This is a genomic window from Endozoicomonas arenosclerae, from assembly GCF_001562015.1.
Lineage (GTDB): Bacteria > Pseudomonadota > Gammaproteobacteria > Pseudomonadales > Endozoicomonadaceae > Endozoicomonas_A > Endozoicomonas_A arenosclerae.
Window position 1 is genome coordinate 1 of the sequence record NZ_LASA01000103.1, and the last position, 46,714, is coordinate 46,714.

The window sequence follows — 46,714 nt, forward strand, 5'->3', positions numbered from 1 at the left end:
AATTTGGATTTATAAAAGCCAGGTATCGAGGTTTGAAGAAGAATGACAATAAACTGTCTACTTTATTTGCCCTGGCGAATATTGTTCGACTGGATCAAATGATCCGGGCACAGGGTTAGTCCGCCCTGAAGTCACGAAAGTGGCTAAATATCATACAAATAAGGGGTTGAGACCTCTGATTTCAGTCCTACTTCGAACTCGATTCAAGAAGGGAAGTAAATTAGAGGTTATTCGCAGGTTCCCTAGCCTGATCAGGCAGTGTTGGTTTGGTTCGGTGTTCTGGCCTCAGGATAACTTTTCCGAAAACGGGTGTGGCAGCCCCTTTTAACTGGACTGAGATCTGGTCGCCAATGGCTATATCCCTTTTTGTCAGGTTTTCAATACTGCCCAGAGAAACTTGTTGAACAGTTTCTCCCTTGATTTCGACAGGTTCTAATTGAAGGACTGGGGTTACATGACCCGTTCTGCCCACTCTGAAATCAATGTTTTTAACCTCAGTCACAGCACTGTCTGATGGGAATTTCCAGGCTATGGCCCAAGCGGGATTCCGACTGTCCCAACCTAACTTTTTGCGCAGTTCCAGATTGTCTAGCTTCAGGACAATACCATCCATCAGGAAGGGTTCTATATCACTGCGGTTCTGGTAGGTTTGGCGGATTTTCTCAATGTCTTTGAGGCTTTTTCCCAAGTCAGTGTACATTGTGGGCAACTCGAAACCGTAGCCGTAGAGAATGTTAATGACTGTGTTGTCACTTTCAAAAGGACTGTTGACCCAGCGCCAGGGAAAAAATTCAATGCTGCTCAGGGCTAGAACGTCCAGTTCATTGCGACTGATGTGGCCTGAAACAAAGTGGCGGGCACTGCTGTAGCCTGAGTTCTTAACTGAGTCATCCAGTCTTGCAAACAGTTCACCATGCAGGATGATGTCGTTATAGTCCGTCTTGATTTCTTTAGGGATCATGGGCATCAGCTTAACGGCATCCAGAATATTCTCACCTTTGTCGCCAGTGCCCCGAGTAGAAGCAGCTACCAGTTTGCCATTCTGATAAACGAGTTCGGCGGCAACCCCGTCTATCTTTGGCTGAATCAGGATTTTTTCCTTTCCTGCTTCCTTGAGAAACTTTTTGATGTCTTTAGCATCACGAGCCTTTTTCAGGCTGCCCATAAAGGCCCGGTGATCTACATCGCCTTCGGCATTTTCTTTGGCTACAGCCGGCAGGGTCAGTGTTGGAAAGCATTTTTTTAAGGCTTGAAGCTGGGCTTTCAGGGCATCGTATTCATTATCAGTGAGGACGGGAGACTGCTTGTTGTAATAAAGGTCGTCATGATGTTTGACTTCTTTTTGCAGAGCCAGAATCTGCTTCTCAGCCTGATTGGCAGGCCAGCTTGGGCAGGCACTCCAAACGGTCACAGGAATAAACAATAACAAGAAAGTAAAAAGGTATTTCATGATCAGCTATCCAGGCAGGGTAAAGTCTTTTATTCATCGGCAGTAAAAGACGAAACTGATCGGCAGGGGAGCAAAAATGGGGCTAAAAAGCCCCATTGAGTTTACTGGTTATATCCGTTTGGATTGTCGGCCTGCCAACGCCAGGCGTCAGTCACCATTTCTTCCAATCCACGCTCGGCTTTCCATCCCAACTCTTGCAATGCTTTATCAGGGTTAGCGTAGCAAGCAGCAATGTCTCCGGAGCGACGCGGTGTAACTTCATAAGGAACATTTTTGCCGGAGGCCTGTTCAAAGGCGGCAACCATTTCCAGCACGCTGTAACCTTTGCCTACGCCCAGGTTCCAGGTATTGACGCCTTTGGTCGTACGAAGTTTTTCAATGGCTCTGACATGTCCAATGGACAGATCCACAACATGGATATAATCACGGACACCGGTACCGTCTACCGTTGGGTAGTCGTTGCCGAATACTCTCAGCTTTTCCAGCTTGCCAATGGCAACCTGAGTGACATAAGGCATGAGGTTATTGGGGATATCATTTGGATCTTCGCCAATACGCCCTGATGCGTGAGCACCAGCAGGATTAAAGTAGCGAAGCAGTGCAATACTCCAGTCATTATCGGACTTATAAAGATCTTCCAGTACTTCTTCCACGATCAGTTTGGAGCGGCCATAAGGGTTGGTAGCACTCAGTGGAAAGTCTTCTGTGATTGGCAGTGTGGCAGGATCACCGTAAACGGTTGCGGAAGAACTGAACACAATGCTTTTAACATTGGCAGCTTGCATTGCCTGACACAGGATAATGGTGCCGTACACATTGTTGTCATAATAATCGAGCGGGATTTCGCAGGACTCACCCACCGCTTTCAATCCGGCAAAGTGAATGACGGATTCAAAATCATGTTTTTGAAACAGTGAATCCAGAAGCGCACGGTCGCGAATATCTCCGTTAACGAATTCCAGGGTCTTGCCCGTGATATCCTGAACCCGACGCAGGGATTCTTCACTGCTGTTGCTGAGGTTGTCCAGTACAACTGTTTCGTAGTTGTCGTTTAGTAATTCCAGGCAGGTATGGCTGCCAATGTAACCTGCTCCACCTGTGACAAGAATTTTACTCATAGTCTGTCGCTCCCTGTTCAGCTCAAAATTCGTTCAGGACTGTGTTTGTTCAATCAGTCGCATGGAAAGGTCAATGGACTGAATGTCCTTGGTGAGTGTACCGATAGAAATAAAATCAACCCCGGTAGCAGCAATCACAGGCAGACGTTCATCTGTGATACCACCGGAAGCTTCCAGCTTTGGCTGGGGTGCAGGCAGGGTTTTGTTCAGTTCTACGGTTTCACGAAGGGTATCCAGGGGGAAGTTGTCCAGCATTATGATGTCGGCGCCGGCGCTGCGAGCCAGTTGGAACTCTTCCATGTTCTCCACCTCAATTTCCACGGGTTTGCCCGGAGCCATTTCACGAGCGGTGTTTACAGCCTGCTCAATGCCACCGCAGGCGGCAATATGGTTTTCCTTAATCAGGAAGGCATCATAAAGACCGATCCGGTGGTTGTGGCATCCGCCAGCCTTTACAGCATATTTCTGGGCAAGACGAAGACCAGGCAGGGTTTTGCGAGTATCCAGCAGTCGAACACCCGTCTCTTTGACCAGACTAGCATAGTAATGGCAGCGGGTTGCGGTGCCTGAGAGGGTTTGAAGAAAGTTCATGGCAGCGCGCTCACCCGTCAAAAGACTGCGGGCCGGACCTTCCATATAAACCAGCACCTGATTGGCTTCAACCCGCTCGCCTTCTTTAACCTGCCAGTCCAGCTTTACGGATGGATTGATCTGTTTGAAAACTTCGTCAAACCAGGGGCGGCCGGCAATGATGGCCGTTTCTCGACAGAGAATTCGGGCTTTGGCCATCTGGTCAGCAGGGATCAGGGAGGCTGTGATATCCCCTGTACCGATGTCTTCTTCCAGAGCATGGCGAACATTGATCTGGATGGTTTCGGTCAGGTCGGAAGCGAAGTGGTCCTGGGGCTGCATGTTGACTCTTTTCCGTGAAAAATCGTTCGGCGCAAATGATAAACGATTGGCAGAGATTATAAACAACCCCGAAGGAAATCTGTTTGCAAAGATTTGAAGCTGAGATTAATCGGGCAGTTCACAGACGGGGTTGGCAACAGTGCTGGTGTCCAACGGCAGGCTGATAGTGAACTCTGTCCCTTTGCCGGGGACTGAAAAGACGCTCATGGTGCCTTTGTGGTGGGTAGTGATAATAAAGTAGGAGACGGAAAGCCCCAGCCCCGTACCTTTGCCCACGTCCTTGGTGGTATAGAAGGGTTCAAAAATGCGCTTGCGTACCTGGCTGTCCATACCGCAGCCATTATCGCCCACCGTGATGATAACCCGGTCATCTTCTTTGACTGTGCTCAGGGTGATCCGGCCGACTTCCGTTTTATCTTTGCGGTGATTAATGGCAAAGGCTGCATTCTTCAAAAGGTTCAGAAGCACCTGCTGTATTTCGCTGGCGATGCAAGGAACGTCCTGAAGGGTAGGGTCGAGCTCCTTGTGCACACGGATGTGCATGAAATCGAGACCTTTTTGAAGATTGAAGTCACTGGCTGCAATTTCAATGGTTCGTTCAATCAGGTCGGTCAGTGGTGTGGGGGTTAAAGCTCGTTCCCCACCCCGGCTGAATAGGAGCATGTTCGAAACAATTTTTGATGCCCGAACACCGGCATCCTGAATGTTTTCCAGAAAGCGGGTAATTCCTCGCTCTTGCAGGTAATGGTTGATGGCCTCAAGAGAGATATTCTCCTCATCAGCAGCGGCCTGGTTGGCAGGCAGGCTGGGGGAAAGCCGGCGGCGGATGTTCTGGGTGTTCTGGATAATAGCGCCCAATGGATTGTTGATTTCATGGGCCATGCCTGCAGCCAGTCCTCCTACTGACATCATTTTTTCAGTCTGGACCATCATTTCTTCCAGTCTCAGGCGCTGGGTAATATTGTCGATTCTTATCACCGCACCGGGAGTGTCATCTCCACTCAGTGGATAAATCACAAGGTCCAGGTAGCTTTCCGAATCATCCAGTTTGATGGGAAGCTTTTCGACACGCTGAGCGGTCTGCTCTGCCAGAGTTTTTTGGATCTGGCTCTGACATTGATAAAGAAAGGGCAGAACATGCTCCAGCGGCTGGCCAATGATCTGACTGAAAGGCAGTCGTGCTAGACGTGCTGCTTCCGTATTGCACTGGTTTACCTTCAGGTGGTTATCTACAGCAACCAGTGCTGAAGGCATGGAGTCAATAATGTTGTTGAGGTAGTTCTGGAATCGGGTCAGTTTTTTCTCGATCTGTTTTCGAACCACCATTTCCCGTTCAAGATCCAGGTTACTGCTTTGCATCTGGGCGGCCATCTGTTGTGCCTGTCTTCCCGCTTTTTCGGCCTTGTCCCGCTCTTCTGTTAATTGTTGGTCGCGGGTCGCTATCCGCTCAAGCATGGTGTTAAACGTTGTGGCCAGAGAGCCTATTTCATCTTTATGGAATCGTCTGGCCCGGATGCCATAGCTCTCATGATGGTTCTCTTCTTCAGATACTTTTCGGGCTACCCGGATCAGATGGAGCACCGGCAAGGTTACAAATCGTCGTACAAAGCGTGTGACCAGGAAAGTAAGCAAGGCAAAAACGAAAAGGATAAGAATGCCCGCCAGACTCATGAAATTAAAAAAGAACAGTGGCAGGGAAGGGTCGGCCTGAATATAGAGTGTGTATTCCTGGCCTGGCATTTTTTCGACATGGGCCATGAATTGAAATTCAGACTCTACACGCTCCGGAACTTGAGACGGGATGGTGAACTCTGAAGGAAGGCTGTTATAAAACGCGTGGAGTTTACCCTCAGGGTTATAAACCGCCAGAGCACGAATTTGGGAGTATTCACTGGCTGCAGCCAGAGTTTGCTCTGCACGGGTAACATTCCCGGTTAGTGACATTAGAACGGCATCTTCAGAGAGAATCTTGACGACGGCCTGAACGTTAGCCGGAAGAAAATAGTGTTTGGACATCAGGTAGGCAGAAACCATCACCACACCCGTGGCAATAATGGCAATAGCCAGTACGACGCTGATTAGCCCGCCAAGCAGTTTACGGCTCAGGGAGAGGCTGGAGATATAGCTATAAAAAGCTCTGTTGAGTCGACCCATGGGTTGTTGTTCTTATCTTGACCCATTTATTGGGGAAGCTACTCTCTTTTCTTGATTAGTACAATGGTTCTGTTTTCTAGCTATTGAATACCGAGCTCTGCCAGTTCTTTCATAAGAAAGTGGTTTTCAGGTGTTTCAATTCCGAGTTTTTTTGCCTGCTCTATCAGGAAACCGTTGATATAGGCCAACTCTGTTCTTCTGTTTTGCCGGGCATCCATGCAGGTGGAAGAGTTATTCATGGCAGTATCCCTGCAAACTTGCTGGACCAGCTCAAAGAGGTCTCCAGTCGTTTTGATGCCAACAGCCTTTCTCACGTGGGTGACTTCCCGGGTCAGAGCTGCCAGACGTTCTTTACGCTCTTGAGTAGCTAACAGCTCACCATTTTTACAGTCATAAAGGGCGGCCAGACCGTTAATGGCACAATTAACAGCGAGTTTGTCCCAGAGCTTCTGTTCAATCTGATCGGTAAAATGAATGTCAAAAGGCAGGCTCTCAAGAGAGTGTTTCAGGTTCTTCCAAGCCTGTTCATCCGGAGTCCTTCCTATTGGCCCTATCCACGTTGAGCCATGACCTGCATGGCAGACATGCAAAAAGTCTTTTATCCATGCGCCTTCAGTGGTAGATGCAGCCCAGACCGATTGAGAGCGGAAATGATGAGCTATAGCCTGTTGGCTGCCCATACCATTTTGCATGAGTAATATCTGGCAGTGGTCTGACAGTTTATCTTCAATAGAATGAACGGCCGCTTCTGCATCTTGTGCTTTTGTGCAGACCAGCAAGCGATCAATGGGCGTTGTAACGGTTTCTGGTGATGCTAGCTGGATAGGATAGTGATGTGTTGTGCCATCAAGCTCGTCTATGGACAAAGAAGGAGCGTCACTTTCCAGAGAACGAAGCCTTTGCTCTCGCAAAAGCAGAACTGGCTTCATGTTGGCCTTCAGAAACTGAGCTGTCCACAGGCATCCCATACTGCCTGCACCGATTATATGCCAGGTCACTTCAGTGTCGCTCTGATTGAGAAAAACGGAAAGAGTTTAACAGCCAGAAGCCATTTGTGAATGAATAAGGCATTCTTATGATTTGAAACGATCTGAATTCGAGTTCGTCTTGTATGTCTATACTTGCTCTACCCTGACAATGTCGTGGAGAGTTTTCATGGGGCATATATACAAGATTCTGGAAGTGGTAGGCAGTTCTACCGTCAGCAGTGATGACGCTATTCGCAATGCTATTGCTACAGCCAGCGTAACCTTGAAAAATTTGGGCTGGTACGAGGTGGTGGAGCATCGTGGTCATATAGAAAATGGTGAAATTGCTCATTTCCAGATAACGGTCAGAATTGGCTTCAGGCTGGAAGATCACGACAAGCCGTCCTGATTTTGATACCCCGGTTATCCGGGGCTTGCCATCGTGCAGGGATTCTCGGATACAATATGTAGCTACACATAGATTTTGTTGATTGGGAAATCCCTCATGCCTTCATTTGATATTGTCTCTGAAGTGGATATGCACGAGCTGGCCAATGCGGTCGATCAGGCAAATCGTGAGCTGACCACCCGTTATGATTTCAGAGGGGTCGACGCCAACTTTGAAAAGAGCGGTGAAAACCAGATTGTGATGACAGCCGATGCTGACTTCCAGCTGGTTCAGATGGTTGAAATGCTCAAGACCAAAATGGTCAAACGCGGCATTGATGTTAAATGTCTGGAAGTGAAAGATCACTATGGCTCTGGCAAGCAGGTTAAGCAGGAAGTGGTTGTACGTCAGGGACTGGATAAAGAGCAGGCCAAGAAAATCGTCAAGATGATCAAGGACGCCAAACTGAAGGTTCAACCTGCCATCCAGGGAGAGCAGGTGCGTGTAACCGGTAAGAAACGTGATGATCTTCAGACCGCGATTGCTCTTCTGAGAGAAGCTGATACCGAGATGCCTCTGCAGTACAACAACTTCAGGGACTGACCGTTATTCAGGGAACAGCCTGCTTTATGGCTGTTCCTTCTCCATTCTCCGTGTTCTGCGTCGATTTATAACTCTTCCCCGGGCGGTAATTTCTTTTTAGTCCTTTCAATAAAGGACTTGAAGGCGCTGAGCTTCAGAAATGCATTAAAGCCTGGTGATATCTCTAGCTCTTCACTTTCAACCAGAGAGGGAAGGTCTCCCACATGAATTCCAAGCCCAACCAGTTGCCCCTTGCAGTCTGTTAGTACCGACCCCATAACGACTTTGTTGCCAAGCTGTTTTCCATCAGGCTCAACAGTACAGAAAACTTCTGAAGCAGTAATCATGTTCTCCCGGTCATGGTAGTAATCACTGTCAGTTAAAATCATCTTTCCAGTATGTTCTTCCAACCGAAACTTTTGTGGAGGGTTGGGCGCTATCCGCTCCATATAGGCACACAACAGTGTCTCGCATTTTCTGGTTTTCTTGTCGTTATAGCTGAGCTTTACAGGGTCTCGGTCTGTTACGGGTTCATCCAGTCTGAACATGGCCAGTTTATGTTGATCGTCAAAGACCAGACTGTTCATATCAGCCCATACCTTTACCGATAGATCGCTTGCTTTAATGGGTTGAAGCAGCACGCTCAGTCGGCTGCCTCCATTCTTATCAACACAGCGAGCGGTAGTGAGTACCCAGTGTTTGTTGATCAGGGCTCCTGAGCAGAAGTAATACCGGGTATAGATGTTTTCTACATTAACCAGCCAGTTTCGTGACTCTTTCTCCTTTTCGGAGGCATAGCCCAGTGTGCTGACAAGGGTAAAAAATATTATCAGTGAGGTGAAAAGTTTGTTTCCGATCATCTTCAGGTGTGCTTTGATTAATCAGTTGAAGAATTCGACAATATAGAACAAAAGATGTTCAACCCATTTAGCCAATTCGACCACTGGAAGGCCTGAGCAGTATGTTAATTTCAAGCCCTGATTCCATGGAGGGTTCAATGAAAAGCTCAATGAGACCCGCCAAGAGCACATCCGGAGGAGCAGAATGCAACTAATGAACTCTTCTTCCCGTTCCTGGGGAGAGGCATGGCAGAGTTTCAAGCACCCGAGGGTGATCAGTGTCCTGTTTCTTGGCTTTTCAGCCGGTCTTCCCATTTTATTGATATTCAGCAGCCTTTCCATCTGGCTCAGGGAAGCCGGTGTTGAACGAAGTATGGTGACATTCTTCAGCTGGGCGGCTCTGGGGTATTCCTTCAAGTTTGTCTGGGCACCTCTGGTGGACAGGGTACCGTTACCCTGGTTGACAAAAAGTCTGGGTCGGCGTCGGGCCTGGTTGTTAATAGCACAGTTTGCCGTGATGGCTGCTCTCTTGTTTATGGCCAGTAATGATCCTGTTTATGGTTTGACCTGGGTTGCGGTGGGCGCCGTGATGCTGGGCTTCTCTTCGGCTACTCAGGACATTGTCATTGATGCCTACCGGATAGAAGCGGCTGAGAGTGACCTACAGGCTATGATGTCCTCGGCTTACATTGCCGGTTATCGAGTGGGTATGCTGGTCGCTGGCGCAGGCAGTCTGGCGTTGGCCAGCTGGTTTTCGGGTGGTGATGAAACGGTATACAACTATGAAGCCTGGGCCTCTGTATATCGGTGTATGGCGGCCTTTATGCTGGTGGGGGTAGCGACAACGCTACTGATTCCTGAGCCGGAAAATAATCAGTCTGCGTATGCCAATTATGGCACCAGTGACTATGTCCGTTTCCTTGGGCTCTTTGTGGTAGCCGCAGGTGCTTTTGTTGCTGGATTTACACTGACGCCCGATACTGCAGCCCAGTTAAAAGCAGCCCTCACTGGCGCGGGGGTCTCTGCCCATGTTGCAGGATTCTTCTCCGAAACATTCCGGTTGCTTTTCAGCGTAGCGCTGGGTGGTGGTGGTGCCTGGTTGATGATCAGTCTTAACGTAGCTCCCAGAGGAATGGTTAGAGAAACCTATGTGGCGCCTTTTACTGATTTCTTCCAGCGCTATGGCAAACTTGCAATCTACATCCTGTTGCTGGTGGGTACATACCGGATTGCCGATATAGTTATGGGCGCTGTTGCCAATGTGTTTTACAAGGACATGGGTTACAGCAAAGAACAGATTGCTGCAGTCACCAAAACCTTTGGCCTGTTGATGACCATTGCCGGAGGTTTTCTGGGCGGGTTGTTGGCGGTCCGCTATGGCGTTATGAAAATTCTCTGGGTAGGTGGTTTGCTGGCTGCTGTGAGTAACCTGTTGTTTTCACTGCTGGCTCAAATGACCCCTGAAACCTGGATGCTCGCCGTCGTGATTGCAGCAGATAACCTGAGTGCCGGTATTGCATCTGCAGCCTTTATTGCCTTTCTATCGAGTTTGACCAACAGGGCGTTCACGGCAATGCAATATGCCGTGTTCAGTTCTCTGATGACACTTGTGCCCAAACTTATGGCTGGCTATTCCGGAACGGTTGTAGATGCGGTGAACTACCCGATCTTTTTTGCCGGTTCGGCCATTCTGGGTCTGCCGGTACTGTTGTTGATCAGTTATTTACAGAGACTGATGGATGATCAGGAAGAGCACGGCGTAAAGGTAGCCTCTGAGGAGGCTGCTCCGGATTAAGAAGTGCGGGCGCACGCCCGCAACTTACCTTTCAAGCTCGGCAGCCAGCCGGGCTTTCCAGTTTTCACGTTCTCTCTCGGGCAGTTTGCCCAGAGAATCCTTACAGACATGCATCATGGCCTGAAGGACGGTTTCGGGTTGGTAATTCAGGTTTTCCAGCTGGCGAATAATTTCAATAGCCAGGGCAATGTCTTCGGGAAGCTGATCCAGATCGTCCAAGAGTTAGTCTCCATTCCATTGGTACAGCTTCAGGTTTACTTTACCGTTGATCAGGGTTATGCCCTCAGATTCCAGCAATGACTGCTGTTGCTGATATTTGCCGCTGCCTTCAGGAAACGAAATCTGTCCCTTGCTATTAATCACCCGGTGCCAGGGCAACCCTGAGCCCGCAGGTAACTGTTTCAGGATATTGCCTACCACCCGCGCATAGCCTGGCGCGCCCGCCATATTAGCCAGCTGTCCATAAGTGACCACAGTACCCTCAGGAACTTTGGCCAGAATGAACCAGATATCGGATGGACTGAATGGTGCGTGCAAGCCAACTCTCCAGACTGATTCCATAGAGCAGGAAGCCTCCATGCACTATGAAAAATACAATTAAAAATACGGGATAAAATCATCAGCGAATCTGCCAAGCATATCCTAATCTATCGGCTGTTTGTCGTGAAAAATTTTTCATTTTTGTGTGAATAATGATTTCAACGCTCAATTAGAATTGGAGTGAGCAGATGATTGCACGTGGTGCCTTTCTGATTCTGGCGGGTTTGATCTCTTGCTCTGTGCTGGCTGACACCATCAGTCTGCATAATGGCAGTGTTATCAAAGGACGTATTATCAGCATCAAGGATGAGAAACTGCAGATAGACAGTGGCTATGGCAAATTAACGGTACCGCTGAAAGAAATAGACAGCCTGGACTCTGATGAACCCGTCTGGATTCGTTTCAAAGGCAGTGAAGCCTTTCAGCAATGGCAGTTACATACCATCAATCATCAGCTCCAACTGGTGAATGAAGAGCATTCAGAGACTATGCCTGCCGACCCTTCTGATTTTGCCCGTCTAACCAGTACCCCTCCGGAAAGTGATGATTGGCGATGGAATGGTCATGCCAATGCCTATGCCAATATCCAGCGAGGCAATACCATCAAGAATGCCTACAGTCTCGATGGCAGGTTGGGAGTGCGTAACAGGCTGAATCGCCATACGTTCGATTGGCGGACTGACAAGGAAGACGATGATCAGAAAAGCATCAAGGATCACTGGCAGTTGAAATACGACTATAACCGTTTTCTCAGCCCGAAATGGTATCTCAGTGGCAGCGGGGGCTGGGAAAAAGACCAGATCAAGGATTTAGAGTATCGGATCAATGTGGGCCTGGGTCTGGGTCATCAATTCTGGGATGAGCCGGAGTTGAACCTTCGGGCTGAGCTGGGCGCCAGTGAAATCTGGGAAAAGTTTGAAGATCCCGGTGAGCGTAAAGAGACACCTGCTGCCCACTGGGCACTTCATTACGATCAGTTGTTTTGGGAGAAGGTAACCCTTTTTCACGATCAGGATATTTTTCGACGTTTTAAAAGCAACAGCTGGCTGCTGCAAACTGCAACCGGCATTCGTTACAAACTGACCGACCTGCTTCATCTGAGCGTGCGCTATGAGCTGGATTACGATGAAGCGCCCCAGGCCGGCAAGAAAAAGGATGACTCGGCTTTATTGTTCGGTCTTGGTGCCAGCTGGTAGAAAGAAAACAGGTGGCTATAGCGGCTTTCCACTCTTGTTAACCTCCCGTTAATTTGGAACTCTTGTCCCCCTTAATAGAGAAATAACAAATTCGATTCATCAAGGGGTGTTCATGGGGCTCCAGCTTTTCAGGAGCATTGGCCGTTTTCTCGGACTGCGCACGGTCGGAGTATTGTTGCTTTCAGGCATGGCAATGCTGGCGCATGCAGATAAGATCTGGATGGAAAACGGGGATGTGATCAGTGGCAAGATTCAGAGTCTGGAAGCAGGCAAACTGACAATTTCCACTAAATACGCTGGTGATATTACAGTGAACTGGCGTCATGTTCGCTCGCTGGATACCAATAAGCCAGTCTGGGTTGGGCTGATTGGGGAAAAAGAGTCTCAGCAGCGACGACTTAAGAGCAGTGGTGATCAGCTGGTTGTTGTGGACCCGGATGGTTATGAACGCAGCTTTACTGCGGCTTGGCCAGTGGCGGAAATTCGTCGGGAAAAGCCGGTTCTGGCTTCTGCCTGGGAAGTTTCTGGCAAGGTCAATTTCGGTCTGGACAGTGATCAGGGCGAAGACAATGAAACCACCTTCACGCTCAGTGGTAATCTTGATATCAATGATGAATGGAACAAAAACAGTTTCAAATGGGATATTGAGATAGAAAAAGAAGAAGATGACTCTTCTACCAAAGAGTGGGAGCTGGGGTATGCGTACAGTCGCTACTTCACTGAGCATTGGTTTGTGCAGGGCTCTATGGATCAGGAGTACGACTCTACTGATGATCTGCGTTCAAGATTGACTGTTGGAGGCGCGGCGGGTTATCGCTTCAAGGAAACCGTCAACGAAACCATTATTACTACCATGGGTCTGACTCATCTCTGGGAAGATTATCAGGAAGAAGATAACCAGAAAAACCTGGCGATCAGCAGTGGTTTGCAGTATCGGAAAAAACTCATTGATAACCTTGAGTATTATTTTAACAGCAAGCTCTTCTATCGTTTGAACTCAGGTCAGCAGTGGCTGTTTGATGGTGAGCATGGCCTAAGGGTCGGGTTGTCTGACAACCTGTCTTTGAACCTGACACACTATCTTGACTATGACAGTGTTCCGATTGACGGGGCGGAAAAAACCACCAGTCAAATCAAAATCGGTGTGGGTTATTCCTGGTAAGAAGTAATGGCTGAGGGCTTCAGTGCCCTCAGCTAAAAGCCGTCTTACAAACGAAGTCCACCATCCAGTTCCAGAACTCGTCCATTGAAATAGTCGTTTTCAAAAATGAACGCGACGGTTTCCGCTATTTCTTCGGGCTTGCCCATCCTGCCTGATGGAATGCCTGCATTCATTTTGGCTCGGGCTTCAGGCTTCATACTCAGAGTCATTTCTGTTTCGATCATACCCGGTGCAATAGCGGCACTTCTGATGCCGTAGCGAGCCAGTTCTTTTGCCCAGGACACGGTCATGGCCACCACGCCAGCCTTGGCAGCAGAGTAGTTGGTTTGCCCGAAGTTGCCTGAACGGGAAATACTGGCAATGTTCAGGATCAATCCTTGAGTTCCTGAATCGATCATGCTGGCAGCTACTTCTCGGCCGCAAAGAAAAACACCGGTCAGATTAACGTCAATGACTGATTGCCATTTAGCCAGAGAGAGTTTGTCTGTAACTTGTCCGTCTTTGGCTTTGACCAGAAGACCATCGCGCAGAATGCCCGCGTTATTAATCAGACCATTGATAGGGCCAAGCTTTTCGCGGGCAACTTTGACCGTATTTTCTACTTCTTCTTCATTAGCGACATTGGTAGGCAGGGCAATGGCTCTGGCGCCCAGCTCCGAGCATTCCTTTACAGCCTGGTCCAGTGCTTCACCTTCAAGATCTATCAAGCCAAGACCTGCACCCTTGCTGGCCAGATGAAGTGCCATGGCTTTTCCCAGACCCCGGGCTGCTCCAGTGATCAGAATATTACTTTGTTTGAGATTCATGCTTTTGTTCTTCTACGACTGAAAATCACCCAATGATTTTAACGTGAAATTCCTGGTTGTGTCGTTTTCATCATCTTTTAATGTCAGCATTAGCCGATATCAAGATCGCTCATCGGTTGCAGGCCAGTGTTAAGACAACTGATGAAATTGCATGATAATCTTATTGATAATCAATCTCATTAATATATAATCCGCGATAAATTGACTGCCAAGGCAGATCAATAAATGGCCATGACTTATCAGGTCGCCGGTCAGTGACTCAGATTGTGCATACTGCAAAAAGTGGTATGTTCTACAGTATGCAATTGCAAGGGGAAACAGATGGAGCCTAAGGTTCAAGCCGCTCACGACGCACGTAGCTTACTTTTGAATGAGTACCACGGTATTCTGTCGACTCATTCTGACGACGTGCCCGGATACCCATTTGGCTCTGTAATGCCTTACTGCCTGGACAAGCACGGTAACCCGATCATTCTGATCAGTGACCTGGCCCAGCACACCAAAAACATCGAAGCCAACCCCAAGGTCTCCCTGATCATTACCCAAAGTGGTGTGGACGATATCCACAAGGCTGGCCGTCTGACCTGGATCGGCGATGCAGAGAAGATTGAAGCAGACAGCGAAGATGCCAAGGAAATGGAGCAGCGTTACTACTCCTTCTTCCCACCTGCGGCTAATTACCACAAGACTCACGGCTTTGACTTCTACCGTATACACCTGAAGCGTGCTCGTTTCATCGGTGGTTTCGGCAAGATCTTCTGGGTTAAGAACGAACTGATGACTCGTGAAAACCCATTCTACGGCAGCGTAGAAAATGGCATGGTCAAGCACATGAACGAAGATCATGTTGATGCCATGGTTAAGTACTGCAAGGCTGCAGACATCGAAATCCCTGAAGGTGTTGAGCCTAAAATGGCGGGTGTCGATGCAACCGGTATGCACCTGCTGCTGAAAGACAAGCTGGTTCGCATTCCTTTCCCAGCGGAAGTGGAAGAGCCAATGGCGGTTCGCAAGACTCTGGTAGAGATGGCTAAAGTAGCCTGATACTGAGCGTCTGAGCCAACTGAAAAGCCCCGACTGGTTCGGGGCTTTTTGCGTCTACTGTCGTTGATAAATAGACATCAAAGTTAATATTGGTTTTCTGGTCTAGGATTGTTTACCTGTTGTATTCCCGGGTCGGCCAGAATGAAAATCCTTGTGACTCTGCTGCTTCTGTCAGGCGCTCTATCAAATCTACAAGCGCAGGTGCCAGATCTGACTCATCGGAAGCAGGATCTTGTGAATGCAACGGTTCGACCTCTGGAAATCCTGATTGGAGCTGGTACGACACACTCCAGACCTCAAGCAGGTGTTCAAACCCCCACTCACTCAGCTCATGTTCAGGGAGAGAAGAGACCAAGGGCTATCGTTAAGTCCACTATAAAAGTCACATTGCTGCCAGACGAGCCAGAACAACCGCCGCCTCCAAAACAAAACCCGGAAGCTGCTGAAAAAGTCATGACCCGGCTGATGAATGAAATGGCTTTGGTATTAAGCAGGCTTGAAACCCTGATCAAGGATAGAGGCATCATACTCCTGTTGGTGTTTGACTTGGACGATACACTCTTCCAGCGAAGCTTTCAGTTCGGCTCAGAAATTGAACCACTCTCACTTTCTCAATTAAAAGAATTGCAGCAAATCTGGTTCATGCAGTTTCATGATTTTCTGAGTAACAATCAGGATTCTGTTTATCTGGTTTATAACACCTCACGAGACTCTATAGCATTGCCATCAAAGCATCCCCAGAGAGAAGAGTGGGGAGCGATTCGACAGATAAGAACTGTGGATGGGGTGAATAGAAGAATGATGTCTTTTCTGAGTCAGGGGGAACCTTCAAGTCCTCAAGGCACTCGCTTTCTTATGGGGATCCCCATTCCGGATGCCCTGATTACCGGAACAGGAAGGTTCATTCAGACATCCGCTACTCTACAGAACTCACCTTCATCCCAATTCTGGGTAAACGAGTCTATTGCCCAGTGGCTTAGGGGGGATCAGGCCAAAATGAAGGAGGCTTCTGATTATCTTAAAGAGCATTTTAACTCTATTGAGAAAACATCGGCTGCAGCACTCAAGACATTGATTAACAGGGAGGGTTTTGATGATAAAAAGCAGACGGTGCTTATCCCATCGACGTTCGATCAGGCCACTGTTACTGTGACCAGAGTTCCTGGGCTTGAGGCGTTTTTCTACATTCAGAATGTGACGGTGAACAAAGGGACTTCACTGCGTATTTTATTGAATACCAGTCGTATCATGAGTTCAGACAAGACCGTTATAGGGGTTGTATACGGTGATTCAGTGACTGACCTGAGTATGCTTCGCCCAGATCTGGAGATTAAAGCAACAGTACCTGCCTCAACCATGAATCTTGCTAGACGCAATGCCCGTCTGGAAGCAATGGGAATCCCAAGTGATATCGGGCTCTTCAGCGCCCTATGGTGGAGCTTCAGTGTGTTGCCAAGCAAAGTCCCGTTTTACTTGAGCCATAACCAGAAAGTAAAGTCATCGGTTCAATCCACAAAAGTGTTTGAAGCGAATGGAAAGGGCCTCCTGGGATTGTTACAGGTGACTTTAGGGCAGTTAATGAGTCCTAAAGCAACAGAGCTCTAATAATCCGTATGAGGATCAGTCTTAAGCTTCATGTTGCTGCAATGCTTTAAATCAGGTCTATCTTTGAAGTTCTAAAAATAAATATGAACTCAAGGTGGGTTTTGTGCGCGCATTGACTTTGTGCTCTCTGTTATTGCTTTCAGTCTCTTCTTCCTGGGCAGGCGTCACAAGGATGGATTCCGCCTCAATGTCTTTTCAGGTGATATCTCTGCTGGTGTCGTCTGCTATTTATCTGGGCTACAACGATACTCCGGAGTGTGTTCTTTCTGGCAGTCCTGTTCAAGCGGGTGGTGGTATGAGCTGCCTGAGAGGCGATGGTGGGGTTCAAAGCAAGCAAGCCGAGAGCAGGGTAACGAAAGATAGATGGGCAGGAGGATGGAGTGTCCCTGTACAGAGACAAGATCGGAAAACAGGCGCTGGTGACAAAAAGCCCCCGGAGAGAAAACAACCAGCCAAATCCGAAATGCTTTGGTCGGTATTCGATGAGTTATTGAAGGCCATGGACGATGTCATCAATGGCTTTCAGGTCGAATTGGACAAGGATGAAGAGCTCAAACTGATATTTTCCTTTGATCTGGACGGTACTCTGTTTCAGTTATTACCTGAGTTTGATGGTCTGGAAGACTTTGCTCTGCAAAAAGGCCTGGAAGATCTGGAATGGAATAATGAACTGCTAATCAGATTACAGCAGAAGTGGTATGCAAAATTTACCGGTTTCCATCATAAAAATAAGGGTAGGGTGCTACTCATTGAGAATACGGCAAGAGCTCTGACAAGATATGACGAAATGGGACGCCCTGAGCTTGATGATAGTGGAGTCCAGGCTATTTCTCTGGATATGACCGGTACTCATTTTTTTCCTGAATCTACAAGAAATGAACGTCTGAAAGCTATCAACTTCAAAATTAACGAGCGAGGGATGGGCAAGATATCTATACCGGCTCCAGATGTGCTTATTCTGGGTTCAGGGCAGGTTGTTCAGTTAAGTGATGAGCTTGATGGATCTTTTAGAAGAGCAAGGATAGGTCTCAATGACAAACTGACTGCCTGGTTGGAAGAAGATTGGAGGAGTGTGAGCCCTCTGCTGCGTGATGTCTCTCAAAGCTACTCTCTTACTTCTGCATTCAGCTCTTTTGGACTGACGACAAGGGCTTTTTTCCCCACAGTGGAGGGAGTTACCTACCTTCCTGATAGCTTTCAGTGGTCCGACAGTCAGATTGTTGTAACGCCTTTGCTGGTGGAAAAAAACACCCTTAAAAAGATCTATTTCAGTGATGTCACCGCTAATAAGGGCAGTACTTTACTCATGGTGCTCAATATGTTGTCGGGTGAGCTGGTTAAAGAGGGGAAGAAACCCTCCTTGTTGTTCGCCTTTGGCGATTCCTTGATGGATATGACCATGTTACGGCCCGATCTGTTGATTTTCGCTATAGCTGATGCCTCAGAAATAGCTGAGCAACTGAGGTCTGCTCGTTTCTCTGAATTAGGCTACCAGCCTCAATTGAGCGCTCTGGGGGTGTTCTGGGTATGCAGTGTTGTGGCCCATAATGAGCTGATTCTTGAAGGGCAGAACCCTAGGGTTGAGGGCTCACTGGATCATCCACGAGTGCTTTATGGAGAAGGACTGGGCTTGTTGAGCCTGTTGCAAAAAACGCTGGATAAACTGAAAGACCAAATATCTCCTGAGAATATTGCTGAATTACAGAGAGATGAGCGGACCGGACAGGGAGTAGAAAACCAGTAAAGAATGCTCTTTTCCCTTGAAGTTTTGGGAAACATCTCCATATAAGAAGCACCATTGTTTTTGGAGGCTTATATGCGCTTCCCTTTTTGGATTTTTTTGCTTCTCCCTGCGGTTGAACTGGTCGTGTTGATCAAGGTGGGGGGATACATTGGGGCTTTGAATACTCTGGCTCTGGTCATTCTGGGTATGGTTGCGGGCATGGCAGTGGTTCGTCGCCAGGGCTTTCGTACCATGTTAAAGGCCCGGGAAAAAATGACCCATGGCGAGATGCCAGCTCTGGAAATGCTGGAAGGTTTTATGATCGCTCTGGGTGGGGTGTTCCTGATGATTCCAGGGTTTATCACCGACTTTTTCGGTGTGGCTCTGCTTATTCCACCGGTTCGTAAAGTGCTGCTAAGACGAATGATTAAAAGTGGCCGTTGGCAGGCTCAGCAATCCTCAACCACCTTTGAAGGTGAGTACTATCGTGAGGATTTTGACCGCAACCGGGGTATAAACCAGACCCTTGAGGGTGAATTCAAGCGGGAAGATGAAAAAAAATCTCAGTGACCCCCTTGAAATTGGAAAAGCCACCCTTACTTACTGAATTACCGATAATTGGGTTCGGTCCAGACAATACCGGTCGGACCATTTTACATGAGTTGATTGCTGATTTTTCGGCATAAACAGTTGGAGAGATACATCGATGAAAATCCGTCCGTTGCGTGATCGCGTGGTCGTTCGTCGTGAAGAAGAAGAAACCACTTCTGCTGGCGGTATCGTGTTGCCAGGTTCTGCTACTGAAAAGCCAAACCAGGGTGTGGTCGTGGCTATCGGTGATGGCGTATTTCTGGATAACGGTGAAAAGCGTCCAGTCAGCGTTAGCGTTGGCGATAAAGTGATCTTTGGTAAGTACGCTGGTTCCGACACCGTGAAGATTGACGGTGAAGAGCTGATCATCGTATCCGAAAGCGAAATCTACGCTGTTCTGGAAGACTGATCCCGGAACCCCGATTTCATATCAACTGTTTTAAATTTCCAAAGGATTACCCATCATGGCAGCAAAACAGGTTCAGTTCGGCGACGAAGCTCGCAAACAAATGCTGGAAGGCGTCAACATCCTGGCTGACGCTGTAAAAGCGACTCTGGGGCCTAAAGGTCGTAACGTTCTGCTGGAGAAGTCTTTCGGCGCTCCAACTATCACTAAAGACGGTGTTTCCGTAGCCAAGGAAATTGAACTGTCTGACAAGTTCCAGAACATGGGTGCGCAGCTGGTTAAGGAAGTAGCTTCCCAGGCTAACGATCAGGCGGGTGACGGTACTACTACTGCTACCGTTCTGGCTCAGTCCATTCTGAATGAAGGTCTGAAGTACGTTGCTGCTGGCATGAACCCAATGGACCTGAAGCGCGGCATCGACAAGGCTGTAGCAGCGGTTGTTGAACAGCTGAAAGCTATGTCTACTCCTTGTGAAGACAGCAAGTCTATCGCTCAGGTAGGTACTATCTCTGCTAACTCCGACGAACTGGTTGGCCAGATCATCGCTGAAGCTATGGAGAAAGTAGGTAAAGAAGGTGTTATCACCGTTGAAGAAGGTTCCGGTCTGGAAAACGAACTGGACGTAGTAGAAGGCATGCAGTTCGACCGTGGCTACCTGTCTCCTTACTTCATCAACAACCAGGAAAGCATGTCTGCTGAACTGGAAAACCCATTCATCCTGCTGGTTGACAAGAAGATCTCTAACATCCGTGATCTGCTGCCAGTACTGGAAAACGTAGCCAAAGCGGGCAAGCCACTGCTGATCATCGCTGAAGATGTTGAAGGCGAAGCTCTGGCGACTCTGGTAGTCAACAACATGCGCGGTATCGTTAAGGTATCTGCGGTTAAGGCTCCAGGTTTTGGTGACCGTCGCAAGGCCATGCTGCAGGACATCGCTATCCTGACCGGTGGTACTGTTATCTCTGAAGAAGTAGGCCTGTCTCTGGAAAGCGCTACTCTGGAAGATCTGGGTTCTGCCAAGCGTGTTGCCATCACCAAGGAAGACACCACCGTTGTTGACGGTGCTGGCAACCAGGCTGACATCGTTGCTCGTGTTGAACAGATCCGTGCAGAGATTGAAAACTCTTCTTCTGACTACGACAAAGAAAAACTGCAGGAACGTGTAGCCAAACTGGCTGGCGGTGTAGCGGTTGTTAAGGTTGGCGCTGCCACCGAAGTAGAAATGAAAGAGAAAAAGGCTCGTGTAGAAGACGCTCTGCACGCTACCCGCGCTGCTGTTGAAGAAGGCGTAGTTGCTGGTGGTGGTGTTGCTCTGGTACGTGCTCTGTCCAACATCAGTGTTGAAACGATCAACCCTGAACAGAAGGCAGGTGTTGAGCTGATTCTGCGTGCTCTGGAAGGTCCAATTCGTCAGATCTCCAGCAACTCTGGTGACGAAGCTTCTGTTGTTGTCGACAAGGTTAAATCCGGCGAAGGCAACTTCGGTTACAACGCTGCTACCGGTGAGTACGGCGACATGATCGAAATGGGTATCCTGGATCCAGCCAAGGTAACCCGTTCTGCGCTGCAGGCTGCTGCTTCCGTAGCCGGTCTGATGATCACTACCGAAGCTATGGTAGCTGATGAGCCAGCTGAAGCGGCTGCTCCTGCTATGCCTGACATGGGCGGCATGGGTGGTATGGGCGGCATGGGCGGCATGATGTAATCATCCCCCCCGAAGCTCAGCTTCTCCCAAAAGGCTGCTTCTGATTCAGAAGCAGCCTTTTTTATTGGGTATTAAAAAGTACAGTTTGGTTGTCGGCAGTGACTGTTCTTATTCAGCAGGGAGCAAAGAAATAGATGCTTGCCAGGCAGATAAATATAAAACCAAGATAAAGTGAATCCCTTAGATATTGAGTTTCTGTCCGGGTGAATTCAGAGATAGGGCATCCGTTATCTGTGCAGCGGTTGCTGATTCCCAGCAACAATCTGTCTACTCCAGTATCAATCACAAACTGTTCCGAGAGATCTTGCCTTAACTTGCACGATCTGGAGGTGCAGAAGCCACCGGATGTGTCTAAATCAAAACTGAGGGTTAATAGAGTACGCTGGCCATTATCGTGTGTTCCGTACTCATGATTGACAGGTTGGTATGCCATAAAACTGCGAGAAGACAAGTGGGGCTCGATGGTATAGGTTTCTTTCCAGGTTGATTTCACCCGGCTTTTGCTTTTCAGAGGCAGGGCCACAGGTTCATGGTCAGACCATTTTGTGTTAAGCAGAGGGTCCGGGATTTCATCAATATAGGCGGCCCCTTTCAGTGATGTTGTGGAGAAAACTTTAATTTTGACTTTGCTGGAGGTGTTATTGTTCTTGAATTTGTAGGGTATTTTTCCACTCAGAAAGCTTCTGATTTTCTTGGCATGCTTGCCGGACACAATCAGAGTTTCTTCTGTTAAATAGCCCGTGCAGAGGTGTTTGATGTGACGTTCTTCTCCCGGCGTAACGGCTTCTTTGGTTTGCACAGGAGACTTACTTTCTATCAATTCCACACTGACAATGTGCTCTTGGGGTTCTCCGAAGTGATATAAAATTTTGTCTGCTGACCAGCTGTGAAGAGCATGAAAAGCGGTGATAAAGAACAAGACAGCAGTCTGAATCAGTTTGAGCAGGGCCGTCATAATACCTCTCCAGCCAAATAAGCTACTTCAAGATAGCCAATTGAAAAGTGAGGAGAGTAATATTTTATAGAGCAGCTCATCCCAAGGGGATCTCTGCCGATGATCCAAGTCATGACTATTCACAGCATTGGAGCTGAATATGAGCGGTGGCATGGAAGTTACAGGGGGAAACAGTCATCTTCAGGTACCTACTGGAAGTTCGGGTGGCAATACGCCTGTTTCAACCGACGGTAATACGCCTACCCATAAAGTCACTGGACCTGTAACGCCTGAGTCACAACTGAGCCAGCTTCAGAAAAAGCAGACCTCCGATGTTCCTATTCATGACAGAAAGACAGATACCACTCCTCCTTCTACAACACCGGGTCTAAAACCTTCCAAAGAGACTTCGACTGAGAATCCCGCAAAGACTGAAAAGGAAGAAGAGACTCCCGAAGCAAAAGCAGCCAGGGAAGCTAAAGAGCTTGAAAGCATGTCTGAGGATGAACTCAAGGCCAAGCAGAAGGAAAAGCTGGATGAAGCGGCCAAGATTTCTGATCGTTATGAAGAGTTTTCTTTGTTGGGGCGTGCCAAGGGAGCCCTGGATAATCCAAAAAATGCACCCAAAGACCTCAAGGTGACTATCGCCTTGCCAGGTAAAGAGCCTGTGACTCTGATTCCCTGGGACGACAAGCTCATGGAGAGAGAAGATTTTCAGGAGCTATGGGATACCGCCAAAAAAGTTCTGGCAGAGCACGAGACTGGAAAATTTGAAAACTACAAGGCTGACGACGATTTCAATAAACTATCTGAATTAAAAAGCAGTATTAAGCAGATAGCGGATAAGTTAGGGGACAATAAATACGAAGAAGGTGAAAGGGATCACGACAACGAGTGGGAAAAGCTTTGGAAAGACGTACGCCATAAGCCCGTGAGGCTGGAGGCTTATGAAGGTCTGAATCGTTCAGACAGAACCCGCGTTGTTGCTGAACCTCTGCCCGAATCAGCTCAGGAAAAACTGAAGAAAACCAAGAATTCTGAGTCTGAACCTAATGAATCAGAAACGAATCCCGGACATGTCTCCAAGCCCGATGAGAATGAAGGCAATGGTGGCACATTAAGCCCTGAAGAGTTGCAAAAGCAAAGAGCTAAACTGCGACCTTCATCAGGACAAAGAGGAGCACCACCTCAAACAGGTAAGGCTCGATAGACTTGATTCAATAATTAAACTGTTCGGGAAAAGAACAATTGTTTCTCTCGTTCATAGCGCTGACCGGGTCTATTAACTGATCTCGTATGGAGTTCATAAAGACAGCTCGTGATTTGGAAAACTCTATGACACCACTGAGCAGTCCGGGAATATCTTCTTCGACAAACCCTGCCAGTAGAGGCTGGCTATGATGGGTTTCGCTGGTGTGAATCTTGAAAAAGTCCATATTTATTCCCGGCTGGTTCGAGAACACTTTCATAAATCCTCCCCATTTCGCTTGTGATTCATTGGCAAGAAAAGCGCCGATGGCTTTGTTAGCTGGAAGCTCTCTGGCATTTTTCAGTGTTTGAATCATGAAATCACCGGGGGATTGTGTTTCATCCAGTGAGACGCCCATGCTCCTGGCGGTTTCTATAAACATTTGAGTATGGGGCGGAGTTCCACAATAGCCCAATTCGTCCCGTAAGTTCTCTTCTAGCGATTGTCTTGTGGTATCAGGAATATCGGAGCGTGTCAGCAATGTCTCAGGCCATTTATAAAAATGACCTGTAAATGACCAGGTGGCTCCGATGATGGCAGGAAATTTATAAATATGTATGGACTTTATGATTTCATCTTCAGTTAATTCCCTTGAGTACTGTTCAGACAACTTACAACACAACGCATAAAGGGAGTCCTGATACATAAAAAGTCCTGCATTTAGAAAGTAATAATTATGTTAGATATTTGAAAGTAGCGGATATTGAAAGGATCTCCAGTTGCTAAACTGAAAGTCAGTGTCATTAAAGAGTGATCAGGATGAAAACATTAATGGTAATGGCCGTTTTAGTGATGGCTGCTGGTTGCACTCATGTTAATCAGGACGCTTTCCAACAGCTGGACGTGGGTATGAATATTGAGAAGGTAGAAGGTATTCTTGGCAAGCCAAGCAGCTGCTCAAATGAATTGGGTAACCGGGAGTGTGTCTGGCTAGATGGAGGCAGGGAGATTCGCGTTAGCTATATCGATAATAAAGTGGTGGTCTTCAGTGCAAATGGTCTGCAGTAATTGCTTGGTCAGCCGTATAAGATTCTAATAACGTATTCAGGGAAGAAACTATGTCAGGCGACTTCAGTACCGGTCCGACAGGATCTGGCTCCACCGCTTATAGTGGTGGCGTCCATAAGTCAGAAGAAAAGGGAACAGAAGGGCCTGTTAAAGCCAGATCAGATGTCAAGGGCAAGCTGGGTCCGTTGGATGAGAAACCCTTTAAGAATAAATCGATTTTCAAACGCAAGGCGAGTTCGCTCAATCAAAAACAAAACTCTTCACTAAAAGCCAAAGAAGCAGAGCTCGAAAAGAGAGCCGAGTCGTTGAGAGCTGAATTGGCAGCAAAGGATACGCTTTTTGATGTACAGGCTCTTTTAGCCAATCCAGACTATGTACCGGAAAGAAGGGAAGTGCGTGTTCTGTTGACTTCGGGTCAGTGGTTGAATCTTGTACCTCCTGACCGTGAAGGGATCAACAAAGCAGGGGAGAATCTGGATGATTTGCTCAAAGAAGTCGAAGAGGCTCTCTCGGGCTATGTAAATGGCCATTTGCAGGGGCGCTCAACGGCTGATATCAGTAAAGCCATGGAAGAAATAAAGCTGGATCTGATCAAAGTAGGAAAAGGGTTGACTGAGGCCGGTGATGACACGGACTGGTCAGAGAAGTGGAAAGCATTAATGTCGACTCCCGTCACCTTGAAAGAGACTGTAGATAAAACTGTGTCCCTGCCTATCTTATAACCAGCAATGGTTGAGGATAGGCCTCATGAACAAGCAACAGCTTGAAGCTTTCGCCCGTGAAGCAGCTAAATCCATCAAAACCGAAAGTGACTTGAACGACTTTCGGCAAATGCTCTCCAAAGTCACCATCGAGACTGCTCTGAATACCGAGCTGGATGAGCATCTTGGCTATGAGAAGAATGGCCAGAGCCCTTCTGGCAACAAAAGAAACGGTTCAACTTCCAAGCTTCTGAAGACTGAAGATGGTTCTCTCAACATTGAATCTCCCAGAGACCGTGACGGCTCTTTTGAGCCTCAACTCGTTAAGAAAAGGCAAACCCGTTTCACGTCTATGGACGATAAAATTCTCCACCTCTATGCCAAGGGTATGAGCACACGGGAGATCGTAGCCGTCTTCAAGGAACTCTATGCAGCTGATGTCTCCGAAACGCTAATATCCAAGGTGACAGACGCTGTTATCGAGCAGGTTGTAGAGTGGCAATCAAGGCCACTCGACGCTATCTACCCTATCGTTTATCTGGATTGTATCGTCGTAAAAATCAGGCAGGATAAGCAAGTTATCAATAAGGCTATTTATCTGGCCCTGGGAGTTAACATTGAAGGTCAGAAAGAACTTCTGGGTATGTGGCTCTCGGAGAACGAAGGAGCTAAATTCTGGCTTAGCGTCCTGACAGAGCTACAGAATAGAGGTGTACAGGATATCCTGATCGCCTGCGTGGATGGGCTGAAGGGCTTTCCAGATGCGATCAATAGCGTATTCCCTCAAGCTCAAATACAGCTCTGTATTGTGCATATGGTGCGTAATTCCATGAAGTACGTCCCGTTCAAGGACTATAAAGCGGTAGCTGCGGGGCTTAAGACCATTTACCAGTCAGTCACAGAGGAAGAGGCCTTGCAGTCTTTATCGAAGTTCGATGAACAGTGGGACAGCAAGTACCCGCAAATCAGTCGTTCCTGGAATAATCACTGGGATCACCTTCGAACGTTGTTCAACTATCCTATGGATATCCGAAAAGCTATTTATACGACGAATGCAATAGAGTCTCTGAACAGCGTGGTGCGCAAGGCGACCAGTAAGCGGAAGGTGTTCCCAACGGACGATTCCGCCAGAAAAGTGGTCTACCTTGCTATCATGGAAGCGTCCAAGAAGTGGACAATGCCCATCAGGAACTGGAAGCCGGCCTTGAATCGATTCATGATTGAATTTGAAGACCGGCTAATAGACTTTGTCTGAAATCAGGCAGAGACACAGTTAGATTTACAGTCTCCCTTGAAATTGACTACTCGTGGCCGGGAAGTAGTGCTTGAAAGAGTGCTGACACCGGAGCTGCCTTCAAAGGAAAATAAAAGGGAAACCTAAAGGTTTCCCATCCAGTTTCACTCTTCAAAGTCTTCTTCGAAGTCAGGGTAGATGGAGCCCATATTGATCAGCTCCATAATCAATTTCTGAGCTTCCTCTTCTTTTATTGAGCTCCAGTGTTTAGCCTCCAGACAGGCGGATTCACATAGCTTCAAAGCCAGGTTTCTGGTCGCTTCAGTTTTACATTCGTAAGATTCGCCATCCACGAACAGCATAAGGCTTTCTTGCTGTGCTGATTTCTGTTTGAAAGCCAGTCTGGATCCTTCATTAGTAAGCAGATCAATACCTTCTGCTTCTGCCTTCAGTTCTGCCCAGTCCTGATAGGTTTCTTCAACAGGCTGCTCGTGTTTGGGTTGGGTCATCATTTCACCAAACCATTCACTTAACAGGGCACGGTCTTCAATGTGTTCTTTCAGAATGGCTTGCAGGCGATCCAGTGCTGTTTCATCTATCTCACCCTTATGGGCAGGCAGTGTTTGATCCGGGTCAGAATAGCGAAGGCTCTCGGGCAACTGGTCAGCGATGAAGTCGGTGAACTGCATGAGAATCTCGCGATGGCTGGGTGCCCTGAAACCTACCGAAATCGTCATGCATTCACCTTCAGCCGCACCGTGGTGGCCTACACCTGGAGGCAGATAAAGCATATCGCCGGGCTCAAGGACATAATCTTCCACTACTTCGAACTCAGAGAGAATGTGCAGTTCTGTCTCTTCCAGTCTGGGTGAGGAAGCGTCATAAACCGGACCAACCTGCCAGCGTCTTTTTCCTTCAGCCTGAATCAGGAAAACATCGAAGTGGTCATAATGAGGACCCACAGAGCCGCCGTCGGTGGCATAGCTGATCATGATATCTTCAAGGCGCCAGGAAGGAAGAAAATCAAAATAGTCCAGCAGGGAGTGAACCTCAGGCACCCAGTGATCGACGGCCTGAACCAGAAGTGTCCAGTGACTGGGAGGAAGGTTGGAAAAGTCGGTCTCGGTAAATGGCCCCCTTTTTAGCTGCCAGGGCCCATCGGTCTGCTCAAGGCCTTTTTCCAGAACGATGCGGGATTCAACCTCTTCTTCCAGGGCCAGACCCGCCAGTTCGTCAGCGGAGAGAGGCGATTGAAAGTCAGGGATGGCATTTCGAATCAGCAGGGGTTTCTTTTGCCAATAGCTTTCCAGGAAAGCCGCAGGTGAGATGGAACCCAGAATTGACTGTTTCATTGAATTTCGTCGAAATGTAAATAAACGGCGGCAAGATTAACACACTGTAGCCTTATTTATAGGCTTCGCTGTAGGATAAGTCGTTCATAAAAGGAGAATAAGAATGAAAGTCTATGGAGCAACCATTTCCCCAATGGTCCGCAAGGTCTTGATGGCGCTTGAAATCAAAGGCTTGGATTACCAGGTTGAGTTCGTGATTCCATTTAATACACCGGAAGGCTTTGAAAAAATTAGTCCCTTGAAAAAGATTCCGGCACTGGTGGATGGCGATGTTTCATTGGCTGATTCAACCGTGATTTGTGAGTATCTTGAAGATCGTTATCCTGAGACGCCACTCTACCCTTCTGATCCTGTTCTGAAAGCCAAAGCCCGCTGGTTTGAAGAGTACGCTGACACGGTTTTGATGAAAGTAACTGCTGAGGGTTTGTACTTTGAGCGTGTGGTTAAAAAGCTGATGGGTATGGAAACCGACGAAGAGAAAGTGCAGAAAAACCTCAAGAAAAATATGCCAAAAACACTGGACTACATGGAGAGTGTTTCTCCAGCTGAAGGTTTTCTGGTGGGGGATTCCCTGATGATGGCTGATATTGCCATTGGCTCAAGCTTCATCAATGCCGGGTATGCAGGTTTTGAGCCCGATTCTTCAAAATATCCGAACTTTGCCGCTTATATGCAAAGAATCAAAGCCCACCCGGCTTTTCAGGTACGAATGAAAGAAGACGCTAAATTTATCAATAAAGAATAATCACTGACCTTTATTTCAGACTGCTCAACATTCTGGCCACGGCCGCTTCTGCCCTGGCCATACGCATCTCGCTTGTGAGTCCGGAAACAATCGTACCCTGGGCTACACCTTTCCAAAGTGGGTCGCCGGTGTTTGCTCGAACCAGGGCTATGGCGATGGTTAATTTTTCCTGACCGGGTTCTGTCACTAACCCTGGTGTTGTTCCAAAGAATCGAACCAGTTCTGCATCTGAAACAGTGGTGTCAGAGGCAATGCCGTATCGAACAATGAGCGGCGCCTGAGGAAGTTGGTCAGGGTCAATCTTCATTCTGTCAGAGAGCTGTTGGGCAATGGTGCCTTCCAGCTTCTGGTAGACATTTTCCCGGTTAGGGAACATCGGATCTGATTCTTCTGGAATGATCGGTTCAAAAATCAAACCATCAAAGTCAGACAATGAAAATCGATGCAGGGGAGAAGAAGTGATCGACAAAGGTGCAACCTGAGGCTTTTTCTGCGGTACGGTCACACTGACACAGCCTGTAAGTGCTATGGAAATAGCCGTGATTGCAGCAATGGCTATTGTTCTCATTCTTCTCTCCTGCTGATAAGGAAAATATACGAGGGCGACAGACTGAAGTTCATCGATAATGCTATATTTTTTCAAGATTCTCAATGATCTGCTGCTAGCCTGGATACTGCGCAAAGCCTATATAAAATTGTTTGTATCTCTATTGCTGCCAGTGTCCTCAGGCAGCAAAATTCATGCAATATCCAGCTTAGGAATAGTCCTGAAATAACTTCCTTGCTGAACCCTTCTCAAACCCGTTCGGGCTGAGCCTGTCGAAGCCCAATACCACGACCCTTCGACAAGCTCAGGGTGAACGGAGTTTGTATGTAAACAGGGAGGTTAATTCGAGACAGCCCCTGGCACTTCTTATACTCTTTGAAACTGATAGACCGAACCCAGCTGAAGCAGGCGGGTGAGTTCATCAAGTGCGGTACGGGATTCAATCAACAGCTGTGGATCGGCCAGATCGGCTTCTGTCAGTCGATCACGATAATGTTTCTCTACCCACTGACAGAGTGTTGAATAGAGTTTGTCGTTCATCAGGCAGGATGGGTTGGCTGCCTTCAACTCTTCCTGGGTCAGTACCACTCTCAAGCGCAGACAAGCAGGACCTCCACCGTTGTTCATACTCTGTCTCAGGTCAAAGACCTTAACGTCAGTGATAGGGTTGTCCGCTGCCACCAGGTCATCCAGATAAGCAGACACCTGGCGATCACTCTGACAGTCTGAAGGCACGACAATGGACATCTCATTATCGGATGTGCTGAGCAGCTGACTGTTGAACAGGTAACTTTTAACTGCTGTTTCAACGCGAATTCGACTTTCAGGTACTTCAATGATGTAGAAGTCGTCGTGACCGTAAGCGGTCTTCAGGTCGTTATAAACCTTTGCCTGATCCAGAAAGGCTTTTTCATGGCAGAACAGAACATTACGGTTACCGACTGCAATCACATCATTGTGGAAAACACCCTGATCAATCACTTCAGGATTCTGTTGGGCAAATATTGTGCGCTGTTCGTTGAGCTTATGAGTGCGGGCTATGGCTTGAGAGGCTTCCAGAGACTGGCGAGCCGGGAAGCGTGATGGAGCTACTTTCGTGTCATCAAAGCTGTATTGGCCAAAGACAAAAAACTCTACGCCTTCATCACCATAGTTCTGACAGAACCGGGTATGGTTAGCCGCACCTTCGTCGCCAAAGTGTGAGGTACTGGTCAGTGCCGGATGATGGGTAAAGTGCTTCTCGTCAGGAAAGACTGCCCTGAGAATATTGCTGGTGGTTTCATGCTCAATAGAGCGATGAAACTTGCTGCACAGGTTGGCGGGCGTAAAGTGGACAGTACCTGTTTCTGTATCTGCGCTGGGAGAAACAGTCGCAGCGTTCGCGGTCCACATGCTGGACGCGGAACTGCAGGCTGCAAGAATTTTGGGCGCTTTTTTTGCTGCTTCAGCCAGCACTTGAGCATCACTGCCCGTGAATCCAAGTTTGCGCAAGGTATGCACGTCAGGTCTTTCCTGAGGAGCGAGCACTCCCTGTACCAACCCCATGTCGTGCAGTGCTTTCATTTTTGCCAGGCCCTGTAATGCAGCCTGTCTGGGGTTGGAAGGAGCAGACTGGTTGTTGGTTGAGGCAATATTACCCAACGAAAGCCCGGCATAGTTATGGGTAGGGCCTACCAGTCCATCGAAGTTTGCTTCAACTGTTTTACTCATTCTCAATCTTATCCATTTGTTGGACAGGCTCCTGGAGCCTGTCTTGATCAATTAAATTTTCAGGCCGGGTGCAAGTTTCTCTGGCAGAGACAGGCTTTCAGCCTCAACACTGGCAACAGGGTAAGCGCAGTAGTCAGCCGCAAAATAAGCACTGGGGCGATGGTTGCCACTGTCTCCAATACCACCAAAAGGTGCTGCGCTGCTGGCGCCGGTAATAGGCTTGTTCCAGTTAACGATTCCGGCCCGGCTCAGGTGCAGGAACTTTTCATAGTCTTCGCGATGATCACTGAAAATACCGGCGGACAAGCCGTATCGGGTGTCGTTGGCTTTTTGTATGGCTTCATCCATGTTGCTGTAGCGAATCACCTGCAGCAGTGGGCCAAAATATTCTTCGTCCGGAAGTTCCTTGATGGCGCTGACATCAATAATGCCGGGGGACAGCAAGCCAGTGCCTTCTTCCAGTTTGCTGGCCGTCAGCAGAGATTGGCCGCCCAATTGCTGAAGGTGAGTTTGCGCTTGCAGAATGTTGTTGGCTGCAGCTTCCGAGATGACAGCGCCCATAAAAGGCTGATCTTCGTCGTTCCAGTGACCCACCTTGATATTTCGGGCGACATCAACCAGCTGATCAACAAACGCATCTCCCCATTCTGTAGTGGGGATAAACAAACGTCTGGAGCAAGTGCAACGCTGACCAGCAGTAATGAATGCAGACTGGATCGTGTCATGAATAGCGGCTTTCTGGTCGGCTACTTCAGTGACGATCAATGGGTTGTTGCCACCCATTTCCAGAGCCAGAATCTTGCCAGGCTGGCCGCCAAACTGTTGATGGATAAGCCTTCCAGTGTTGGAGCTGCCCGTGAAAAACAGACCGTCGATGTCCTTGTGGCCAGCCAGAGCCATTCCGGTTTCCTTCTCACCTTGTACCAGATTCAGAACACCGGCTGGCAGACCTGCCTGTTCCCATAATTTGATGGTTTCTTCTGCTGTGGCAGGTGTCAGCTCACTGGGTTTGAAAACAACGGTGTTGCCCGCCAGCAGAGCAGGAACAATGTGTCCATTGGGCAGGTGTCCGGGGAAGTTGTAAGGGCCGAACACGGCTACTACACCATGAGGTTTGTGTCGTATGAAGGCTCGGGCGCCTGGCATGGTGTTTTCGGTGATTCCGGTGCGCTCGTTATAGGCTTTGATGGAAATCTCAATTTTGCCTTTCATGGCGCCGGCTTCTGTTTTGGATTCCCAGAGTGGCTTACCGGTTTCTTTGGCAATGGTTTCCGCCAGAAGTCCGGCATTCTGCTCAACCAGTTCTGCAAACTTTCGCACCAGGACGATTCTGTCTTCCAATGATGTTGCTGCCCAGTCAGGCTGCGCTTCACGGGCTGCTGAAATGGCCTGATCAACCTGTACAGGTACTGCCGCCTGACCCTTCCAGACGGATTCGCTGCTGGCAGGGTTCAGGGAGTCAAATGCCTGACCTTCACCCTGAAGCCATTGCCCTTTAATAAATAGAGAACCTTTCATGATTTTACTCCAGCTGTATATTGGCTAATGGCGGTTAACGTTTACTGTCACGTTGTGGGTTGAAGAGCTGCACCACTCTCAGTTCGTCGCCTTCTTTAACATTCAGGGCTTCTGCCTGCTCACGGGTGATATTGACTGACTCCAGCCCTTCAAACGACAGTTGTCCAGCCATGCAGCGAAAGTCACGGAAGCGACTGTTAGCGATTAACCAGACGGTTTCATCGGTATCGACTGAGTCATGGACTCTCACTCTATAACGTCTGGAGTCCCTCACTGCCCGAATGTCTTCAACCTGTGTCTCCAGAACCGGTCCGCCATCAAAAATGTCGATGTAGCCGGTGTAGCGGAAGCCTTCACTTTCCAGCAGTTTTCTGGCGGGGACGGTATCCTGGTGAGTCTGGCCAATAACGCTTTGAGCCTTGGCAGGTAGCAGATTGGTGTAAATTGCGTTGCGTGGCATCAGTTCGGCTATGAAGGACTTACCACGAGATACCTGCTGGTCAGCTTCGACAAAATCCACGGCAAAGAAGTGTCTGCCCAGAGCTTCCCAGAAGGGGGACTCGCCATCTTCGTCGGAATAGCCCCGGAGCTCAGCAATGATATTGTCATCAAAGCGAGGTTCATGCGCGGCCATGAAAAGAAAGCGGCATTTAGACAATAAGTGTCCATTGCTGGATTTTCGGTATTCCGGTGTCAGGAACAGGGTGCAGAGCTCGGAGTGGCCGGTATAGTCACTGCAGAGAGTAAGAGTCTTGATACGGGTATAGACATCCAGTTCTCTGGAAGCATGAACCTGTGTGTTGACCTTGTAGTTATACCAGGGGTCGTTCAGTCCTACGGCTGATTCAATACCGGTGACACCCACTACTTTTCCTGTGCGGGTGTCTTCCATTACAAACAGGTAGTAGGCTTCTTCCAATGGCTTCTCGGCACTGAAGGAACGAACTGCCCAATCGAGTTTTTTCTGCACCATTTCAGGGTCAGGTTGCAGGGAAGAGAAACCTACGCCGGTAATCTGGGCTATTTGCCAGAGTGCGTCATGGTCCTGTTCCGTGATCGGTCTGATAATCATCATAAGAAATAGTCAGGCCTCAATGGTCGTTTTTTATGATTCTTTTAATCTGAATATCACGGGTTTTAATGAATACCCCGAAATATTACCTACCTTATGTCCTGTCGAAACAGATCATAAGCTTTCCTCGTCAAACTGGGGTTTGACCGCAGGTTTCACTTTTTTGTATCGGTACTTTCAAAAATTTTGTCAGCGGAAGCGACTACGAATCCCTGGTACAGACTGCCGTCTGCCATGGGGTAACGCTTGGCAAACTCATAGAAACAACTGGGAACTTCCCGCTCCCCGTCCGAAAAACGTACGTTGACTTTCCCTGCCATAGTGGAGGACTGCTCGAGCAGGACTTCAGGAGAGCCTTTTACCAGACCGCCACTTTCATTCAGGATAAATCCGTGATCCTGCAGCATTTGATTGAGGACATGGATATCGTCGTGTGATTGCAGATGATTTATGGATACTGTGAAGTGATTGGGTCGGTAACCAAAAGCCGATACCCAGGCTGCGTATTCACTTTCCTTTAACAGTTCATCATAGGTCTTCAGACTGACATCCCAGGGACGTCCTGAAAAACAGAAGTTGTCTTGAGTGACGGAGGCTTCACTGACTTGATCCACCAGGTCGTGAATCGTCTTTTGAGCGTTTTCAGACAACTGATCAACCAGCAGTTCACTGATAAATACTTTGGGTAAAGTGTCATCGGGATGCTGAAAATGTTTGGCAACCAGCTTTCTGCCCGGGAACTCATAATCACCACCGGCTACGTATCCTGCAGCCAGAAAAGGACGGGCCACTTTTTCAAGATTAACCTTATCCAGGTTATAGGTACGCAGGGCAATATGATCATTAATGACCAGACCATTATTTTGTCCGGCAAAGAGATCATGGATTTTCCGAGCGTCGGGTGTCAGCTCCAGATAGTTTTGCCACATGGCTTCCAGAAGGTGTTTGATGTTATCCGTTTTGGCTTCTGTCATTGCCTGATTCCTCTACCTTGTTGTTTTCTCATCGAGGGTGATGATGAAAAAACGTATTTTGCTCATGGTGTTTTATCAGCTCATGGCTGTTTAATAGCTGGCTGCAACTCTGACTGGGTCTCTGTCATGCAGCTGCAGGAGATCAATTTCTTTCCGGGTCAGTGCAGGGGCTTCTGGATTGAAAGCTGTGCTGATGCATCGGAAAGATTGGGCGGAAGTATTGGCTACCAGGTATTCGCTATCGTCAGACAAGGTTTTTGTCGACACCGGAATGAATGTCTGACTGTCCCGGAGCGTTGTCAGGCGATCTGTGCCTGCTTCCAGAGTAGGGCCAGCGTCAAAAATATCGACGTACCCCTGATAGCTGAAACCTTCCCGCTCAAGAATATTAAATACGGGTTCCCGGTCCGGCCTGGGTTCTCCAATGACGGCACGCGCCTGCTTGGGTAGCAGACGGGTGTAAATCGGGTACCGGGGCATCAGGTCGGCAATAAAGCTTTTTTCCTGAATACCTGTGAGGTAGTTGGCTCTGGACATTTCCATAGGGAAAAAGTGGGTGCCAAGGCTGTCCCAGAAAGCAGAGCGGTTGTTCTCATCAATAACACCCTGGATCTCTGCCAGGATACGGTCGGAAAAACGATCACGGTGTTCGGCAATAAACAGCAGTCTGGCGCGGCTGAGCAACTGAAGGTTAGACCAGTTGTCGTCTTTTTGAGACATGAATAATGTGCAAAGACTGGTGTAGCCGGTGTAGTCCTGACAGAGCTTCAATGCCGTCATGCGGTTGATGGTCTGCAGGGTTTCAGAAGCATGAACCTCTTCATCCACGCGGAAGTTATAAAACGGTGCCGCCAGTCCAACGGAGGCGTTGATGCCTGCAATGCCCAGGATCTCACCCTGATCAAGGTCTTCGAGCACAAAGTGATAGCTTTCTTCACCGGCGCTTTCCACTTCCCGGCTCAAAGAATCTCTGGTTTTACAGATTAGTTCGGCGAGGTGATCCCTGTTGGCAGGCAGAGTGGTCATGGAGCCTCTTGCACTGTTTGCCAAGGCTTCCAGTGCACTGAGGTCATGGTATTCGATGGGCCTGACAATTTTCATTGCTTGGCCTCTGGGTTCTTCAGCCAGTCATTGCCATTGCCTTCTGATTCATCTTTGGCCAGGGTCAGCAAAAGTGCCGCACTTAACTTGGCTCTGGGCACCAGGCTGCTGATTTTCATATATTCCTGCTCGCTGTGGATATGGCCACCCTGAACACCCAGAGTGTCAATATTGGGAATACCCGCAGAGGCAAGGTTGTTACCATCGCAGCAGCCGCCAGTGGGTTTGACATCAATATTCAGTCCCAGGGCATGACCGCATTCTTTAGCCAGCTCGAACAGTTGCTGGTTCGCAGGAGACAATACTTTTGGCTTTCTGCCAAAGTGGCCGTGAAGCTCCAGACGAATACCATTACGACTGCTGATTTCATTCACAATCATCTGCAGTTCCTGCAGGCACCAGGCTTCATCTTCCGGTTTTTCAAGCCGGATATTGAATCGATTGATGCATTTATCCGGGACAATATTGGTTGGGCCACCGCCGTGAATATAGCCCGGGTTAAAAGTGACGCCTTCCCGCTTGCCGTTCAAGTCGTCCATGGCTGAAACAAAGTCACACAGCGCACGAACTGCGTTGCGTCCCAGGTGATGTTCTCTGCCCGCATGGGCGGCTTTGCCATAGCAGACAGCGGTGAAGTTTCCGCTGCCTTTGCGTTGTCCGGCCAGGTCCCCATTGGGAAAGCTGGGTTCATAGATCATGCCAAGGTGTACACGGCTTGCGGCGTCTTTTATCAGTGCGGCTGAACCCGGAGAACCTATTTCTTCATCCGGATTGAACAGGATTTCCCAGCCGATGCTCTCAGCCCAGGGACTGGCTTCCAGAACCTTCAGAGCATTCAGCATAACTACGATCCCACCTTTAAGGTCTGTCACTCCAGGTCCGTTGATGGTGTCTTCATCGAGATGAACCACTTTCTGGAATGCGCTGTCTTTGGGAAAAACCGTGTCCATATGTCCACAAAGAAAGACTTGCAGTGGTGCTTCTGGACGCTTGCGGATTCTCAAGGCCTTACCCAACTCGTGCTGATTAACCTCTCCCAGATCATTAATAACCTCGTGAGGTTTCAGATCTATGACTTCCTGCTCGCCACCCAGGTCAGCCGTCATTGCTCTCAGACGTTCCATAACCTGATTTACACCTGCTGCATTCAGGCTGCCGGAGTTGATTTCAGCCAGCTCAATGGTGTGCTGCAGCATCTGGCTTTGAAGAGTATCCAGACTTTGCAAATAGGAATGGAGAGGGGCAAGACGGTCTGACATGAAACACCTGTTCTTTTTATAGAGCTGATTTTGAAATGCTCAGGTACACAGGCATTTCACTCTGATAGTTGTTTTGATTATTTAAGTATATGAGGTGCTGGTGGCGGCCACTCTTGATTTTGCGACAGGAAGTATTCTGATACGGACAGTAGTCATTCTGTATCATCAGGCAGGTCTGACATATTCTTGGCAAGCTACCTGAAACTGGCCACGGATTTTGCCTGATGAGGCTTACTATCAAATGAGGTGAGGTAGCCTGTCAAAACGAGGTAAGAGCTGAACAGGAATCAGGGTGATACTCAGTTCTTGAAGAGTGTTTCCAGAGTTTATCCCACCACACTTTTTTCAGCTGTTTCATGCTTTCAGGGTCCTCAATAATAAAGCCGTATTCCTGAAGGTTGGAGTAGTAAAGATTTTGGGAGCCTACGTAGTACAAATCATCATCTACCATCACAACCTTGTAATGATTCGTGGGGCTTGATCCATCTGGCCAGGTGTCATCAGGACCAAAACGATTAGTGGCCAGGTGCAAGCGATCACAGGCACCCTTCTTCAATGTCTCTTCATCAACTGGGTTTGTCGAGTTGCTATTAAGGCTTTCCATTATGGAAAAAACTTTCTGCCATACCTCTTCAGGCTTTGTTCTGTTGACATCATACTCCAGCGCGCTTCGCCCCATTGAGGAGAGGATAATGTACACATTCTTTCCTCCAAGAAGGACAGATGCCAGGGCAGTCATGGCATCGCTGCCAGCAATGGATTCGATAGCCTGCTCAGGCCAGGTATCCCAAAGCACACTGAAAGTTTGCTGAGCAATGTAGACATTCTGTTGAGAAGACTGAATTAACAGGGTGAGTGCATAGTCTGAGGGGTTGGCTTGTTTACCATCAGGCAGCAGGCCACATCCTGTTCTGCCTATGGCCAGAATGGGCACCTGCCCTTGGGAGTCGAGAGTTGGCCTGTTGATAGCCTCAGGGCAGATATTACATGTAATGGCCTTGTCGTATTTATAGGTGTGAGAAAGAAAAGGGTTGTCTGTGTCCTTGCAGGCGCTTTCCCAAAGTTTGTCAGTGAATGCTTGTGCCAGCTGAATCACAGGTCCTCGTATCTCGTACATCAAGTCGTAGACATATCGTGTATATGCCTGGTCAGTCAGATTCATGCCTCCCGTGATGAGCTGCTTATCATCTATGATGATAAGCTTGGAATGATTCCAGGACAGGCGCTGTAACGGATTTAGTGTGGCCCCATCGCAGTGGCGCAGCCCCCAGCTGGTATGAGTGGCTGCAAGATAGACTGTGACCTGCTGGTCAGGGATTTTGCTGAGATCTTCGGTCAAAAACCGCAGTGTTTCTTCGCCAGAGACCCCGTCAAGCCCTGGATGAGACAGTGACAGGCCAGCAAAGCCTGCCAGAATTCTCAGCTCTACGGATTTCCCAGTCATTCCCAATCGCGTGATAGCACTCCGGAGCATGGCCAGGAACCGTCCTGTCGTATAGGGGTGATAAAGGGCTATATCAACCCTGTGTTCTGCCTGGATGATCCTTTCGAATAAGTCATCCAGAATTTGATCTGTTGCGCCTGTGCACATGCGAGTGTCACGACCGGTGAGACCATTGTAAAAAGTATTCAAATGCTGGCATTGTGCATGGGGGTTATCCGGGCTCTGGCATTCGCTGTCGTTGGTGCAGAGTTTGAGCCCAAATAAAGGATCTCGACCTGCCTCTTCCGTATTGAAATCCCTGATGACGATATCCCGCGTAGACATTTCAAAGGTGTTTACCGGGAACGATGGTATCAGTGCGTTTTCCGGGATGGTGTTACCCTGACTTAACCCGTAGAGCCAGCCTTCATATTGCCCTTCAGGGTCTGTGGCTTCTTTCATTTGGTTGTATAAAGGCAAGAGCCTCGAATCCTCTGCCAGTGAGCATGAACAGATTCCACTCACTGTGAGAGTGAGAATAATAGAAATTTTTTTGATGGATTCTATAGCAAGCATGACAAGAAGCTTCCTTGAAGATTCTTGTAAAGAATAGAACCAGATAAGTATATGAGGTGCGGGTCGCGACCACCGTTATTTTGGTCAGGAAGTATTCTGATACGGACAAACCCTTGCCAGGGTGGGGAAAGGCGAGGAAAGCACCGACCGGGCGGCCGGTGCCATTTGGACTCTTACTTGACGACTTTTGCTACCGCACGTTCCAGTGCAGCCATGCCTTCACGAATGTCTTCATCAGGAATGATCAGGGATGGCGCCATTCTCAGAACATTCGGACCCGCTACCAGCATCATCAGCCCTTCTTCAGCGGCGGCGGCCAGGAAGTCTTTGGCTTTGCCGTGCCATTCTTCGGTGAGCTCAGCACCAATCAGCAGGCCTCTACCACGGACTTCCTTGAAGATGCCATAGGTTTCATTGATGCGCTCCAGCTCACCACGGAACAGTTCGTGCTTGCTGGTTACATTGGCCAGAACCTGGTCGTCATTGATCAGGTTGATGGCTTCCAGGGCCACAGCACAGGCCAGAGGGTTACCACCGTAAGTGCTGCCATGGCTGCCAAAACCGAAGCTTTTGGCTACTTCATCGGTAGCCAGCATGGCGCCAACAGGGAAGCCGCCACCCAGAGATTTTGCTGTGGTCAGGATGTCAGGTGTCACACCGGTAGCCATGTAAGCGTAAAGCTCACCGGTACGGCCTACACCGGTTTGTACTTCATCATAAACCAGCAGAGCTTTGTGCTCGTCACACAGCGCCCGGACACCTTTCAGGAATTCAGCATCTGCCGGAATAACACCGCCTTCACCTTGAATGGGCTCCAGTACAACTGCACAGGTTTTGTCGGAAATGGTGGCTTTCAATGCTTCCAGGTCATTGTAAGGCAGGTGGGTAACACCCGCTGGAACCGGTGCATAACCTTCACAGTATTTAGGCTGACCACCCACGGTTACCGCAAACAGGCTGCGACCGTGGAAGGAGCTTTTGAAGGAAATGATTTCATGCTTTTCAGGACCGGTGTGGTCAAAAGCGTATTTTCTGGCCAGTTTGAAGGCGGCTTCGTTTGCTTCAGTACCGGAGTTGCAGAAGAAAACCTTGTCTGCAAAGGTGATTTCGGTCAAGCGTTGTGCAAGAGCAAGAGCCGGTTCGTTGGTGTATACGTTACTCAGGTGCCAGAGCTTTTCGCTCTGCTCTTTGAGCACTTTGACCAGCTGCGGGTGGCAATGGCCCAATGCATTGACGGCAATGCCTCCGGCAAAGTCAATGAATTCCCGGCCTTCCTGATCCCAGATTCGTGAGCCTTTTCCGCGAACGGGAATCATCGCCTGTGGTGCATAGTTGGGCACCATGACTTCGTCGAAGGTCGCTCTGTTTACGGAATATTCGGTCATCTCTTGTCCTCGGGGCTCATGGCTTTTTTATAGTGAGCACTTTTCTTCACTGAGGGTGACGAAAAAGGGTGCTTGGGCTCATGGCTGAATTTTCGTGAAATTATTCATCGCTAAAGAACCTCTGCTCAATGAATGTCTTCAGGTAGCAGTATTCTTTTTGCTGTTTGTCTCTTCATTATGGATCAAAGCCAGAGCAAAGAGTTTACACCAAGCGACCAGGAGTTTTCTCTAAGGACCGCTAATTAAATTAGCACTCAGAATTTAAAGGCTTCTGCTACTTTCATCTTTGTGTTTTACATGAATGAAGCCGGGTTATGGAGTACACGCCAGAAAAAGCCAGAGGGTATGTTGAGGAAAAGAATCATCTTGGTTTTCTGACTCTCAGAGACCTCCCTGGTCTATTGGAAAAATACGTCAAAACAGGTACAAAAGCACTGGACTATGGTTGTGGGGCAGGGATGATGATGCCTTTGATCAAGCGCTGCGGATTTGATGTAGAGGGCATGGATATTTCGCTCAATATGTTGAACATTGCTATGAGAGATCATAAAAACACCGCTTTCACTCATATTGATTCGGCATCCATTCCCCGCCCGGATGAGCACTATGATCTGGTTTTAATCTGTTATGTACTGGTTGAAATCTCCTCATTATCCGAGATGGAAGCTATTACCCGAGAAGTTCATCGGGTGCTTAAGCCCGGAGGTATAGCCGTTGTTATTGTTAGCTCTGAGCAGAAGTTCAGCGGCGACTGGATGCTGGTGGATAATGACTTCCCTGAGAACCAGAACCTAACCAGCGGTAGTCGTGTAAAATGTCGTCTGGGTGATTCCAAATTGGTGTTTGAGGATTATTTCTGGACGGATAAGGATTATCGCTCGGTTTTTACCCGTTCAGGGTTGAAGGTCCTGAAGTGGCACCAGCCTTTAGGTAGAGAAGAAGACGGATTACCCTGGAAAGATGAGCTTCACTCGCCTCTTTTCAGTATCTACGTTCTGGGTAGGTGAGCTCCCAGTCCGTGGTCAATAAGCTCTCTACGCCAGATGTCCCTGAAGGTTGCTACCTCTTCATGAATAATACCCGGGCTGGTCTCTGTAAATAGTTTCTTTGAGTGGCTCAACAGGGCTTTTTTGTCGTTATTGTTCTCAGTGTACTTTACGGCTCTCATGCAAAGTAGCCCGTTAAGCTGTGCGGGTTCAACACAGCTAATGTCAGGCTCATGGTCAATAATGGACTGGCAGAGTTCAGCCAGTTCATTCACCTCTCTTTCTTTGAGTGTGTCATCTTCCAGCATTAACTCCAGATAGACTCTTATGGCTTCGTTTTTCAGCCAGGAAAGGTTTCTGAAGCCGTACATCTGAGTGGGTATGAGGATGTCACCTAGAGTTTGCAATTGATGGTCAAGTTCCGAGATATGGGCTTTCACTTGATCAATGTCATCCAGCTCGGAAAGGCGATCTGCAAAAAGTTGTGCTTTGTTAACCTGGTGCTGTTTGCATAAGGAGATCAGAGGCTTTAACAGTGCTTTCAGGGCTCCCTGATAGCTAGCCAGACGTTCTGAAATATTCTTTTTTTTATGCTCAAACCATTTCGGTGGTGCAGGAATGTTTTTTTCTGCATCAACACTTTTAAGTTTATATCCCTGCCATTGTCCTTTGGGGTCTCTGGAGGGCAACCTTTGCATCAAGCGGGTAAGAGGGACAGCTTCAGTCTGATTGGTTCGCACTTTCAGCCACCGGGTGGTTCTCTCACTCAGTTTGTCGGCAGGGAGTACTTAAAAAGCAGATTTTTATGGAGTTTCCGGGACTGAAAAAGAGCGCTCAAGCCGGGTGCTTTTCTTATTCTTATCCGTCAGCGTTATGGTTAAGGCTAACTGGTCGTCATTTGACAGGTTGAAAGCGATTTTCGAAAGAGTGGTCCGGTCATCAGGAGAGAGTTTGATCTGGCGGCTTTGTCTGGATACTGCGTTGCCATGTTTACCTGATTTTCGGGCTTCAATTCTGTATTGATATATCCCTGTATGTAGACTGATTGCCGATGGAGTCAGATAAAGAGTTTCTCCTACCCATGTTGACTGGATCTCAATCAATACTTCTTCTGAAGCAGAAACCTGGTGGGCAAACAGAAGGGATGTCAGGGAAAGTAGCCTGAGAAAACGTCTCATACTCATAAAGGCTGTCATTTTCCGGTCATGCGTGAGGAAAAGAGGTTGCCCCTGAAGGCAACCTCTCATGCACTTAAGGAGTGCTGGTGCTGCCCTGATAGACATTAGCAACGTTAGAGCTGCCAGTCTGGAGGCTGTAGGCGTAGTTGTTGGAGTCAGTCTGAACAACGGTAATGCTATGGTTGTTACCTGCCTGATCCAGGTGAGCATCGTTGTTGTTACCGGTTTGAGTCAGCAATCCAACGCTGTCAAAGCTATTGCCAGGCCAGGATTCAATAACACCTCTGTTGTCATTACCGGTCTGGGTAATGGTGGCTTCGTTATTGTCGCCACGAGCGTTGTTGTTAGCTCTGTTATTGATGCCTTCCTGAGCGATAGAAACCAGGTTGTTATCACCAAATTGAGTGATTCCGGAACGGTTACGCTCGCCCAGCTGAGATACTGTACCGGTGTTGCTGATGCCTCTCTGGTTGAATCCAGAGAAGTTATTCACACCATCCTGCTCGGATGTGGCGCTGTTTTTACCACCGTTCTGGGTAGCGAACAGAGTACTGGTGCCACCTGTCTGCTTGAACTGAATCAGGTTGTCATTACCGATTTGAGTCAGACGAGCTACAAGGTTATCACCCAGCTGTCCACCTTGATAAACCTGAGGTACAGAAGAGCTGCCCTGGATGGTGTTTGCAGTACCGTCCTGGGTGGCAGTGATGGAAAGGCTGTTACCTTCCTGCTGCAGATTGGCAACGTTGTCGTTCCTCAGTTGCAGAAGGGATACTGTTGAATCTTGAGTGTTCACCTGATCCACTTTTGCTGCGTTGTTATCACCTTGCTGACTGGAGGTTACAGTGTTGTTTGCTCCATTAATCTGAGAAACGGTAACGTTATTCAGATTACCAGTCTGGGTGTTGTTGACAGTACTGGTGGATTGAGAGAATTGTCTCAGGTTGGCTACGTTCTGATCTCCGTCCTGATCGGACTGAGCGGTATTATCCGTAGCGTCGATCTGCCAGATATTGGCCAGACCATTCCTGCCCGTCTGGTTGATTGTGGCAGTACTAGTGGTGCCAGCCTGGTTTACAGAAGCATTGTTATTGTTGGCGTCTACTACCTGGTTGATAGTGGCTGTCAGGTCCTGACCATTCTGTCCCACGTTAGCGCGGTTATCACTGGAAGCAGCATAAACACTGCCAGACATCATCAAGGCCAAAGCCAGAGGCGTTAATTTTTTCATGATCTTTCCTTGTTAGGGTTTGGGTTAGTTACTCTGTTCGATCTGAACATTCTGGTTGCCAGACTGAATAACACTGACAGACAGTCCGTATCCGTTTTGAATAATGTAGGCGGAATTGTTTTCGCCCAGTTGAGTTAACTCGGCAACATTGAAGCCACCCAGTTGCGAAATTTCTGTGTAGTTATTAAATCCGGCCTGATGCATCAATACATTGTTGTAGTCGCCTGTTTGCGTGATGCTGGCCTTATTTCCCGAGCCACGCTGAATAGCGGTAATGTTATTGGCAAAGCCATTCTGTGAAGCATTGATGCTGTTATTGAAATTGAACTGGGCACTTCGAAATAGATTTGCTTCGCCAGACTGTTCCAACGTCAGACTATGGTCGGCACCCATTTGGATGACACCCGCCGTATTGCCTCCGCCAGCTGAAAGCTCATCCCAGCTATCAAGGTCCATTGCCAGCGATGGAAGCGAAAGGAAAAGTAATAAAATCCACAGCAAACTGCGCAAAATAAACACCTGAAAAGAATTAAATGCTGTATAGATTTTGTGGGAATCAGGTGGAGACAGGTATCATCAGAAAGGATGAAAATTTTAACTGTTTCACATTTCAACTCACCCGAATGGGTGAGTTGAGGTGAGGTTTATTTCGGGCTTATTTCGGTTTGATGACCCATCCCTCTTGAGAGTTAATCAATGGCAGACAGAACGGTGGGAGGACTGGCATTTAGATAAGGACCAAGAACTGGATTTTTGAGTTCCTCTGGGTCTTTCAACTGCCATGAGTTGGCTTCAATGCCCTGGGCAATAAGATGAAGAACGGCCGATTCAATGGCAGACATCACACATAACTGAACAGGCTCGTTGTTTGTATAGCCTCCTTCAGCCTCAAGCAGTCGTTTATATTCAACGAATTGATAAACACCGGCCTGAAGTTCATGGGAGAGAATCGTCTTGGTAACATTCACGCTGTGCAGAATCTGTCCTGTATAAATATCAACAGCACGCAGATTAACAGTGACCTGATCCTGACGGTATTTACCCGAGCTACCAATACCGAAGTAACGTGCGCCGGCGCCACCGGTTCTGACATTGCTTTCATAGGCAATGATGCCGCCTTCCAGTAATACACTGGCAGAAGCCAGGGGAGGGAGTGACGCAGAAGTATCTGCTCCTTTTTTTGCGGCCCGAATGATTTTTCTTTCAGTTAACAAATTCTGCAGGCCTTCTCTCTCCAGAGGAATAAACCATCCGGAGTCTTTCAGAGCTGTGTTCAACATAGCGGTGGCACCCTGGGTGACCGCTGTTGAAAAGTTGCTGGAAGGTGCAGGGCGATATTGCCCTGTTTGGTCCTGGAAGGCATAGACCGACGTAATGATTTTACCGGCAGGTTCGGGCAGTGAAGACAGATCCTGATAGGTTGCACTTCTGGGCATAAGAGTGGGTGCTTCTTCTGTAGAAGGAAACTTGCCGGTAATGGGATTACCAGCACACCCGCTGATCAGCAAGATGACCAGAACGAAAACTGCATGTTGCATTTTAATTGTTCCTAGTCTGCGATCAGTCCGTCTACCGTAATCGTCGTCGATTCTCCGGTATTCTTGTCAGTGGTTACGATATTCAGGCCATCGCCGCCTTGATCGATCTGTACGATGAAGTCGTCTGTGCTGAGCAGCCCCGAGTTTTGACCTCCCTGACCAATATCGGCCAGTAACTGGCTTAGCAGCCGTGACTGCAGGGAGTCATTAAACCTATCCAGGCTGCTTCTTTGGGATGAGCTTGAAGAGCCTGATGTATGTTTATTCTGGGATTGGGCATTACTTATAAGATAAGTACCATTAATAGGATTGCCGCCAAAAGAGGGATTAACAGGGGAGTACACCAGCTCGCTGGCAAGACTTTGTGTGGTTGTAAAAAGTGTGGCTGAAAAAAACAGAGATGCAGTCAAAAAGACAGGTTTCATAGTGATCTTCCTGATTCAAGGTTTCCTTTATGAGCTGATATCAGTCTCGATAGCGGCTCGTTTAATTCGAAAGTTATTCTGTCGTTGTTGTTTATTTAAAGTTAAAACTGTTTAGAACTCATCTTCAGCAAGGTCTTCACTGGTGTGAACACTTGAATTATTGAGCAAGTACTTCACTCGCTGTTCAACAGATTCCACTGCATGCATGGCTTTCTTTTCAATTTCAGAGCGTGCAGGACTGAGTGCAGTAATAAAAAGCAGCTTCCTGTTCATAGTGATCAAAATTTGGCTGCCCCGTAACGCGTCCGGATTTTCGGTGATCACCAGGTTGTCTCTAAGCGTCGGATTCAGTTCCCACCAGATTCGGGCAAACTGTTTATAAAAGTTTCGACCGGGTGGTGTCAGCGTTCTATCGATTACCAGCCCTTGTAAAGGGCTTCTGGCGCCTGGTGACGGCAGGGATGGATCATCAGCCTGAACCTGAAATATGATAAAGAAACTGGAAAGAATCATTATGAGAATACGGAACAATGCAGAACAGCTCATAATACTTCCTTGACTTCAAAGTGCCTGGCTGAGGTTTTTTACCCAGGCGCTGGCCTGAGTCCGGTTTTTAATATCAAGCTTTTTATAGAGATTCGATAGATGGGTTTTGACTGTGTTCTCGCTTAGAAAAATTTTTCTGGCAATTTCAGTATTGGTGGCACCGGTTGAGACCAGAACCAGTATTTCTCTTTCTCTGGGCGTTAAATCATCAGGAATGACTTTTTGAATCGGCTCTTCAATATGGGGTCTTCGTCGCATTTTTTTGATGACACTGGCCATGGTTTTTCTGGGAATCCAGTACTCATCATCCATAATTAACTGAATCCCCTTGATCAATTGACTTAGAGAGTCATCTTTATAGAACAAACCACGAATGTCGTATTGTTCAAACAAGAACTGAATGCATTGATTTTTGTCGGTATTGAAGAGTGCAATCCGATGGTTTGAGTGGTTGTTGGCTAGATTGGATATGACATTTTGAAGACGTTCTTGTGAAAGGATGCTCATATCCATAAGGAATAATGAACCAAAGGAATAAACCCGGTTAGAGGCAATAGTTCCAGGTGAAAGGGTTCTAAATTCAAAGTGCTTCTGTAAGCTGTTTTCAAGTAAGGTAATCTGGAAACTGTTCTCAGTGACCAGATAAACGACGCTTTTCATTCGAACATCCTGTTCTCAGCTTTTATTTTTATGTGGGGCAATTATCAGAAATTATTATTACAGTTTTAAATAATTGTTCAAGTGAGACTTTGAACACATTTGCAGGTTGCATTTTGTTCTTTAGGCATGTAAGTATTTTCCAATTGAAAAATGAGCCTGAAGAAGAGTGCATGACTCCGGCCTCAGGCTGGTCGTTCATAGATGACTGTTAGTAAGTTCTCTCTGGCGTTTTGAAGCCTTCGTGCCGCTTCATTATCGGTCATGACATGCGCTTTCGCCTCCAAACTTTTCAGGGTGACTCCGCTCTTCAAGTATTGCTGGGCATCTTGCAGAGAAACAAACTTTTCATAGGGCGTCATCATATCTTCGTAACGGTAA

General features: G+C 48.0%; 47 protein-coding genes and 1 pseudogene. 18 read left to right on the plus strand and 30 right to left on the minus strand.

The annotated features are described in order from the left end of the window. Window positions 1-119 (plus strand): annotated as a pseudogene (locus WG89_RS32180) (IS5/IS1182 family transposase); the annotation flags it as partial. Between the two features lie 101 nt (window positions 120-220). On the opposite strand, the gene WG89_RS16465 reads toward WG89_RS32180, so the two are convergent. From WG89_RS16465 to WG89_RS16485, 5 genes are all read right to left on the minus strand, one after another. Beyond that, window positions 221-1,450 carry a hypothetical protein gene (locus tag WG89_RS16465; RefSeq protein ID WP_062268100.1) on the minus strand — a complete coding sequence of 410 codons (1,230 nt, stop codon included), beginning with the start codon at window positions 1,448-1,450 and terminating at the stop codon, window positions 221-223. A 101-nt stretch (window positions 1,451-1,551) separates the two neighbouring features. Continuing rightward, entirely contained in the window at window positions 1,552-2,568 is a 1,017-nt protein-coding gene (gene galE / locus WG89_RS16470) for a UDP-glucose 4-epimerase GalE (protein WP_062268101.1), read from the minus strand. 33 nt (window positions 2,569-2,601) lie between these two features. Then, window positions 2,602-3,480: a carboxylating nicotinate-nucleotide diphosphorylase gene (gene nadC / locus WG89_RS16475; RefSeq protein WP_062268103.1), complete on the minus strand. Its 879-nt coding sequence runs from the start codon at window positions 3,478-3,480 to the stop codon at window positions 2,602-2,604. A gap of 105 nt (window positions 3,481-3,585) precedes the next feature. Next, window positions 3,586-5,634: a HAMP domain-containing sensor histidine kinase gene (locus WG89_RS16480; RefSeq protein ID WP_062268105.1), complete on the minus strand. Its 2,049-nt coding sequence runs from the start codon at window positions 5,632-5,634 to the stop codon at window positions 3,586-3,588. A gap of 80 nt (window positions 5,635-5,714) precedes the next feature. Further along, window positions 5,715-6,632, minus strand: coding sequence for a ketopantoate reductase family protein (locus tag WG89_RS16485; protein WP_153301642.1), 918 nt, complete (start codon window positions 6,630-6,632; stop codon window positions 5,715-5,717). 157 nt (window positions 6,633-6,789) lie between these two features. On the opposite strand from WG89_RS16485, the gene WG89_RS16490 reads away from it, so the two are divergent. Both WG89_RS16490 and WG89_RS16495 read left to right on the plus strand, forming a co-directional pair. Further along, a complete protein-coding gene (locus tag WG89_RS16490) occupies window positions 6,790-7,011 on the plus strand; it encodes a dodecin (RefSeq protein ID WP_062268109.1) in 222 nt (73 codons plus the stop codon). 96 nt (window positions 7,012-7,107) lie between these two features. Continuing rightward, entirely contained in the window at window positions 7,108-7,593 is a 486-nt protein-coding gene (locus WG89_RS16495) for a YajQ family cyclic di-GMP-binding protein (protein WP_062268185.1), read from the plus strand. A gap of 65 nt (window positions 7,594-7,658) precedes the next feature. On the opposite strand, the gene WG89_RS16500 is transcribed toward WG89_RS16495, so the two are convergent. Continuing rightward, entirely contained in the window at window positions 7,659-8,432 is a 774-nt protein-coding gene (locus tag WG89_RS16500) for a trypsin-like serine protease (RefSeq protein WP_062268112.1), read from the minus strand. A 184-nt stretch (window positions 8,433-8,616) separates the two neighbouring features. Here WG89_RS16500 and WG89_RS16505 point away from each other — a divergent pair, with 184 nt between their 5' ends. After that, on the plus strand, window positions 8,617-10,206 hold the full coding sequence (locus WG89_RS16505) for an AmpG family muropeptide MFS transporter (protein WP_079253875.1): 1,590 nt from the start codon (window positions 8,617-8,619) through the stop codon (window positions 10,204-10,206). A 24-nt stretch (window positions 10,207-10,230) separates the two neighbouring features. Here WG89_RS16505 and WG89_RS31705 read toward each other — a convergent pair whose 3' ends face one another. Both WG89_RS31705 and WG89_RS16515 read right to left on the minus strand, forming a co-directional pair. Then, a complete protein-coding gene (locus tag WG89_RS31705) occupies window positions 10,231-10,425 on the minus strand; it encodes a hypothetical protein (protein ID WP_062268116.1) in 195 nt (64 codons plus the stop codon). 3 nt (window positions 10,426-10,428) lie between these two features. Further along, window positions 10,429-10,767 (minus strand): MGMT family protein, encoded by a 339-nt coding sequence (locus WG89_RS16515; RefSeq protein ID WP_062268118.1) that lies wholly within the window; start codon window positions 10,765-10,767, stop codon window positions 10,429-10,431. A gap of 167 nt (window positions 10,768-10,934) precedes the next feature. Here WG89_RS16515 and WG89_RS16520 point away from each other — a divergent pair, with 167 nt between their 5' ends. Together WG89_RS16520 and WG89_RS16525 are read left to right on the plus strand one after the other, a co-directional pair. Further along, entirely contained in the window at window positions 10,935-11,942 is a 1,008-nt protein-coding gene (locus WG89_RS16520; RefSeq protein WP_062268120.1) for a DUF481 domain-containing protein, read from the plus strand. 112 nt (window positions 11,943-12,054) lie between these two features. After that, window positions 12,055-13,104, plus strand: coding sequence for a DUF481 domain-containing protein (locus WG89_RS16525; protein ID WP_062268122.1), 1,050 nt, complete (start codon window positions 12,055-12,057; stop codon window positions 13,102-13,104). Between the two features lie 44 nt (window positions 13,105-13,148). Here WG89_RS16525 and WG89_RS16530 read toward each other — a convergent pair whose 3' ends face one another. Continuing rightward, on the minus strand, window positions 13,149-13,910 hold the full coding sequence (locus WG89_RS16530) for an SDR family oxidoreductase (RefSeq protein ID WP_062268124.1): 762 nt from the start codon (window positions 13,908-13,910) through the stop codon (window positions 13,149-13,151). Window positions 13,911-14,231: 321 nt separating this feature from the next. On the opposite strand from WG89_RS16530, the gene WG89_RS16535 reads away from it, so the two are divergent. The 6 genes from WG89_RS16535 (at window position 14,232) to groL (ending at window position 20,984) form a co-directional block, all read left to right on the plus strand. Then, window positions 14,232-14,954, plus strand: coding sequence for a HugZ family pyridoxamine 5'-phosphate oxidase (locus WG89_RS16535; protein WP_062268125.1), 723 nt, complete (start codon window positions 14,232-14,234; stop codon window positions 14,952-14,954). Window positions 14,955-15,095: 141 nt separating this feature from the next. Further along, a complete protein-coding gene (locus tag WG89_RS16540; RefSeq protein ID WP_062268127.1) occupies window positions 15,096-16,559 on the plus strand; it encodes a hypothetical protein in 1,464 nt (487 codons plus the stop codon). Window positions 16,560-16,731: 172 nt separating this feature from the next. Further along, window positions 16,732-18,303 (plus strand): hypothetical protein, encoded by a 1,572-nt coding sequence (locus WG89_RS16545; RefSeq protein WP_062268128.1) that lies wholly within the window; start codon window positions 16,732-16,734, stop codon window positions 18,301-18,303. Window positions 18,304-18,375: 72 nt separating this feature from the next. Continuing rightward, window positions 18,376-18,852: an FxsA family protein gene (locus tag WG89_RS16550; protein ID WP_062268129.1), complete on the plus strand. Its 477-nt coding sequence runs from the start codon at window positions 18,376-18,378 to the stop codon at window positions 18,850-18,852. Window positions 18,853-18,988: 136 nt separating this feature from the next. After that, window positions 18,989-19,282: a co-chaperone GroES gene (locus WG89_RS16555; protein WP_062268130.1), complete on the plus strand. Its 294-nt coding sequence runs from the start codon at window positions 18,989-18,991 to the stop codon at window positions 19,280-19,282. Window positions 19,283-19,337: 55 nt separating this feature from the next. Further along, entirely contained in the window at window positions 19,338-20,984 is a 1,647-nt protein-coding gene (gene groL, locus WG89_RS16560; RefSeq protein ID WP_062268132.1) for a chaperonin GroEL, read from the plus strand. 112 nt (window positions 20,985-21,096) lie between these two features. Here the strand turns inward: groL and WG89_RS16565 are convergent, their stop codons facing one another. Further along, window positions 21,097-21,939, minus strand: a complete 843-nt coding sequence (locus WG89_RS16565) for a hypothetical protein (protein ID WP_062268136.1) — start codon at window positions 21,937-21,939, stop codon at window positions 21,097-21,099. 139 nt (window positions 21,940-22,078) lie between these two features. Here WG89_RS16565 and WG89_RS16570 point away from each other — a divergent pair, with 139 nt between their 5' ends. Continuing rightward, the gene (locus tag WG89_RS16570) at window positions 22,079-23,128 is read left to right on the plus strand and encodes a hypothetical protein (RefSeq protein ID WP_062268137.1); all 1,050 of its coding nucleotides are present in this window, start codon (window positions 22,079-22,081) and stop codon (window positions 23,126-23,128) included. Window positions 23,129-23,135: 7 nt separating this feature from the next. On the opposite strand, the gene WG89_RS16575 is transcribed toward WG89_RS16570, so the two are convergent. Next, the gene (locus WG89_RS16575; RefSeq protein ID WP_062268139.1) at window positions 23,136-23,813 is read right to left on the minus strand and encodes a heme oxygenase-like domain-containing protein; all 678 of its coding nucleotides are present in this window, start codon (window positions 23,811-23,813) and stop codon (window positions 23,136-23,138) included. 113 nt (window positions 23,814-23,926) lie between these two features. Between WG89_RS16575 and bamE the strand changes: the two genes are divergently transcribed. Genes bamE through WG89_RS16590 form a run of 3 tightly spaced genes read left to right on the plus strand, consistent with a single transcriptional unit; the run spans window position 23,927 to window position 26,131 of the window. Further along, a complete protein-coding gene (gene bamE, locus WG89_RS16580; protein ID WP_079253876.1) occupies window positions 23,927-24,175 on the plus strand; it encodes an outer membrane protein assembly factor BamE domain-containing protein in 249 nt (82 codons plus the stop codon). Between the two features lie 50 nt (window positions 24,176-24,225). Next, window positions 24,226-24,897, plus strand: a complete 672-nt coding sequence (locus tag WG89_RS16585) for a hypothetical protein (protein ID WP_062268143.1) — start codon at window positions 24,226-24,228, stop codon at window positions 24,895-24,897. 25 nt (window positions 24,898-24,922) lie between these two features. After that, complete coding sequence (locus WG89_RS16590) at window positions 24,923-26,131, plus strand: IS256 family transposase (RefSeq protein ID WP_062268145.1); 1,209 nt, start codon at window positions 24,923-24,925, stop codon at window positions 26,129-26,131. A 143-nt stretch (window positions 26,132-26,274) separates the two neighbouring features. Here WG89_RS16590 and WG89_RS16595 read toward each other — a convergent pair whose 3' ends face one another. After that, window positions 26,275-27,462, minus strand: coding sequence for a cupin domain-containing protein (locus WG89_RS16595; protein ID WP_062268147.1), 1,188 nt, complete (start codon window positions 27,460-27,462; stop codon window positions 26,275-26,277). A gap of 103 nt (window positions 27,463-27,565) precedes the next feature. Here WG89_RS16595 and WG89_RS16600 point away from each other — a divergent pair, with 103 nt between their 5' ends. Continuing rightward, a complete protein-coding gene (locus tag WG89_RS16600) occupies window positions 27,566-28,207 on the plus strand; it encodes a glutathione S-transferase family protein (RefSeq protein ID WP_062268149.1) in 642 nt (213 codons plus the stop codon). A 10-nt stretch (window positions 28,208-28,217) separates the two neighbouring features. On the opposite strand, the gene WG89_RS16605 is transcribed toward WG89_RS16600, so the two are convergent. The 9 genes from WG89_RS16605 to WG89_RS16645 all read right to left on the minus strand — a co-directional run bounded on the left by WG89_RS16605 (window position 28,218) and on the right by WG89_RS16645 (window position 39,772). Beyond that, a complete protein-coding gene (locus tag WG89_RS16605; RefSeq protein ID WP_062268151.1) occupies window positions 28,218-28,775 on the minus strand; it encodes a DUF4136 domain-containing protein in 558 nt (185 codons plus the stop codon). Window positions 28,776-29,120: 345 nt separating this feature from the next. After that, window positions 29,121-30,464: an N-succinylarginine dihydrolase gene (astB, locus tag WG89_RS16610; protein ID WP_062268153.1), complete on the minus strand. Its 1,344-nt coding sequence runs from the start codon at window positions 30,462-30,464 to the stop codon at window positions 29,121-29,123. Window positions 30,465-30,515: 51 nt separating this feature from the next. Continuing rightward, window positions 30,516-31,982: a succinylglutamate-semialdehyde dehydrogenase gene (astD, locus tag WG89_RS16615; RefSeq protein ID WP_062268155.1), complete on the minus strand. Its 1,467-nt coding sequence runs from the start codon at window positions 31,980-31,982 to the stop codon at window positions 30,516-30,518. A gap of 34 nt (window positions 31,983-32,016) precedes the next feature. Then, the gene (gene astA / locus WG89_RS16620; RefSeq protein WP_062268157.1) at window positions 32,017-33,057 is read right to left on the minus strand and encodes an arginine N-succinyltransferase; all 1,041 of its coding nucleotides are present in this window, start codon (window positions 33,055-33,057) and stop codon (window positions 32,017-32,019) included. 152 nt (window positions 33,058-33,209) lie between these two features. Next, window positions 33,210-34,028: a DUF1338 domain-containing protein gene (locus tag WG89_RS16625; RefSeq protein ID WP_062268159.1), complete on the minus strand. Its 819-nt coding sequence runs from the start codon at window positions 34,026-34,028 to the stop codon at window positions 33,210-33,212. Between the two features lie 90 nt (window positions 34,029-34,118). Beyond that, window positions 34,119-35,129, minus strand: coding sequence for an arginine N-succinyltransferase (locus tag WG89_RS16630; protein ID WP_062268161.1), 1,011 nt, complete (start codon window positions 35,127-35,129; stop codon window positions 34,119-34,121). Next, on the minus strand, window positions 35,126-36,388 hold the full coding sequence (locus tag WG89_RS16635) for a hydrolase (protein WP_062268163.1): 1,263 nt from the start codon (window positions 36,386-36,388) through the stop codon (window positions 35,126-35,128). Before WG89_RS16635 ends, WG89_RS16630 begins: the two co-directional genes overlap by 4 nt. A 259-nt stretch (window positions 36,389-36,647) precedes the next feature. Beyond that, a complete protein-coding gene (locus tag WG89_RS16640) occupies window positions 36,648-38,291 on the minus strand; it encodes a phospholipase D-like domain-containing protein (RefSeq protein WP_172806833.1) in 1,644 nt (547 codons plus the stop codon). 269 nt (window positions 38,292-38,560) lie between these two features. Continuing rightward, window positions 38,561-39,772 (minus strand): aspartate aminotransferase family protein, encoded by a 1,212-nt coding sequence (locus tag WG89_RS16645; RefSeq protein ID WP_062268167.1) that lies wholly within the window; start codon window positions 39,770-39,772, stop codon window positions 38,561-38,563. Window positions 39,773-40,086: 314 nt separating this feature from the next. On the opposite strand from WG89_RS16645, the gene WG89_RS16650 reads away from it, so the two are divergent. Continuing rightward, window positions 40,087-40,779 carry a class I SAM-dependent methyltransferase gene (locus WG89_RS16650; protein WP_062268169.1) on the plus strand — a complete coding sequence of 231 codons (693 nt, stop codon included), beginning with the start codon at window positions 40,087-40,089 and terminating at the stop codon, window positions 40,777-40,779. On the opposite strand, the gene WG89_RS16655 is transcribed toward WG89_RS16650, so the two are convergent. The 9 genes from WG89_RS16655 to WG89_RS31225 all read right to left on the minus strand — a co-directional run. Next, on the minus strand, window positions 40,761-41,498 hold the full coding sequence (locus tag WG89_RS16655) for a hypothetical protein (RefSeq protein ID WP_062268171.1): 738 nt from the start codon (window positions 41,496-41,498) through the stop codon (window positions 40,761-40,763). The genes WG89_RS16650 and WG89_RS16655 overlap by 19 nt on opposite strands. Window positions 41,499-41,561: 63 nt before the next feature. Then, the gene (csgH, locus tag WG89_RS16660) at window positions 41,562-41,942 is read right to left on the minus strand and encodes a curli-like amyloid fiber formation chaperone CsgH (RefSeq protein ID WP_216638506.1); all 381 of its coding nucleotides are present in this window, start codon (window positions 41,940-41,942) and stop codon (window positions 41,562-41,564) included. Between the two features lie 67 nt (window positions 41,943-42,009). Further along, window positions 42,010-43,167, minus strand: coding sequence for a hypothetical protein (locus WG89_RS16665; protein WP_062268175.1), 1,158 nt, complete (start codon window positions 43,165-43,167; stop codon window positions 42,010-42,012). Between the two features lie 24 nt (window positions 43,168-43,191). Further along, window positions 43,192-43,677, minus strand: a complete 486-nt coding sequence (locus WG89_RS16670; protein WP_153301643.1) for a curlin — start codon at window positions 43,675-43,677, stop codon at window positions 43,192-43,194. A gap of 179 nt (window positions 43,678-43,856) precedes the next feature. Beyond that, entirely contained in the window at window positions 43,857-44,705 is an 849-nt protein-coding gene (locus WG89_RS16675; RefSeq protein ID WP_062268179.1) for a CsgG/HfaB family protein, read from the minus strand. An 11-nt stretch (window positions 44,706-44,716) separates the two neighbouring features. Beyond that, complete coding sequence (locus tag WG89_RS16680; RefSeq protein ID WP_079253878.1) at window positions 44,717-45,130, minus strand: curli assembly protein CsgF; 414 nt, start codon at window positions 45,128-45,130, stop codon at window positions 44,717-44,719. Window positions 45,131-45,241: 111 nt separating this feature from the next. Continuing rightward, window positions 45,242-45,676, minus strand: a complete 435-nt coding sequence (locus WG89_RS16685; protein WP_062268181.1) for a CsgE family curli-type amyloid fiber assembly protein — start codon at window positions 45,674-45,676, stop codon at window positions 45,242-45,244. A gap of 15 nt (window positions 45,677-45,691) precedes the next feature. Continuing rightward, window positions 45,692-46,336: a response regulator transcription factor gene (locus tag WG89_RS16690; protein WP_062268183.1), complete on the minus strand. Its 645-nt coding sequence runs from the start codon at window positions 46,334-46,336 to the stop codon at window positions 45,692-45,694. 182 nt (window positions 46,337-46,518) lie between these two features. Then, a partial coding sequence (locus tag WG89_RS31225; protein ID WP_216638507.1) for a hypothetical protein occupies window positions 46,519-46,714 on the minus strand: 196 nt, incomplete at its 5' end.

Coding starts and splice junctions, on each gene's coding strand:
- WG89_RS16465 (WP_062268100.1), bottom strand. CDS start 1,450: ATGAAATACCTTTTTACTTTCTTGTTATTGTTTATTCCTGTGACCGTT.
- galE (WP_062268101.1), bottom strand. CDS start 2,568: ATGAGTAAAATTCTTGTCACAGGTGGAGCAGGTTACATTGGCAGCCAT.
- nadC (WP_062268103.1), bottom strand. CDS start 3,480: ATGCAGCCCCAGGACCACTTCGCTTCCGACCTGACCGAAACCATCCAG.
- WG89_RS16480 (WP_062268105.1), bottom strand. CDS start 5,634: ATGGGTCGACTCAACAGAGCTTTTTATAGCTATATCTCCAGCCTCTCC.
- WG89_RS16490 (WP_062268109.1), top strand. CDS start 6,790: ATGGGGCATATATACAAGATTCTGGAAGTGGTAGGCAGTTCTACCGTC.
- WG89_RS16495 (WP_062268185.1), top strand. CDS start 7,108: ATGCCTTCATTTGATATTGTCTCTGAAGTGGATATGCACGAGCTGGCC.
- WG89_RS16500 (WP_062268112.1), bottom strand. CDS start 8,432: ATGATCGGAAACAAACTTTTCACCTCACTGATAATATTTTTTACCCTT.
- WG89_RS16505 (WP_079253875.1), top strand. CDS start 8,617: ATGCAACTAATGAACTCTTCTTCCCGTTCCTGGGGAGAGGCATGGCAG.
- WG89_RS16515 (WP_062268118.1), bottom strand. CDS start 10,767: ATGGAATCAGTCTGGAGAGTTGGCTTGCACGCACCATTCAGTCCATCC.
- WG89_RS16520 (WP_062268120.1), top strand. CDS start 10,935: ATGATTGCACGTGGTGCCTTTCTGATTCTGGCGGGTTTGATCTCTTGC.
- WG89_RS16525 (WP_062268122.1), top strand. CDS start 12,055: ATGGGGCTCCAGCTTTTCAGGAGCATTGGCCGTTTTCTCGGACTGCGC.
- WG89_RS16530 (WP_062268124.1), bottom strand. CDS start 13,910: ATGAATCTCAAACAAAGTAATATTCTGATCACTGGAGCAGCCCGGGGT.
- WG89_RS16535 (WP_062268125.1), top strand. CDS start 14,232: ATGGAGCCTAAGGTTCAAGCCGCTCACGACGCACGTAGCTTACTTTTG.
- WG89_RS16540 (WP_062268127.1), top strand. CDS start 15,096: ATGAAAATCCTTGTGACTCTGCTGCTTCTGTCAGGCGCTCTATCAAAT.
- WG89_RS16545 (WP_062268128.1), top strand. CDS start 16,732: ATGGATTCCGCCTCAATGTCTTTTCAGGTGATATCTCTGCTGGTGTCG.
- WG89_RS16550 (WP_062268129.1), top strand. CDS start 18,376: ATGCGCTTCCCTTTTTGGATTTTTTTGCTTCTCCCTGCGGTTGAACTG.
- WG89_RS16555 (WP_062268130.1), top strand. CDS start 18,989: ATGAAAATCCGTCCGTTGCGTGATCGCGTGGTCGTTCGTCGTGAAGAA.
- groL (WP_062268132.1), top strand. CDS start 19,338: ATGGCAGCAAAACAGGTTCAGTTCGGCGACGAAGCTCGCAAACAAATG.
- WG89_RS16565 (WP_062268136.1), bottom strand. CDS start 21,939: ATGACGGCCCTGCTCAAACTGATTCAGACTGCTGTCTTGTTCTTTATC.
- WG89_RS16570 (WP_062268137.1), top strand. CDS start 22,079: ATGAGCGGTGGCATGGAAGTTACAGGGGGAAACAGTCATCTTCAGGTA.
- WG89_RS16575 (WP_062268139.1), bottom strand. CDS start 23,813: ATGTATCAGGACTCCCTTTATGCGTTGTGTTGTAAGTTGTCTGAACAG.
- bamE (WP_079253876.1), top strand. CDS start 23,927: ATGAAAACATTAATGGTAATGGCCGTTTTAGTGATGGCTGCTGGTTGC.
- WG89_RS16585 (WP_062268143.1), top strand. CDS start 24,226: ATGTCAGGCGACTTCAGTACCGGTCCGACAGGATCTGGCTCCACCGCT.
- WG89_RS16590 (WP_062268145.1), top strand. CDS start 24,923: ATGAACAAGCAACAGCTTGAAGCTTTCGCCCGTGAAGCAGCTAAATCC.
- WG89_RS16595 (WP_062268147.1), bottom strand. CDS start 27,462: ATGAAACAGTCAATTCTGGGTTCCATCTCACCTGCGGCTTTCCTGGAA.
- WG89_RS16600 (WP_062268149.1), top strand. CDS start 27,566: ATGAAAGTCTATGGAGCAACCATTTCCCCAATGGTCCGCAAGGTCTTG.
- WG89_RS16605 (WP_062268151.1), bottom strand. CDS start 28,775: ATGAGAACAATAGCCATTGCTGCAATCACGGCTATTTCCATAGCACTT.
- astB (WP_062268153.1), bottom strand. CDS start 30,464: ATGAGTAAAACAGTTGAAGCAAACTTCGATGGACTGGTAGGCCCTACC.
- astD (WP_062268155.1), bottom strand. CDS start 31,982: ATGAAAGGTTCTCTATTTATTAAAGGGCAATGGCTTCAGGGTGAAGGT.
- astA (WP_062268157.1), bottom strand. CDS start 33,057: ATGATGATTATCAGACCGATCACGGAACAGGACCATGACGCACTCTGG.
- WG89_RS16625 (WP_062268159.1), bottom strand. CDS start 34,028: ATGACAGAAGCCAAAACGGATAACATCAAACACCTTCTGGAAGCCATG.
- WG89_RS16630 (WP_062268161.1), bottom strand. CDS start 35,129: ATGAAAATTGTCAGGCCCATCGAATACCATGACCTCAGTGCACTGGAA.
- WG89_RS16635 (WP_062268163.1), bottom strand. CDS start 36,388: ATGTCAGACCGTCTTGCCCCTCTCCATTCCTATTTGCAAAGTCTGGAT.
- WG89_RS16645 (WP_062268167.1), bottom strand. CDS start 39,772: ATGACCGAATATTCCGTAAACAGAGCGACCTTCGACGAAGTCATGGTG.
- WG89_RS16650 (WP_062268169.1), top strand. CDS start 40,087: ATGGAGTACACGCCAGAAAAAGCCAGAGGGTATGTTGAGGAAAAGAAT.
- csgH (WP_216638506.1), bottom strand. CDS start 41,942: ATGAGTATGAGACGTTTTCTCAGGCTACTTTCCCTGACATCCCTTCTG.
- WG89_RS16665 (WP_062268175.1), bottom strand. CDS start 43,167: ATGAAAAAATTAACGCCTCTGGCTTTGGCCTTGATGATGTCTGGCAGT.
- WG89_RS16675 (WP_062268179.1), bottom strand. CDS start 44,705: ATGCAACATGCAGTTTTCGTTCTGGTCATCTTGCTGATCAGCGGGTGT.
- WG89_RS16680 (WP_079253878.1), bottom strand. CDS start 45,130: ATGAAACCTGTCTTTTTGACTGCATCTCTGTTTTTTTCAGCCACACTT.
- WG89_RS16685 (WP_062268181.1), bottom strand. CDS start 45,676: ATGAGCTGTTCTGCATTGTTCCGTATTCTCATAATGATTCTTTCCAGT.
- WG89_RS16690 (WP_062268183.1), bottom strand. CDS start 46,336: ATGAAAAGCGTCGTTTATCTGGTCACTGAGAACAGTTTCCAGATTACC.